Origin of the sequence: Pararobbsia alpina (assembly GCF_902859895.1) — a bacterium.
Classification (GTDB): Bacteria; Pseudomonadota; Gammaproteobacteria; order Burkholderiales; family Burkholderiaceae; genus Pararobbsia; species Pararobbsia alpina.
Map to the genome: position 1 here is coordinate 284106 of NZ_CADIKM010000004.1, position 57671 is coordinate 341776.

Annotated in this window: 44 protein-coding genes and 2 pseudogenes (1 of these 46 only partly in view); 14 read left to right on the forward strand and 32 right to left on the reverse strand. The window is 59.7% G+C overall.

The features are described 5' to 3' along the window. Positions 1 to 184: 184 nt before the first annotated feature. Positions 185 to 442, reverse strand: a complete 258-nt coding sequence (locus HV670_RS07060; RefSeq protein WP_175104025.1) for a DUF4148 domain-containing protein — start codon at positions 440 to 442, stop codon at positions 185 to 187. A 310-nt stretch (positions 443 to 752) separates the two neighbouring features. Between HV670_RS07060 and HV670_RS07065 the strand changes: the two genes are divergently transcribed. From HV670_RS07065 to cysC, 6 genes are all read left to right on the forward strand, one after another. Next, positions 753 to 1862: a TQO small subunit DoxD gene (locus HV670_RS07065; protein ID WP_175104026.1), complete on the forward strand. Its 1110-nt coding sequence runs from the start codon at positions 753 to 755 to the stop codon at positions 1860 to 1862. Between the two features lie 366 nt (positions 1863 to 2228). After that, on the forward strand, positions 2229 to 3293 hold the full coding sequence (locus tag HV670_RS07070; RefSeq protein ID WP_175104027.1) for an NAD(P)-dependent alcohol dehydrogenase: 1065 nt from the start codon (positions 2229 to 2231) through the stop codon (positions 3291 to 3293). 178 nt (positions 3294 to 3471) lie between these two features. Continuing rightward, on the forward strand, positions 3472 to 3726 hold the full coding sequence (locus HV670_RS07075; RefSeq protein ID WP_175104028.1) for a BufA1 family periplasmic bufferin-type metallophore: 255 nt from the start codon (positions 3472 to 3474) through the stop codon (positions 3724 to 3726). A 45-nt stretch (positions 3727 to 3771) separates the two neighbouring features. After that, positions 3772 to 4698, forward strand: a complete 927-nt coding sequence (gene bufB, locus HV670_RS07080) for an MNIO family bufferin maturase (protein ID WP_175104029.1) — start codon at positions 3772 to 3774, stop codon at positions 4696 to 4698. Continuing rightward, the gene (locus tag HV670_RS07085; protein WP_246257077.1) at positions 4643 to 5449 is read left to right on the forward strand and encodes an HvfC/BufC N-terminal domain-containing protein; all 807 of its coding nucleotides are present in this window, start codon (positions 4643 to 4645) and stop codon (positions 5447 to 5449) included. Before bufB ends, HV670_RS07085 begins: the two co-directional genes overlap by 56 nt. Positions 5450 to 5562: 113 nt before the next feature. Then, positions 5563 to 6138, forward strand: coding sequence for an adenylyl-sulfate kinase (gene cysC, locus HV670_RS07090; protein ID WP_217478381.1), 576 nt, complete (start codon positions 5563 to 5565; stop codon positions 6136 to 6138). 128 nt (positions 6139 to 6266) lie between these two features. Here the strand turns inward: cysC and HV670_RS07095 are convergent, their stop codons facing one another. The 7 genes from HV670_RS07095 to HV670_RS07125 are packed head-to-tail and all read right to left on the reverse strand — an operon-like array spanning position 6267 to position 20460. Then, complete coding sequence (locus HV670_RS07095) at positions 6267 to 6929, reverse strand: GNAT family N-acetyltransferase (RefSeq protein ID WP_175104102.1); 663 nt, start codon at positions 6927 to 6929, stop codon at positions 6267 to 6269. Positions 6930 to 6958: 29 nt separating this feature from the next. After that, positions 6959 to 8296: an aminotransferase class I/II-fold pyridoxal phosphate-dependent enzyme gene (locus HV670_RS07100; protein WP_175104031.1), complete on the reverse strand. Its 1338-nt coding sequence runs from the start codon at positions 8294 to 8296 to the stop codon at positions 6959 to 6961. Positions 8297 to 8305: 9 nt separating this feature from the next. Then, positions 8306 to 9241, reverse strand: coding sequence for a UDP-3-O-acyl N-acetylglycosamine deacetylase (locus HV670_RS07105; protein ID WP_175104032.1), 936 nt, complete (start codon positions 9239 to 9241; stop codon positions 8306 to 8308). Further along, positions 9241 to 16941 (reverse strand): type I polyketide synthase, encoded by a 7701-nt coding sequence (locus HV670_RS07110; protein WP_175104033.1) that lies wholly within the window; start codon positions 16939 to 16941, stop codon positions 9241 to 9243. The genes HV670_RS07105 and HV670_RS07110 overlap by 1 nt, the downstream gene beginning before the upstream one ends. Further along, positions 16938 to 18473 (reverse strand): LTA synthase family protein, encoded by a 1536-nt coding sequence (locus HV670_RS07115; protein WP_425511393.1) that lies wholly within the window; start codon positions 18471 to 18473, stop codon positions 16938 to 16940. The genes HV670_RS07110 and HV670_RS07115 overlap by 4 nt, the downstream gene beginning before the upstream one ends. After that, the gene (locus HV670_RS07120; RefSeq protein ID WP_175104034.1) at positions 18474 to 19259 is read right to left on the reverse strand and encodes an SDR family NAD(P)-dependent oxidoreductase; all 786 of its coding nucleotides are present in this window, start codon (positions 19257 to 19259) and stop codon (positions 18474 to 18476) included. Then, positions 19252 to 20460: a capsule biosynthesis protein gene (locus tag HV670_RS07125; protein WP_175104035.1), complete on the reverse strand. Its 1209-nt coding sequence runs from the start codon at positions 20458 to 20460 to the stop codon at positions 19252 to 19254. Before HV670_RS07125 ends, HV670_RS07120 begins: the two co-directional genes overlap by 8 nt. Before the next feature lie 731 nt (positions 20461 to 21191). Between HV670_RS07125 and HV670_RS07130 the strand changes: the two genes are divergently transcribed. From HV670_RS07130 to HV670_RS07140, 3 genes are read left to right on the forward strand one after another with little or no spacing between them, the layout of a single operon-like run. Further along, positions 21192 to 22346, forward strand: a complete 1155-nt coding sequence (locus HV670_RS07130) for a KpsE/RkpR family capsule polysaccharide export protein (RefSeq protein ID WP_425511394.1) — start codon at positions 21192 to 21194, stop codon at positions 22344 to 22346. Positions 22347 to 22349: 3 nt separating this feature from the next. Beyond that, on the forward strand, positions 22350 to 23150 hold the full coding sequence (locus tag HV670_RS07135) for an ABC transporter permease (RefSeq protein ID WP_175104036.1): 801 nt from the start codon (positions 22350 to 22352) through the stop codon (positions 23148 to 23150). Further along, entirely contained in the window at positions 23147 to 23803 is a 657-nt protein-coding gene (locus HV670_RS07140; RefSeq protein ID WP_175104037.1) for an ABC transporter ATP-binding protein, read from the forward strand. Before HV670_RS07135 ends, HV670_RS07140 begins: the two co-directional genes overlap by 4 nt. 97 nt (positions 23804 to 23900) lie before the next feature. Here HV670_RS07140 and HV670_RS07145 read toward each other — a convergent pair whose 3' ends face one another. The 9 genes from HV670_RS07145 to rfaE2 form a co-directional block, all read right to left on the reverse strand. Then, positions 23901 to 25241 carry a hypothetical protein gene (locus tag HV670_RS07145; protein ID WP_175104038.1) on the reverse strand — a complete coding sequence of 447 codons (1341 nt, stop codon included), beginning with the start codon at positions 25239 to 25241 and terminating at the stop codon, positions 23901 to 23903. 453 nt (positions 25242 to 25694) lie between these two features. Further along, entirely contained in the window at positions 25695 to 27707 is a 2013-nt protein-coding gene (locus HV670_RS07150; RefSeq protein ID WP_175104039.1) for a glycosyltransferase family 9 protein, read from the reverse strand. A 65-nt stretch (positions 27708 to 27772) separates the two neighbouring features. Further along, the gene (locus HV670_RS07155) at positions 27773 to 29950 is read right to left on the reverse strand and encodes a glycosyltransferase family 9 protein (protein WP_175104040.1); all 2178 of its coding nucleotides are present in this window, start codon (positions 29948 to 29950) and stop codon (positions 27773 to 27775) included. A 57-nt stretch (positions 29951 to 30007) separates the two neighbouring features. Next, positions 30008 to 31045 (reverse strand): sulfotransferase domain-containing protein, encoded by a 1038-nt coding sequence (locus tag HV670_RS07160; RefSeq protein ID WP_175104041.1) that lies wholly within the window; start codon positions 31043 to 31045, stop codon positions 30008 to 30010. Positions 31046 to 31106: 61 nt separating this feature from the next. Continuing rightward, positions 31107 to 32420: a glycosyltransferase family 4 protein gene (locus HV670_RS07165; RefSeq protein WP_175104042.1), complete on the reverse strand. Its 1314-nt coding sequence runs from the start codon at positions 32418 to 32420 to the stop codon at positions 31107 to 31109. Positions 32421 to 32514: 94 nt separating this feature from the next. After that, positions 32515 to 33444, reverse strand: coding sequence for a D-glycero-beta-D-manno-heptose-7-phosphate kinase (gene rfaE1 / locus HV670_RS07170; protein ID WP_175104043.1), 930 nt, complete (start codon positions 33442 to 33444; stop codon positions 32515 to 32517). A gap of 78 nt (positions 33445 to 33522) precedes the next feature. Further along, positions 33523 to 34632 carry an AGE family epimerase/isomerase gene (locus tag HV670_RS07175; protein WP_175104044.1) on the reverse strand — a complete coding sequence of 370 codons (1110 nt, stop codon included), beginning with the start codon at positions 34630 to 34632 and terminating at the stop codon, positions 33523 to 33525. 93 nt (positions 34633 to 34725) lie between these two features. Further along, entirely contained in the window at positions 34726 to 35895 is a 1170-nt protein-coding gene (locus HV670_RS07180) for a polysaccharide biosynthesis/export family protein (RefSeq protein ID WP_175104105.1), read from the reverse strand. A gap of 640 nt (positions 35896 to 36535) precedes the next feature. Further along, positions 36536 to 37018 carry a D-glycero-beta-D-manno-heptose 1-phosphate adenylyltransferase gene (gene rfaE2 / locus HV670_RS07185; RefSeq protein ID WP_175104045.1) on the reverse strand — a complete coding sequence of 161 codons (483 nt, stop codon included), beginning with the start codon at positions 37016 to 37018 and terminating at the stop codon, positions 36536 to 36538. Between the two features lie 444 nt (positions 37019 to 37462). On the opposite strand from rfaE2, the gene HV670_RS07190 reads away from it, so the two are divergent. From HV670_RS07190 to HV670_RS07200, 3 genes and pseudogenes are all read left to right on the forward strand, one after another. Continuing rightward, a complete protein-coding gene (locus tag HV670_RS07190) occupies positions 37463 to 38614 on the forward strand; it encodes a glycosyltransferase family 4 protein (protein WP_175104046.1) in 1152 nt (383 codons plus the stop codon). Next, on the forward strand, positions 38615 to 40657 hold the full coding sequence (locus HV670_RS07195) for a capsular polysaccharide biosynthesis protein (protein ID WP_175104047.1): 2043 nt from the start codon (positions 38615 to 38617) through the stop codon (positions 40655 to 40657). A gap of 83 nt (positions 40658 to 40740) precedes the next feature. Continuing rightward, positions 40741 to 42136: pseudogene (locus tag HV670_RS07200) on the forward strand (mannose-1-phosphate guanylyltransferase/mannose-6-phosphate isomerase). Between the two features lie 182 nt (positions 42137 to 42318). Here HV670_RS07200 and HV670_RS07205 read toward each other — a convergent pair. Beyond that, on the reverse strand, positions 42319 to 43635 hold the full coding sequence (locus HV670_RS07205) for an MFS transporter (protein ID WP_175104048.1): 1317 nt from the start codon (positions 43633 to 43635) through the stop codon (positions 42319 to 42321). 128 nt (positions 43636 to 43763) lie between these two features. After that, positions 43764 to 44132 carry an EAL domain-containing protein gene (locus HV670_RS07210; RefSeq protein ID WP_246257079.1) on the reverse strand — a complete coding sequence of 123 codons (369 nt, stop codon included), beginning with the start codon at positions 44130 to 44132 and terminating at the stop codon, positions 43764 to 43766. A 116-nt stretch (positions 44133 to 44248) separates the two neighbouring features. On the opposite strand from HV670_RS07210, the pseudogene HV670_RS07215 reads away from it, so the two are divergent. Further along, a pseudogene (locus HV670_RS07215) lies at positions 44249 to 44807 on the forward strand (IS5 family transposase); the annotation flags it as partial. A gap of 475 nt (positions 44808 to 45282) precedes the next feature. Here the strand turns inward: HV670_RS07215 and HV670_RS30920 are convergent. Next, entirely contained in the window at positions 45283 to 45702 is a 420-nt protein-coding gene (locus tag HV670_RS30920; protein ID WP_246257097.1) for a hypothetical protein, read from the reverse strand. A gap of 481 nt (positions 45703 to 46183) precedes the next feature. On the opposite strand from HV670_RS30920, the gene HV670_RS07225 reads away from it, so the two are divergent. Next, entirely contained in the window at positions 46184 to 46408 is a 225-nt protein-coding gene (locus HV670_RS07225; RefSeq protein WP_175103698.1) for a hypothetical protein, read from the forward strand. Positions 46409 to 46439: 31 nt separating this feature from the next. On the opposite strand, the gene HV670_RS07230 is transcribed toward HV670_RS07225, so the two are convergent. From HV670_RS07230 to HV670_RS07285, 12 genes are all read right to left on the reverse strand, one after another. Continuing rightward, on the reverse strand, positions 46440 to 47453 hold the full coding sequence (locus tag HV670_RS07230; protein WP_175104049.1) for a relaxase/mobilization nuclease domain-containing protein: 1014 nt from the start codon (positions 47451 to 47453) through the stop codon (positions 46440 to 46442). Position 47454: 1 nt separating this feature from the next. After that, positions 47455 to 48015, reverse strand: coding sequence for a plasmid stabilization protein (locus tag HV670_RS07235; RefSeq protein WP_175104050.1), 561 nt, complete (start codon positions 48013 to 48015; stop codon positions 47455 to 47457). Further along, positions 48012 to 48578 carry a hypothetical protein gene (locus HV670_RS07240; protein WP_175104051.1) on the reverse strand — a complete coding sequence of 189 codons (567 nt, stop codon included), beginning with the start codon at positions 48576 to 48578 and terminating at the stop codon, positions 48012 to 48014. Before HV670_RS07240 ends, HV670_RS07235 begins: the two co-directional genes overlap by 4 nt. After that, a complete protein-coding gene (locus HV670_RS07245; protein ID WP_175104052.1) occupies positions 48575 to 50518 on the reverse strand; it encodes a type IV secretory system conjugative DNA transfer family protein in 1944 nt (647 codons plus the stop codon). The genes HV670_RS07240 and HV670_RS07245 overlap by 4 nt, the downstream gene beginning before the upstream one ends. After that, the gene (locus HV670_RS07250; protein WP_175104053.1) at positions 50422 to 50796 is read right to left on the reverse strand and encodes a hypothetical protein; all 375 of its coding nucleotides are present in this window, start codon (positions 50794 to 50796) and stop codon (positions 50422 to 50424) included. The genes HV670_RS07245 and HV670_RS07250 overlap by 97 nt, the downstream gene beginning before the upstream one ends. Before the next feature lie 36 nt (positions 50797 to 50832). Then, positions 50833 to 51951 (reverse strand): P-type DNA transfer ATPase VirB11, encoded by a 1119-nt coding sequence (virB11, locus tag HV670_RS07255; RefSeq protein WP_175104054.1) that lies wholly within the window; start codon positions 51949 to 51951, stop codon positions 50833 to 50835. Then, positions 51948 to 53249: a type IV secretion system protein VirB10 gene (gene virB10 / locus HV670_RS07260; protein ID WP_175104055.1), complete on the reverse strand. Its 1302-nt coding sequence runs from the start codon at positions 53247 to 53249 to the stop codon at positions 51948 to 51950. Before virB10 ends, virB11 begins: the two co-directional genes overlap by 4 nt. Then, positions 53242 to 54066, reverse strand: a complete 825-nt coding sequence (locus HV670_RS07265; RefSeq protein ID WP_175104056.1) for a TrbG/VirB9 family P-type conjugative transfer protein — start codon at positions 54064 to 54066, stop codon at positions 53242 to 53244. The genes virB10 and HV670_RS07265 overlap by 8 nt, the downstream gene beginning before the upstream one ends. Next, positions 54063 to 54803, reverse strand: coding sequence for a VirB8 family type IV secretion system protein (locus tag HV670_RS07270; protein ID WP_175104057.1), 741 nt, complete (start codon positions 54801 to 54803; stop codon positions 54063 to 54065). The genes HV670_RS07265 and HV670_RS07270 overlap by 4 nt, the downstream gene beginning before the upstream one ends. A gap of 217 nt (positions 54804 to 55020) precedes the next feature. After that, positions 55021 to 55695 (reverse strand): P-type DNA transfer protein VirB5, encoded by a 675-nt coding sequence (gene virB5 / locus HV670_RS07275; RefSeq protein WP_175104107.1) that lies wholly within the window; start codon positions 55693 to 55695, stop codon positions 55021 to 55023. A 76-nt stretch (positions 55696 to 55771) separates the two neighbouring features. Beyond that, on the reverse strand, positions 55772 to 56956 hold the full coding sequence (locus HV670_RS07280; RefSeq protein ID WP_175104058.1) for a TrbL/VirB6 family protein: 1185 nt from the start codon (positions 56954 to 56956) through the stop codon (positions 55772 to 55774). Next, on the reverse strand, positions 56953 to 57671 hold the final stretch of the coding sequence (locus tag HV670_RS07285; protein WP_175104059.1) for a VirB4 family type IV secretion/conjugal transfer ATPase. It continues 1789 nt past the right edge of the window; the window shows 719 of its 2508 coding nt (coding positions 1790-2508); the start codon falls outside the window, past its right edge; its stop codon occupies positions 56953 to 56955. The genes HV670_RS07280 and HV670_RS07285 overlap by 4 nt, the downstream gene beginning before the upstream one ends.

Genomic DNA, 57671 nt, shown 5'->3' on the forward strand with positions numbered 1-57671 from the left:
AAGATGAAGTGAAGGAAGGTGGTGATTGCACAAGGTGGACCTGTCCGATGGCCTTGTTGCGTCCAGTTCCCGCGCTGCGGGGTTTGTCTGTTGTCTGTTGTCTGTTGCGGGACAGCTATAGCTGATGCACCGTTCGATCTCAGCAAGGATGCGCATCGATGCATGCGCGAGTGCGCCCGTATGATCACGATCCCTTGTACAGGGTCGCGTCGAGGCGTGCCAGCGAGCCGTCCTTCTCTGCGCGAACCAGGTCGTCGTAGACCTGCTTGCGTGTGAGTCCGTGCGCTTGTTGGGCAGCGGGGTCGGTGGGCGCCTGTTGAATCTGGGAAGCCTGCAACTGCGATGCACCGGCGTCTTGTTGATCAGCATGGGCTGCCGAACAGAACAGCGATGCCGCGAGTGTCAACGCGACAGGGACGGCGGAAGAGAAATGCTTGCTCATTTTCCAATCCTTACAGTTGAGTGAACATGCGGTCCGTTGCGATCGACTAATCGTTTGGAGTGCATGGGACCCAGTGTAGGGACGCCGATCCCTCAGGAAAAATACAATAGTGATATCGCCGCCATGCGTTGCGTATATAGGTGCCTTTTGATAGGCAAATGTAAGAAGGCGATGCACCCGCTTAGATACCAAAAAATTATGGCGCCAATGCCATAAAGGTATTTTTGCGCGAACGCTTCCTTCGATACGCTGCACATCGATGATTGGTCAATCCAGTCAGATGACGACCATCCACTTTCGAGATCCTTACATGAGTTCAATTGCCTACCCTGCGGCCCGTCACGAACGCGCTGTGAGCGAACAGGACCAGCGTGCATGGCGTATTGCCGCCATTTCCCTGATGTCGGTCCGGATCATTCAGGGCTTCATCTATTGGGGCGGTGGTTCGCGGCGATTCATCTATGCGCCCGACAAGCTCAATCCGCATGCCACACACTGGATGGCCAACAAGTTCCAGACCGCGATGCCGGGAGCCCTGCTCGGTATGGACCACGTGATCAGCTTCATGCTTCATCACTTCTATCTGCTGTATGGCGGCGTGATTCTCTTCAGTGCCGCCGAATTGATCGTCGGATTCATGCTGATGGCGGGCCTCTTTACGCGCGCCGCGGCGCTCGCTTCAATGGGTTTTTCTGTGTTGCTGATGCTGATGTTCGGCTGGCAAGGGGCGACGTGCATCGACGAATGGACGATGGCGGCCTGCAATCTCGCGATGGGTGCGACATTGATGCTGGGCGGCAGCGGGGCCTGGTCGCTGGACAATGTCCTGTTGCGCAACAAGCCGCAACGGGCAAGCAGCGGCTGGTTCCAATGGGCATCGGGAAGCAAGGCACTGCCGCTTTCGGATTCGGGCTTTCGCAACCTCGCACTTGCGGTATTGGCCTTTGTGCTCGTGTTCAACGTGGGGACCTACAGCTACTATCGCGGCTCCGTCGTGACGCCATTTCATGGCGGCCCGATCAGCCCGACCGCCCATCACCTGACGTTGGCAAGCGCGGCTCTCCTGGATGATGGAAGCGTGCGCTTTCACGTCACCCTCGATGCCGGGACCCCTGAAGCGCCGGTGCACGTCGTCGCGGCCGCCTTGCTCGATGCGAACAAAACGCCCGTCGCGCAATGGAACGCCGAGGCACTCTCGAAGATGCCGAAGACCGCGTTCAACAACGACTACGCCTACAATAAATTCGGGCCGGGTCCATTCGGTCTGCGCGCTGCGATGGGCGCTGCATCGACCATTACATTGGCGGCACCAGCCGTTCATACGGACGCAATCGCCAGCGCACGGACACTGCAACTGACGGATGTCGATGGACGTGTCTTTTCGACCTCTCTGCAGGATGTATCGCCGGCCGCGCATTGATGCAGCTCAGCGTCGAGAGTGCGACCCATCGGATCATGGCGTGCATGGAAGGCAGCCCAGCGAGCGATCGCGATAGTGTGACCAGTACAGGTACTGCTTTGCCGTCTGGTGTACGGCGACCCGCTAAGTGATTGATTTTACTAGGCGTCTTACTTCAACTCCCGTGCTCACGCACGGGCTTTCGATTAATCAGTTATTGTTCAGGCTGTGTTGCGACGCACTAAATTGAAGTGCACCGGCCTGACACCGATAATTGTCCTCGTTTCAATTCCTATCGTGCGCGGGTTGTTTCGGTCGCTTACGCGCCGGCACGTAGCACGACGCCTCTAGTCTCACGACGCCTTTAACGATCCACCCGAAAGTTCAATGAAAGCAAAAGCTTACGCTGCCCAATCCCCGTCCTCCCAGCTCGCTCCGTTCGCATTCGAGCGCCGCGAAGCCCGCCCTGACGATGTCGTCATCGACATTCTTTATTGCGGCGTCTGCCATTCAGATCTGCATACCGCCCGCGGCGAATGGCCCGGCATTCTCTACCCGTGCGTGCCGGGTCACGAGATCGTCGGTCGCGTGGCTGCCGTCGGCTCGCAAGTTAGCGATCTCGCGATCGGCGCGCTCGTCGGCGTCGGCTGCATGGTCGACAGCTGCCGCCATTGCGCCGCCTGCAACACCAATCTCGAGCAGTATTGCGAAAGCGGTTTTGTCGGGACCTACAACGGCCCGGCATTCGGCGGCGGTGAGAATACCTATGGCGGTTACTCGACCGCGATCGTCGTCGACCGTCACTTCGTGCTCAAGATCAAGCATGATGAAAGCCAGCTCGCCGCAGTCGCGCCGCTGCTCTGCGCCGGTATCACGACGTGGTCTCCGCTGCGTCATTGGAAGGTCGGCCCGGGTCAGAAGGTTGGCGTAGTCGGCATCGGCGGTCTCGGTCATATGGGCATCAAGCTGGCCCACGCACTCGGTGCGCACGTCGTCGCGTTCACCACTTCCGAATCGAAGCGCGAAGCCGCGCTGAAGCTCGGCGCCGATGAAGTCGTCGTGTCCAAGGATGCGGCAGCAATGGCCGCCCATGCGGCGAGTTTCGATTTCATCCTGAACACCGTCGCCGCCCCGCACGACCTCGATGCGTTCATGGTCCTGCTGAAGCTTGACGGCACCATGACGCTGGTCGGCGTGCCCGAGAATTCGCACCCGTCGCCGGCTGTGTTCAACTTGATCTTCAAGCGCCGCAGTCTGGCGGGCTCGCTCATCGGCGGTATTGCTGAGACGCAGGAAATGCTCGATTTCTGTGCGGAGCACAATATCGTCAGCGACATCGAGATGATCGCGATGCAGGACATCGAGACGGCCTATGCGCGGATGCTCAAGAGCGATGTGAAGTATCGGTTTGTGATCGATATGGAAACGCTCAAGGCCGAAGCGACGGCCTGAGGTTTCGTTTGAGAAACGGCGGGGAGGCTCCTCCTCGCCGTTAATGGGGGCCGCGTTCCTCGCGGCGCCCTCGTAGTCCCTCCTCTGCCCCCTCCGCTGCCCCCTCCTCTTCTCCGCCACTTTGAGCTATCTTGTTCGTACCAGAGACTCAATTTGGTTTTTTCGGAGAAAAACGCCCATGAATGCCAAGATCACCCGCCAGGCCCTCGTTGCCGTTGCCCTAGCAGGCCTCGCCACCGCCGGTATGAGCGCCGCTCAGGCGGAAGACACCAACGTCAAGTGCTTCGGCGTCGCCAAGGCCGGCCAGAACGATTGCGCAAGCAAGACTTCGCACAGCTGCGCAGGCCAATCGAAGGTCGACAACGACAAGCAGGACTTCAAGACCATCCCCAAGGGCACGTGCGAAAAAATGGGCGGCACCGTCGGCACCTGATTGAGCGCGCCACATAGCTCAGCACCGGCCCGAACCGAGATCCGGATGCAAGCGACCTTCTCCCATGCATGCGCGCCGCCCGGCGTCGGTATCGGGTTGCGCCATGCGCACTATCGTGACTTTCTTGCAGCCGTGCCTCCGATCGACTGGGTCGAGGTGCATAGTGAAAACTACTTCGGCGACGGCGGGTACGATCTTCATGTGCTTGAATCCGTGCGGCGCGATCTGCCTGTCAGCTTGCATGGTGTCGGTCTGGGACTCGGCTCGGCAACGCCGCTTGATCGCGAACATCTTCGCAAGCTCGGGCGGCTCGTTTCACGTATCGATCCGGCGGTCGTGTCGGAACACCTTTGTTGGGGTGCGGTGCCCAACGGGCATCTGAATGATCTGATGCCGATGCCGCTGAACGATTTGGCGCTCGATGTGCTTTGCGCGCATGTGGGCGAAGTGCAGGACATGCTCCGCCGCACGATCCTTGTTGAAAATGTATCGACGTATGTGCGGTTTCGCGACGATCAGTATGGCGAGACGGCTTTTCTCGCTGAGCTTGCGCGGCGTACCGGGTGCGGTGTGCTGCTCGACGTTAACAACCTTTTTGTGAATCAGTGCAATCATCGTGAGGACGCGGTGGCTGCGATGGATGCATTGCCGCGGGAACTGGTCGGTGAGATTCATCTGGCGGGGCATCGTGTGACGGATATCGCTGTGGTCGACGATCATGGCTCGCGTGTGGCGCCTGAGGTCTGGGCTCTATACGACTATGCATTGCAGCGGTTTGGCGACGTGCCTACATTGATTGAATGGGATACGGATGTGCCGCCGCTTGATGTGCTGCTTGATGAGGCGGGATCGGCACGGGCAAGGTACGCGGCGTTTCATGGCGCTGCGTTTGATGAGGCTGCCCGGAGTGCGTCCCTTGGACAAGCGCTTGGACCAGAAGCCGGCCAGACACCCCATGTCCACACGGATTGAGTTACTTCAGGCGGCCTTTGCCAGTGCACTCGCCGACTCCAGACATGAGCCGGCGTTGCTCGATGTCTTGGTGCCAACGGATACCGAGAGTGAACGGCTCGGGCTTTATCGCGGCAATCTACAAGCTAACTGGCGCGGCGCGCTTGCGAATGCTTATCCGGTCTTGTGCGCGCTCGTCGGGGATGGGTATTTCAATGCGCTTGCGCGTGCCTATGCGCGGGCGCATCCGTCCGGGAGCGGCGATCTGAACCGGTTCGGCGATGCGTTGCCGGACTATATCGAGCGCTATGAAACCGATTCACGCTTTCGATATTTCGGTGACATCGCGCGTCTCGAATGGGCATTGCATTGCGCGTATTTTGCGAGTGATGTTGAGCCGTTTTCCGCTGAGCAGTGGGCTGAGTTTGGGGGAGAACGCTTGCTCGAGGCACGACTGTGCCTGCATCCGGCTTGTACCGCGATTGCCTCGCCTTATGCGGTTGCGGATGTGTGGCTCGCGCATCAGCCCGGGGAGGTCTTTCCCGCGGAGATCGATGCGCCTTCTTGGGTGCTTGTCGTGCGCCCGCAGTGGCGGCCGATTGTGGTTAAACAATCGGCGGCGGCACATGCGGCGTTTGTAGCGCTGCAACGTGGTGATTCGTTGAATGATGCGCTGGATGCGGCGTTTGGGGTTGATGCGGAGTTTGATTTTGCGCGGCAATGGCGGGAGTGGGTCGAAATGAGGGCAGTTATGGGTGTTTTTTCGGAGTAACAACAAAGAAATAACTTAGTAATATCTGGTACACAGACAATCTGACATAAAAATCGATGACGAACGCCCCTGCTCCTCGCGTACCGACTTTTCCCGATCTGCAGGAGGTCGCAGTGAATTCCAATGCCTCCAGTCCCTTGGCGAGTCAAGCCGTCGCGCCCGTATTCTGGCTAACCGGGCTGTCCGGCGCGGGCAAATCAACCCTCGCTGAGGGGGCGAGCCAGCATTTATTCGCCTCGGGCATCAAGTGCATCCTGATTGACGGCGATGTACTCCGGGCCGGCCTGAGTTCGGATCTAGGTTTCACAGCGGAAGACCGGGCTGAGAACGTGCGTCGGGCCGCTGAGATTGCAAGCTTGTGTGCGAATGCCAGCATCGTGACGTTCGTTTCGCTCGTATCGCCGTTTGAAGTCGATCGGAAGCGAGCGCGGCAAATTGTCGGTGACAAGTTTCACGAGATCTTTGTCGACGCCAGCTTTCCGGTTTGCAGTGAACGGGACGTCAAAGGCCTCTACAAGCGGGCGGCGGAAGGAAAGATTCCACACTTCACCGGGCTGGATTCACCGTATGAACGTCCGCGTAGCGCGGAACTGGTCATCGATACGATGGCGAATGATTTGAAGACGTGCGTCGACATGCTGGTGAATTACGCATATCAGAACGGCGTGGGGGATCGCATTCACCCGTGAGCAACGGTTTGGATCTACCTGGTCAACACGTGGCGTCCGCATCCATGATGCAAATCACCTCGCCAACCCTGCCCTGAAGGTCCACAGTCCGTGACGACAACTGTCCTGATCTGCGTTCCCACCGAGCTTTAGGTATTTCGCTGAAAACTCATTCGTATAGATTCGAGCTCCGGCGGCAATTTGGGCGAACGCTTCCGGATGCGAGTTGATTCAGTGAAGTTCAATCGTCGATAGAGTTCGAACGCTCGGGTATTACTGGTCAGGACATCGAGCACGAGTTCGCGACCGGGCTCCGTACCCAACATGCCGGCATTCAATGCGTCCTTGAAAAGCGCGCTAAAGATGCCTGTCCCACGTGCGCTCTCATATGTCGCGCAATGCGCAAGCAGCTTTTGCGAGCGCCGTGGCGCAGGCAACTCGCTTTCCAGTATTAGGCCGCGACGCAAGATACCAAGCGTGAGCCAGAACCCGAAGAATCGCAGCAACATGAATGCGACATGTGGATCGTCCAAGAGTGTCACACGACCATCATGAACGGCCAGTACCGCGACCACCTCGCCGTCCTGCGCTACCGCGACGCGATGACGTCGAAAGGAAAAGCGACCATTATTCGCCGCAAATGCAAAGCGTAAGAACGCAATGCACGCTTCAGCTGGCACTCCAAGGAAGAACTGGAACTCGCGGACCCCCGAAGCAAAAACAAGGGGTGCGACAGACTCGGCTTCATCAGCCCTGGCGGGTCGAAAACTCGGCCGCGCTATGTCGAAGCCGTCGACGGCTGAATCACGCATTGTCTGTCCCACTTGCTCCATGGGAGCGCTCAAGCGGCCAGCCGTACAAGCGCGGCGACGGTGCGGCTGATCTGCTCAGGCTCATGCGTCGAGCAAATGAAGAATCGCAGGCGAGCGGCTTTCTCTTCCACGGCAGGGTAGAAGATCGGTTGCACGTTGATCCCCTCATCGAATAGCGCGTTCGCCCATTGCGCGGCCTTCAGCGAGCTGCCGGTAATCACTGGCACGACGGCGTAACCTGCGCTTGTGCCGGTATTGAGTCCAGCGCGGCGCGCTTCGCTGAGAAACTGATGGCCACGTTCCTTGAGCAGGGCGACGCGCCAAGGTTCGGCGATCAGACGCTCCAGCGCCGCGAGCGACCCGGCAGCAAGCGCAGGAGCCAGCCCGACGCTGTACAGGAAGCCTGGGGCAAGATGCCGCAGGATATCGGTCAATGCCTGGGAACCTGCGACGAATCCACCGCAGCCCGCGAGCGTTTTGCTCAGTGTGCCCATCCAGATGTCGACATCGTCACTCAGTACGCCGCAATGCTCACGAATACCCTTGCCCTGCTCACCGAGCACGCCGAGCGAATGCGCTTCATCGACCATCAGGAAGGCTGCATGACGCCGCTTGATCTCGACAAACCGGGCAAGCTCCGGCATATCGCCATCCATGCTGTACAAGCCTTCGATGGCGATCAATACACGCCGGTACTCGCGCCGCACGCGGGTAAGCAGCTCATCGAGCGCATTCCAGTCGTTATGTGGAAAGCTTAGGCGCTTCGCGCCGCTGAGTTGCGCCCCTTGGACAATACTATTGTGCGCAAGCGAGTCATGCAGGATCAAGTCGCCTGGGCCAAACAGCGAGCCGATCACGGTCACGTTGGTCGCGTGACCACTCACGAATACTACGCAGTCGTCTACTTCGTAGAAGAAAGCCAGACTCCGTTCAAGGTCGCGCTGCACGGCACGTTCACCGGCCACCATTCGGCTGGCCGATGCCGATGTTCCGTAGTGGTCGATCGCTTCCTTCGCTCGCGCGGAGACCATCGCGTCGCCGGAGAACCCCAAATAGTTGTAGTTCGCGTAGTTGAGGTACTCCGCTCCGGCGATCCGGGTGGTCGCACCCGCGATTCCTTCATGCACTCGAAAGAATGGCGAGGCAACGTCCAACTTTTCGCTCATCTGGCGAAGAATCTGGACTTGCTGATAGCCGGGCATCGCATCGAAACGACACAAGGCATCGAGTTCGGCCCGGCGGGCATCGTCTCCCGCGCTCGCCGCCAAAGGAATAAAAGGCTTCTCAGCCTCGTCGGACACACGTTCGAGTTGTCGCTGCAATGCCTTTGCAGCAAGCTGCTGGCGGATATGATCGCCCAATCCCATACTGGTTCTTCACTCTTCGATTAACTGATCTTCTGCCTGAAACTCGGCCCATTCCCACGCATCGGGCGTGGCAAGCAACTTGGAGACAAGGCGAAAATTCATTTCATGACTGGGCCGCAGCGCCGTGACGCGCCCAAGCAATGGCGCCCCCGCCATTGCCATGTCGCCGACCAGATCGAGTACCCGGTGACGCACGAACTCATCCGGCGTGCGCAAACCGCCCCATACACCCTTGCCTACTATCGTGGCCGTACACGACGGCCGCGCACCGCGCAGAATCGGCGTGCCGCGTAGATACCCGGCAACGATAGCGGGCACCGCCCATTTCAAGCGTCCATACGAACGTGACGAGGCGATCTGAAGGGCAAACGTATCGGGCGTGATGGCTCCCTCCCAATGCAGATCGCCAAAGCCCTTCAGATTGTTGCTGACGCTCACTTCGTAGTGCCCTGCCGGCTCTATGGTCAACTGGTGCAGTTGGCTCCCCTCGCCCGTTGTCACCGTGACCTCCCTCAGCACGCGGATGAAGCGCTTTGCGCGGGGTAGCGCGACACGGCCGCAAGCGCGGATCGCATCGATCCAGGGCATCGCGCTACCGTCGAGGATCGGCACCTCTTCGGCGTCGAGTTCGACCACTGCATGATCGATCTCACACGTAAGCAGCGAGGCAAGGAGATGCTCGACAGTCCGCACGCCCATTCCATTCGGAGCCTGCAACATCGTGCAGAGCGGCTGCCCCCGGCGCAGCCAAGGATCGACCGGTATTTCCGCGAGGACTTTCCCTGCACGCACACGACGGAACACGATTCCCGACGACGTCGTGCGAGGGTCTGCCGGCAGGATGCGGACCCGCACCTTTCGACCGGTGTGCAGCCCGTGTCCCTCCAATTGAAGTTCGCGGGCCAAAGTCCCTTCGTGGGTACGCCAGCCGGCAGGCCCGCGCATCAAAGTGCCTCCGTCCCGGCCAGCCCTATCCCGGATTTCCGGCCAAGCGCTTCCTCGATGTTGATCACGGCACTTGAATCCATATCGAGCCCATGTTGTGCCGCGAGCGTCGACACCGATGTTTCGACGCCGACCTGCGTTGGTCTTTCCGTTCCGTCCTGCGCAAGAATGGATTCGACGATCGTCTCCGCGAGTGAATGGACCGTTGCCCCTTCTGCGAGGGTCATGACGGACAACTTGACTTCGAAGCTCTCCTCAACCGCCATTCCGAGTTCCATTCCCATCAGGGAATCCATCCCCATCTCGAGGACGGAGCGATCGGTTTCGATTTTCTCCGGCGACATGTGCAGGATGCGAGCGATCTGACCCAGCAGGGTTTCCTCGACAAGACTCAGCGCTTCCGCGCGCGGCAACATCTTGAGCTCGCTCCGCAGTTGTATGCCGCCGTCCCGCGAGGATTCACCTGCGCCTCGCTCGTGCAGTTCCTCATACCGGCGCGCCCGGGCAGAGGGCATGCCTCGCGCGATCGCGTTCCAGTCGAGCCTCACGACCGCCTCGCCTGTTCGCCCCTCCAGGAGTGCACCTTCAAGTGCGGCGAGCGCTTCCGCCGACGAGATCGACAGGCCGCCGATCCGAGCCTGGAGTGCCTCGCGCGTTTCCGCGTGGCGGGCAAGGAAGCCCACGTCATCGAGCGGCCCCCAGGCCATGCATGTCCCCGGCAGCCCAGCCGCGCGGCGTTGCTCAATCAGCGCCTCGAGGTAACTGTTGGCCGCCACGTAGCTGGCTTGCCCCGGATTGCCGAGGAAGGTCGTTGCCGACGAATAGACCACGAAGAAATCCAGCGCGCAACGCGAGGTCACACGATGCAGGTTCCACGCCCCCGCAAGCTTCGGCGCAAGCACCGCGGCAAAGCGTTCATCGTCGAGATTGCGCACGAGGCCATCATCGATCACCATGGCCGAGTGCACTACACCCTTGAGCGGTGCCCCGCGCGCATCGATTGCCTCGATGAGCTGGTTGACCGCAGTTGCGTCAGTAACATCACATGCCGCCACGTGTACTTGCACACCATGCTCATTACGCCAGCGTGCCACCTCCTCGGCCAGGTGCTCAGTCAAAGTACCGCTGCGGCTGGCAAGCGTCAGATGCCGCGCGCCGCGCGATACCAGCCATTGCACCGTCGCAAATCCGAGGCCGCTCGTGCCACCGACAATCAGGTATGCGGCGGCGGGATCGAGCTCCAAGCGGCTTACTGGTGCAGAGTCGCGCGTGGGAGCGGGCACGCCGGCGGGATAGGTCACCAAGACCTTGCCGATATGGCGAGCCTGTTGCATGTGACGGAACGCCTCCTCGACGCGCGCGGCAGGAAACGCCCGGTACGGCAGCGGGTGCAGCGTGCCGTTGTCGAATAACTGCATCACCTCGCCAAAAAGCCGAGTCGTCAGATCCGGGCGCACCTTCATCAACTGATCCGCATCGATCCCGAAGTAGCTGACGTTGTTGCGGAACGGGCGCAATCCGATACGCGTGTTCTCATAGAAGTCCCGCTTGCCGAGTTCAAGGAAACGACCGAACGGACGCAGCGTATCGATGCCGCGCACCATCGCTTCGCCCGCGAGGGAATTCAGCACGACATCGACACCTATCCCGTCTGTCAGCGCATGAATCTCGTCAGCGAACGACAGGCTGCGTGAATCGAGCACATGGTCCGCGCCGAGCAGGCGAATGAACTCGCGCTTCTCGCGGCTGCCGGCAGTCGCAAACACTTCGGCACCCAGGTGCCGCGCCAATTGGATTGCCGCGATGCCGACGCCACCCGCCCCCCCATGCACGAGCACGCGCTCGCCGCGGCGCAGCCGGGCAAGCTCGCAAAGCGCGTAGTAAGCGGTGAAGAACGTGGTCGGGATGGTCGCCGCCTCTTCGAATGTGAGGCGAGAGGGTTTATGCGCGATCGCCGTGACCTGCGTGCGCACACGGTTGGCGAAGGACGCCGGCGCAAAACCGAGGACGCCGTCCCCCACGGCGAAACCACTGACGTCGCGACCGACGCGAACGACGCGGCCGGACAGTTCCATGCCGATCGTCGCACCCGCGAACCCGCTCTCCACTGCCTCATCCGACAGCAGTCCCATTGCATACATGACATCGCGGAAATTGAGGCCTGTCGCGGCCGGCTCGACCTCGACTTCATCGGGAGCCAGGTCACGCTCGGGCGACGGGAACCATTCAAGGTTGCGCAATGAACCGGGAGCGTCGAAGCCGAGTACCGCGGGGCGCACGGCAATAGACGGCGCACTGCGAAGCGCCGCGCCTGCAGCCAACAGCATGCGCGGCACATAACGACCCTGCGGCGTGAGCAGCACCTCCTCTTCGGGATCGCCTGAGAGAAGTTCCTGCACGAGCTCGGCAGCGGGATTGTCACAGGCAGGATGCAGATCGATGAGCCGGCATGCGAGTTCCGGATGTTCGTTGGCCAGCACGCGTCCCAGCCCCCAGAGCGTCGCCTGCTCCGGACGACATGCGGACGTTTCGGCAAACGGCATCGCAAACGGAGCGCCGCCCCGCGTGACGATCCATAGCTGCGGCCGGCGTGCATCGGAGACTGTGCTGAGTACATCAAGAGCGCGGACCAGTTGCGCAAGAGCGAGCGATGTCTCCTTTTGCGCATGCATCACATCGATGCCATTCGCGTCGACAGGCAACGCGTGATCCGGAGCCATGAAGACGAGGTGATGCGGCAAATCTGCGGTCTTGCCTGCGCTCACATGCTCATTGAGCTCTTCCGGCAACTGCCGCAAAGTAATGCTCGATGCCTGATGACCTGCTGTACGCAATGTGGCAATCAGCGCATCGTGCGGGACCGCATCGCCCTCGGGACGCAATAGCAGCCAGTTCGCAGCAGGAATTGCCGCTGCCGACGGTGTGGCATGTTCGGCTTCTGCTTGCGACGCGCCTGGCGTTGATTCAACTGGCTGGCGCGCCACGACCAGAATCGGTGCGCCTTCGAGGTCAACTTTCCGTTCTATATGACGTGTGACGTCTTCGAAACCGACCTCTTCCAGTAGGCGAACCAGTCCGGCAGGAGATGTCCACGCTCGGGTTTGCACCGTCGCGTCGCTATCGTCGAGGTTGAATACAATGTCGGAGAAACGACTGCGGCGCGCTTCGGCAATGACGATCAGCGCGCCCGGTGCGAGCCAGTTCCGCATCGCGGCGAGCAGTGCTTGGGGGTTTGCTTGTGCGCCCAGCACATGACTGACGATCACCATGTCATACGGTGCAGCATCCCGCTCGCCCGACAGTTTGGGCTGGTCGCCAAATTCGATGGTCACCGTATGCACGGTGGGATGTTCGGCGGAATCAAATCCGCTGAGTTGCTCTGGGGTACCTGCAATCGTGTAGTCGCAGCGGGACGCCGGCACATCGACATCCAGCGGCTGCAGCACATCACCGAGTGGTGAATCGAGTTCAAGGACGCGCAGTCGGCGCGGCTGCTCCCATGCATCGACCGCCAATGTCAGGCATGCGCCCATCAACGCATCGACATGTGCCCAGGTTGGCGAGGCTTCGAAAAAGTGCTCGACGAGACTGCTGCGGGCAGGCTGCAACACCTGTTGACCCGTCATCTTGCCGGCGAGAATTGCAGGCAGCGCTGCCCCGCAATGAGCGAGCAAAGTCAGCTCCGCGACATGTTCGGGTGACTGAGCAAGAAGATCGCCCCATAGATCGTCGATCGATGGAAAGTTCGCACACGCGGCGGCATCACGTACCAGGCGCCTGCCTTCCCAGGATGCGAGACCATCTTCCACCAACATTGATGCAAGTCGTTCGAGCAGCGCGGGACGTGGGCTCTCCGGTAGAACCGGTTGATCGAATGCGCCAAAGGCATCAACGGCCTTCAATGCATAGGCGCTCGCCAGCACATCGAGAAGCGGCAGCATTTCAGTCAAATGTGCGTCGCGGCGCTGTGAATTCTCGTTCTTGGCGAGCAAGCCGACCGCAGCCTTGATGAGTTCGCCCGGCAAAGGCAAGGTGTCCGCGTCGAACTCGCCAGCACGCGGCTTGGCGTCGACGGCATACGCATAACGTGCGGGCATGCTCTGGCGCCTGCCGACCAGATCGACTCGACGGAAGCGGCATTCACTCAAGCGGGCGACGATGCCACCCAGGGCATCGATAAATTCGAATGTTGCGACAATCGAGTGCGGACTGCGCCGGTCGATCGTGGCGAGGACATGGCGAATCGTGTCGCCACGCATAAAGTCCACGCGTCCCAGATGCACCGGGACATACGCGGCATGATCCGCATGTACCTCAGTGCCCTCCCGGGCAAGCAGCGCAAAGAGCGGGTGAAAACCGCTGTCCATCAATGCCGGATGCAAGACGTACGTCGGCTCATGTGCAATCTGTACGTCCAACGATTGCGGCAGCGCGGAAGGCATCTCCATCTCGGCAAGCGCAGCATCGCCTGCTTCTGCGATATGCACCGACCGTACCCACCGGAACGTCGGGCCATAGGTCAGCCCAATCGCGACAGTGCCCGCGTAAAGCGTCTCGCCGCTCAACGCCGGCTGTTCGAGGAGACGATCGAGCGTCGTCCCGGGTACGATCGAAGCGGAGCTCAAGACAGACCCGCTGGCAAGCAGGCGACCCGTGACATTGAGCGACCAAGGCTCGTCGCTCATGCGACTACGCGTCTCGATCGTGAAGCCGGCTGTGCGCGGATCGACGGTAAAGCGGAACATCTTCGCGTGTTGGGGCTGGAACACCACCGGCAGGCGGATCTCCAGGTTTTCGAGCGCACATGTTTCCGTGCCGAAATGGATGCGCGCGGCGGCGAGTGCCATCTCGACGTAGCCCGCACCTGGAAATGCCACGCCGCCATCGACCATGTGATCGGCCAGCATGGGGAGCTTTGCCGGATCGAGTTCGTTTTCCCAGGCGAGCGCGTGATCGCGTAAGCGGTAGCCGAGCAGCGGATGCTCGCGGCGACGATTGACGAGATCGTAGGTCTCGGTGCTCGGCAGCAACCAGTAGTGTTCGTGCTGCCACGGATAGGCCGGCAGCGGAACACGAGCGTCTGGGGCAGCAAAACGATCTGAATCAACGCGTGCGCCATTCGCAACCGCCGCGAGGATTGCACGTTGCATCGTCACGGCGCTATCAACGTTGCGTTTGCCCGTCGGCAGGACATGGCCGGTGGCCTCGGCATCCTCAAGCGTTTGCTTCACATAGGTACCAAGGATCGAATGCGGACCCACTTCGAGAAAGAGCCGAACGCCGTCTTCGACCAGACGGCCGACTGCCTCTCCAAACCGTACCGGTTCCCGAATATTGCGCCACCAATACTCGGCGTCGAGCGCCGCGCCGTCGAAATCCGCACCTGTGACCGTGGAAACAAAGCGTCGCGCAGCCGGCTGCGGTGACAGTCCCGCAAGGCCCTCGAGCACAGCGGTGCGAATTCTGTCCATGTGGGCGCTGTGAAACGCGTAGTCGAGTGCGAGAATCTGGAAGAACCGCCCACTCTCGCGCAGCGATGCGCCAATGGCCTCCAGCGCGACAAGTGTTCCTGCGAGCGTAACGGACTGTGGGCTGTTCACGCCGGCGATTTCCACCGCGTCATCGCCAATACCGAGCTCCGTGATCAATGCTCGCATGGCCGCTTCGCCAAGCCCGGCCGCCGCCATTCTCCCCGCACCCCGCGTCAGCGCCTGCGCACCACTGCGAATCCGGATGACGCGTACGGCCTGTTCGAGCGTCAATGCCCCAGCGCACCAAGCGGCCGCGGCTTCACCGACACTATGGCCGAGGCATACATCGAAACGCACGCCGCGCGCGTCGATCATGCGCGTGATGCCGACCTGGATCGCAAACAGCAGCGGCTGCGCGTGTTCAGTCGCTTCGAGCCATTCGGCGCTGGCACCTTCACGCATCACCTTCACGAGCGATTCGCTGCCGTCGGCGCACCACAAGGCGTCGACCTCTTCGAGCGCGGCACGGAACACGGGTTCTTCAGCAAGCAATTGCTGCCCCATGCCGGCCCATTGCGAGCCATTGCCGGAAAACACCAGCGCCAGTCGAGCATCAGTACCCGATGCTTCGCCCTGTACGATCGGCAACGACACGAGATCGCTCGATTCGGCGGCAAGCGCGCGAAGCGCGGAACGCCCTTCACTGTCGTTTGAGGGTGCAACGATGGCGCGATGTTCGAGCCATTGACGGCGATGCGTGGCGCCTGCTGCCAATGTCTTCCAAGGAGTACCGGCATCGAGCATCCGCAAATACCGCGCGGCGAGCATCGGAATCGCTTGGGGGGCGCGGGCCGACAACAGAAGCGGGGGCAGCGATTCGTTGTATTGGGACGCTGTGTCTCGATCACCCGGCGACACGCCATTCTCTTCTGAAGCCTTGGGGGCTTCTCTGAGAACCACGTGTGCGTTAGTACCGCCGAACCCGAATGAATTGACCCCCATCACGAGCGGTTCAGCGCTGGATGCGAGCGATGTGTACCGATCGACGACACGTAACCTGCCCGCTTCAAAGTCGATATTCGGATTGGGGGTCGTGAAGTGAAGCGACCTCGGCACGGCTCGATGTTTGAGACATAAGATCGCCTTCAGCAGGCCGGCCATTCCCGATGCTGTTTCAAGGTGACCCACATTGGTTTTTACAGAGCCGATCAGAAGCGGCTTTTCGATTGGACGCCCCGCTGCCGCGACTTCCATCAGCGCGCGCGCCTCGATCGGGTCGCCGACCGACGTACCCGTGCCGTGCGCTTCGAGATAGGCGAGCGAACGCGGGTCGACGCCGGCGCGCTCATAGACGCTCTTCAATAGTGCGGCCTGCGTTGCGGCACCAGGCACGCTGATACCGCCTTGCGAATAACCGTCCGAATTCACGCCAGAACCGGCAATCACCGCATGAATCGTGTCGCCATCTGCCAGCGCGCATTCCAGCGATTTCAACAGCACCATGCCGCCGCCCTCGGAGCGCACATAGCCGTCGCCGGATCCATCGAACGCACGGCAGCGTCCGTTCGGCGACAACATGGACGCCTTCGAGAAGGTAACGAAGCCCAAGGGGTGCACCAGCAGATTGACACCGCCGGCCAGTGCCATCTCTGCATCGCCCGATTGCAGAGCCTGACAGGCCTGATGCAAGGCCACCAGTGACGACGAGCATGCAGTGTCGATAGACATGCTAGGGCCGCGCAGGTCGAATACATATGACACGCGATTTGAGGCGATGCTCAGCGTATTGCCTGTGGCGGAATACGGGTCGATCGTACTTAGATCGTCGACAGTTCGGTTGCCGTAGTCGGAGCTTGCGACACCGACGTACACCGCGCAGTTGCGGCCTTCCATTTCGCGAGGCCGCAGTCCCGCGTCCTCGAAGGTCTCCCATGCGAGTTCCAGCAGTATTCGTTGCTGCGGGTCCATCTGCTTGGCTTCACGCGGGGAGATGCCGAAGAAGTCGGCATCGAAGCCCGCGACGTCGTCGAGGACGCCGGCGGCGAAGGTGTAGCTTTTGCCCGGTTCGCGCTTGGAGGGATGTTGAAAGAAATCGGTGCCGAAGCGTTCGGCGGGCACTTGTGTTACCGCGTCGCGTTCGTCGCGCAGCAAGCTCCAGAATTCGTCCGGCCCGGTCACCCCGCCGGGAAAGCGGCACGCCATCCCTACAATTGCAATTTGTTTGATCATTGTTCTGCCATTTTTCTCAACGTGCCTACCGTCGCGTCGCTCATATCGCCGCGATCGATAGCACGAATCAGCGCTGCGCCGAGTTCTTCAGCGCTCAAGTGTCGCTCTGTGGCGCACACTTCCCCGAAGTTGCGCCAAATGAAATAGTCGCTGCGCGCGGGCTCAATGTCGAGCTTGCCAAATATATGCGGCAAAGCGGGTACATGATCGCCATAAAAACACAGCACGGTCTTGCGCCGCCGTGTACGCAGGTACTCGAGCAGCGCGGCGATCATTGCATCGGCATTTGCCAGATGACGCAAATACGCAGTCAAGTCGTGCCAGTGGGCGCCGTCGCCAAGCGTGTGGTATTTCGTGGCCTCGCCTGGCTCTACCGTCTCGAGGTTCAACGGGCCGTGGTTTTCCATGGTCATCGCGAAGATAAACGCGGGCTCGTCGCCCCCGGTTTCGAGCGAGTGAATAATGGCGTCTGCAACAGCGGCATCCCCGACATACGGGCCCGCGTGCCGCGCGTTGGCAAACGAGGCAATGTCGAGAAATTTGTCAATGTGCAGCAGACGGAACACACGATCACGCCCAAAAAAGTTTGCGTAGTACGGATGAATCGCGAGCGTCCGGTAGCCTGCCCGCTTGAACCATGAGGCAAGCGACGCGCAAGCGTGTCGGACAAATGCATAGGGGTAGAAACGCGCGTAGCCGAGGAGCGATTCCGGCAGGCCGGACAACATCGCGAACTCGGTACGCATCGTGTTGGCTCCCCACGCTGGCACCGTGAGCTCACCGTATTCGACCGATTCGCTGCGCGCCACGTCGTGATGCGAAAGGATCGCCTGGCGGACAAAGGATCCAAGCCGACGAGCATCGAAAAACGACTCGCTTTGGATCACGACTACGTCGGGACAGGCAGCAGGTGCGCCCAGCGTAAAGGGACCTGATTCCATCGCGCGTCGAAATGTGCGCCACGTCGCAGGCCGCAAGCCGTTGAGCAGATAGGCGACAAACACTGCGAAAAAACCGTGGCGTCGCTGGTCGTCGGACGGAATGAGCGAGAGTGGAAGACGTGCGGCAAGCAGGCTGCCCACAACTAGACACGCACACGCTGCCAGAAAGACGAAGATCGCTGGCTGCAGTGCATGCCGTTTTTCAAGGAGGAAGCCTGCTATCAGCAATCCAGTACCGAGAGCGATCGCCAAAACCTTGCTTGCGCTCAGGAAAGGTAGATATAGGCGCGGATGCGCAAACAGCTGGCTGAAAAGGCTGAGATCTGTGAACACAAATGGCTCGCGCAGCGACGCATATTTCGCGTTGCTCACAGCAGCCAATAGGCCGACCACCGCGGCCGATACGAAGCTGGAGAACTGTGCGCGCCCGCTCACCAGCACCATGCAAAGAAAGACGAACACCACTCCCAGCACGTGGATAGAAAGCGCAACCATCGACCGGCGTGCCGGCGCGCGTGGCGCGGCAATGGCGTCGAACGCAAACGACAACGCCATCGTGCCCGCCAAAGTGAGTGCGAGCCGACTGTCCACCTAGCATTCCCTCTGCGGCAGGTATGACATTCTGCCGAGAATCGCATCGGCCATAGCAGGGGGCAATAGTGGCAACAGTCGCATGCCTAGCGCCAATAGGCTGGGAAAGGCGATTTCCGTGCGTCCAAGCGCGAGCTTGCGTTGAATATGTTGAGCCGCTTTCTCAGCGGACCACAGGAACGGTTTGTTGCCTGGAAACACATCGCTCATTGACGTCTTAACGAAACCGGGCAGTACGACCGACAGACGTACACCGTCGCGTGCGAGGAGCGGGCGCACCGAATCACCGTAGGCTTTAATAGCCGCCTTGCTCGCGCAATAGGCTGGAGAAATCGCCATGCCGCGCAGTGCAGCAAGCGAACTAACCAAGGCGATTTGCCCGCGACGGCGTGAGCGCATGCGCGCGACAACCGGCAGCACCGCGTGCGTCGTGCCGTAGAAGTTGGTGTCGACGATGGCCGCCGTACGTTCCAGTTCTTCCCAGTCGTGGACGGAAGCGAGCGTGCTAGCTACGCCGGCGTTGGCGACCAGCAGGTCGATTGGGTGAACGTCGTCGAATTGGTGCAGCCAGGATTGCATGGCTGAGGAGTCGCGTACATCGATCTGGACTGCGTCTACTAATGCGCCCTTTGCCCGGCACGCCAGTGCTGAATTCCCGAGGCGTTCAGTATCGCGGCCAATCAGACCGAGCACCACGCCTGGCGCCGCATAGGAGAGCGCGAGCGCACGGCCAAGCCCCGCACTCGCGCCAGTGATGACGATGCGGCGCGGAGCGGTGCTAGACATTAGCAGCCGCCTCGAGACGCTGCACCGCTCCGGCTATTGCCATCGCAATGCCCGTACGGCTGTAGAAGTCACCGTTGATCTGAGTATGGTCGACGACATAGTCGAGGAAGGCTTGATATAGATGCATGTCCGGCTGCTCGCCGTACGACCAGAAGTCGTCGAGCGAGCCTTGCCACGTTAGTCCCGGCATGCTGTAGATCGCCGTGCCGAGCGCGATCACCGGACGGCGGTGATGCAACGCCGACAAGCCAACCGTGCTGTTGACGACCACCGTACCGCGGGCGTTGTCTAGTAGGGTCGGCAAGTGACCGGCGTCGATAAAACGCAGGCGGTCGGCCACACCCAGTTCGCGAGCCACCTGCTCGGCATGGCGACGATAGTCGATGAGGCCAGTGTCAAGCGGATGGTTCTTGATCACGAGCTGGGTGTCGGCCGGCGCATGGCGCGCGAAGGAGTTCAGCACCTTTCTGATCGCTTGCCGCACGCCGTCGAAGGGCGAGTGCACGACGATCTGTGCATCGGAATTCAGTTGTAGCGGGAAAATGTAGTAGGCAAGGCGTTCGTCGAGCAGGTCGCGGGTGACGCGTTCCGCGTCGCGATAGTGCTGGCCCTGGCGCAACGCGCGAGCTGCCAGGCCCGAGTATTCGAAGAAGCCGTTTCTAGGGCGATGACTGCGGTAATGCGGGAAACGCGATGCGTAAAGCATGTTTGCGCTGCGATAGCGGATATCGTGAAACGCGCGTTCGTAAAGGTTATAGCCGGTGTGCTGCCCGGCCGGACTCGGCGGTATGAACGAGCGTTGTTCCAGATACCAGCCGGGATCGCGCGGCAACTGGGAACGGCCGTTCACGCCGTGCTTTTCCAGGGTAAGCCAGTTGGGGCGAACGTAACCTTCCTCGAAGACATGGACCATTAAGCCATTAGCCTGCGAAATGGCATGCATGGGGCGGTGGATCTCGCGGCAATCCCCAAACATGACTACGTCCGTAAAGATGCCTTCTCTTATGCGATCAGCGTACCAATCAGATAGCTCGCTTGACTGGCCATAGAAATTCCAGCCGCAGCCGTCACCGGCGTAAACAATATCGCCGCCGCAGAAATTGACTCTACGAACCAAATGGCCCCGCTTACGCAGCGCAGCCGCCAATCGGCCAAAAAACGGAGAAGCCGTGCCTTGCAGGGCCAAAAAGGAGCGTTGCATCTGCGAACGTCAAAGTGCGGCACCAGGCTTGTCCTTGGGACGCGACAAGCTTTCCCCTAAACAACCCCGAGTGATTTAAGTTGATGGCGGGTGGTCTTTAGCAGGCACAAAGGGTACATCATTGCTACTGAAATTAATAGGAGCCTAAGCGAAAATCTTGGATCATGTCGCCAGAACTTCGCGATAGCGTGACTCCTTTCGTGTCGCTATATCGATCGCCCTTGTTGTGTTCCGAGGCGTGCGCTTAGATTTATGTGCAACCGCCTGCTAGACCTCAAGGCTTGGTCAAGGCGCATCCATTGAGCGAGCGCTCGCGTCGGCCCGCTATAGATACTTGCGCAGTCATTGGCTGCAAGTGTTGCTGGCATGTCCCGTTCTCTCTGCTGATTCGCGAATGCTTCAGAAGGGAATCTGTAAGAGCCATCTAATTGGGATAAGACTTTGGAAACAGTAGCTAACAATAAAACGGCAGTACCACCGGCGGGCAAGAAGCGAGGCTTGATCGAGCGCCTCGAGGGAGTCAATCGGCTCTTTGTCCTGACGGTCGTTTTGTCGACCACGATCGCCATTGATTATTTTGGCTTGATTGCCTCGGGGTGTATGTGTCAGAGTCACACTTCGTCGTGCGCAGCCCCGTGATCAGGGCATAGCTTAACACCCCACCGCGCCTCCACCACCCTCCCTCTCGCGAACTCAATCTTACGCGACAGCGCTACATTCCTGGATCAAAATTGGAAAACGTATCGAGCAGCATGGCGACTCATTTGTCCGCCAAGCCCCCTAAGACCGTCAGGGAACGCATCAAAGGCATCAACCGTCTCTTTGCCTGTACCGTCCTCGTCCCCACCACGCTCGCCATCCTCTATTACGGGTTCGTTGCTTCCGATGTTTATGTCTCGGAATCGCGCTTTGTGGTGCGCAGTGTGCGGCAGCAGCAACAGACGAGCATGGTCAACGCGCTTCTGGAGGGAACGGGTTTTTCCAAAGCCGACGACGATACCTACCCGCTGATCGACTACATCGAGTCGCGAGATGCGTTGAGGGAACTCAATCAGAATGATTACATTCTGAACTCCTACTCCAAGCAAGGAGACTTCATCAGCCGCTTCCATACGATGCTCGGCGGCAGTTTCGAAAACCTGTGGCGGTACTATGGCAAACACATCGCGTCTGCCACGCTGGATCCCACGTCGTCGATCACGACCCTACAAGTACGGTCCTACACGGCAAAGGATGCGGAGCAGATCAACGCGACGCTCATTCAGATCAGCGAACGTCTGATCAATCGCCTCAACGACCGCGCCGCCAGCGATACTGTCCAGTTCGCGCAACGTCAGCTGGAGCTTGCTGCCCAGAAGGCGAAGGATGCCGCAATGGCACTGGCGGCCTATCGCCAATCGCATACCGTTTTCGATCCCGAAAGGCAGTCCGCCCTCCAGCTTCAACAGGTAGCCAGCCTGCAAACGCAGCTGTTGGCGGCCCAGTCCCAGCTCGGCCAATTGCAGGCCATCTCGCCGCAGAACCCGCAGATTCCTGTTCTGCGCAAATATATCGACACGCTGAACAGCCAGATTCAGTCCGCGACCGGCACAGTGGCGGGCGGCCAGAACTCGCTGTCCGAGAAAGCAACCACCTATACGCGTCTGGAACTCGATGCCGAGTTCGCCGACAAGGAACTCGCCGCGGCTATGGCCGCACTCGATAGCGCGCGCGCCGAGGCGCAAAAGCAGCAACTCTATCTCGAAGTTCTCGTCAATCCGAATACGCCGGATATTGCGGTTGAACCGAAGCGGATTCGTGGCATCATCGCCGCGTTTGCGGTGGGCGTCATCTGCTGGGCCGTACTGACGCTGCTGATCGCCAGCATTCGAGAGCATCAGGACTAAGCGATGAACGCACCCTCCACCATACCGCTGATACGGTCCTTACGCATACAGGCACGCATCATCCACGCATTGATCATGCGTGAGATCATTACACGCTACGGGCGACACAACATCGGTTTTGCATGGCTGTTTGCCGAACCCATGCTGTTCACGATAGGTGTCATGGCGTTATGGAGCGTCGCGCACGATGCCAATCCGAACCATCACATCAACATCGTTTCGTTCGCGCTGACGAGTTATTCGACGCTTCTCGTGTGGCGGAACGGTATAGGGCGATGCGCGCTTGCCATCGAACCTAATGCGTCCCTACTCTTTCACCGCAATGTCCGAGTGATCGATCTGTTTTTTGCCCGACTCGCTCTTGAAATCGGCGGTGTCACGCTATCGACTGTGACCCTGATGTTCGGTCTCGTGGCCGCCGGCATCATCGATCCCCCTGTCGACATCGTGAATATGGTGATCGGTTGGGGACTGTTGGCTTGGTATACCTGCGCGATGGGTCTGATCATTGGTGGCCTCACCGAATACAGCGAGGTAGTCGATCGCATATGGCATCCACTCGCATATTTCCAGATTCCGGTATCCGGGGCGTTCGTCATGACGAGCTATCTGCCTCCTAAGGCGCGCGACATCGTGATGCTCTTCCCGGTTTCGCACTGCACCGAATTGTTCCGGTACGGGTATTTCGGAAGCCAGGTTACCCCCTACTACAGCATTCCATATGTCTGCACATGGTGTCTGGTCCTGACTTGGTTAGGCTTTCTGGTTGTTCGCGGCGCATCTAAACGAGTAGAAATGCAATGATTGAGCTGATCGACGTTTGCAAGAAATATGAAGTGCGCGACGGTAAACGTCTGGTTTTGGATAATGTGAACTGCCAGATCAAACGCGGCGAGCACATCGGCATCCTTGGCAAGAATGGCGCAGGAAAATCAACGCTGATTCGCCTGATCAGCGGTTCCGAGTTGCCGACGGCCGGTCAGATCAAACGCGGGATGAGCGTCTCGTGGCCTCTCGCGTTTTCTGGCGGCTTCCAGGGTAGCCTGACCGGGCTGGATAATCTGCGTTTCGTTTGCCGCGTATACAGCGCTTCCTACGAAAAGGCTCTGCCTTTCGTTGAGGAATTCACCGGTCTCGGCAATTATCTGCGCGAACCCGTAAAACGGTATTCAAGTGGGATGAGAGCGAAATTGGCGTTTGCCATTTCGATGGCAATCGATTTCGATTGTTTCCTCATCGACGAAGTCATCGCCGTAGGCGATTCCGAATTTCAGCGCAAATGCCATATCGAGCTATTCGAGAAACGCTCGGATCGAGCCATGATCATGGTTTCACACGACCCGCGCATGATACGCGAGCACTGCACGCGCTCCTACGTTATCGAATCCGGCATATTAAGATATTTTTCCGACGTGGAAACCGCATACGAATACTACGAAAGACCATTGGGAAATTGAACCCGCCCGACGGATCAGATCGCTTAGTCTTGCCGCAATACACCCAAGTTAAGAGTAAGACTGGCGTCTAGAAAGACGCCGGTAGCGGCAGACCCGCTTAACTTGGGTGGATTCGGTCTTGCCGCTTCACGAATACTTTCTCGACTCGCCCCCGAATCCAGTTTTCCGCATGGAGCCGGATTTCCACGTTCTTCGCGGGCTTCGACAACAAAAAGGGGAGTGTAAGTACGGACGGAACCGGATTCATTCCCGCCAGGTAATCCCGGATGGCAATCGCGTTGCCGAAATCGCGAGCGACATCGATCGACACGTTTCCGCTGGATTCAAAATCCTCTTCCAGAACAATACAGGCGATGTACGATCCTGCGTTCAGGTCGATGTATGGTCCCGACATCAAGTAACCCTGACGCCGCGGCAAATGTCCCGTGGGCAGATCACAGTCCGGGAATTTCATGACCGGCACCAGATTCTCGATATCCGGTCCATATGAAAACGAGGCATCCCCGGCATCGCCCCTCGAGACCGACGGAGAAATACCGATATTGGACAGTGAGCGCCCCCTGCAGCACACTTCGGTACGCAAGATGTTGACGCCGTCGGCTTGACCTCTGAGCGGAATCCTGACTGGTATATAGGCAATATCCTTGTCAAACGACACGATATCCGCGCTGCGATAGAAATAGTTCGTGCGGAAGCACGGAGACGAAAAACCCAGCACCGTCGTTTTGAAGATCAGATCCCCCCGTTCCAGCCGCTCCTTCATCCCGAAACTCAGATCGACATCCATGTTCTCGCAGTGGACGTCGCCCTGCACCAGCCGCTGGGCGTTCGGGGCCGCCAAAATCCTGGCAAATCTCTCCCGCTCCCCCTCCAGAAAGGCAATCGCATCGAAACTGTCGCGATCGAGCAAAAAATTCCTGATCAGCGCCCTCAGTACACCATATCGCTTGAATTCTTCCGCCATCCAGTGATCGAAATAATCAATATACTGGACATGGACATTCTCAATCTTTTCTATATTCCTTGCATTCTCAACGTCGTCGCTGTCGTTTTTCGATACGTACACATCCAACGATCTGACGGGATAGCTCCGGATAATATTTCGGACGTCGGACAGTTCTTCAGGTACGCCACATAGCTGATCGAAATGCGCGATGAAACGGGTATCCCCCATCATACGGCACGTGCGGGCCGACACCGTCGTCTGCGGAGAAATGGCGACGATCTTGTCTGCCTTGAGGTGGGCACCATAGAGGATGGCGCCATATGCACCCATGCTGTCCCCGATGCACAAAACCCGCTTGTATCGGGCGCAAATCGTACCCAAATGGTCAATCACCTCGTGAAATGTCTCGCCCGCCCCGGCGATCCCGCCGGTATACCATGAGTTATCGAGATCCTTGATCAGGATCGCCGAAAACTGATCACTGTGAGACAAGGAAGAAAAATCGAAGTCGTTTGCCTTCGACCCATTGGAATTGTAAGCGGTAAACGCAATTATTATGGAGTCCGTGTCGCTCAGATTAGATCTAACCCACATATCCGCTCCAAATCAAACCAAAGTATACAAATCGGACGACAGGCATGATGCAGTCTGCATGGCCGTTTCATACTCGTCACGAAGAGAGATGACCGTGTCCATCCGGCGCCGGATTTCTGCTGTCCCCGTGTGAGGCCAAAGCGAGCCCGACCCGGATCTCGCCAAAACAATCCCCAATTTGACGATCCACTGACGCGCAAACAGGTCGGTTGCATCCCGCTCAGGGAAAAATCAATTCGGCTCGCCGGAAACATGGACACAATCCTGTTCCATACCACCGGTCTGGATGACGTTGTTTTTTCCTCTCTTAATGCAACGCACTCCAGCCCGGCAGACATCTACGCCCGCCGGTCAGGCGTCCAAGAGTTCCCTCAATTCCCGAAACACCTCGTCCACGGAAATATTGTTGATGCACGGCACGCCCTGCGCGCACTCCTCTGGATCGAAATAAAGCTGGCACCCGGCGCAAGGAACCTGACGGCCTATGATCACCCCGGTGAACTCCTGACCCCACTCGCGCCAGTCCGCACGCGCAGGGTGCAGGCTAACGGCCTTCACGCCACGCAGACTTGCCAGATGCTTGGGCCCCGAATCGTTGCCGACAAAAGCGGCGCTATACGAAAGCAGCGCATCGAAATGCTCGAACGGCAGTTTCTGCGCCAAATAGACCAGTTGGCCGCTCTCCAGCGCATCCTGCGGCAGCAACTCCCGGTGCGACTGGTCTTCCGCCATGTAGAGGACCTTCTTGCCAAGCGACAGGACCCTACAAGCGAGTTCCGGGTAATGCGGCCACCGGATGAATGCCAGACGAGAACCGCTGTGGAGGAACACATATTCATCGTCCTCAGCAAGACCATAAGGCGTGATCATGCTCTTGCTGAGATCCGTACGACGGACAGGCTTCGCGCCGCTATCCAGCCAAAGTGCCAGTGCTTCAACGATAAGTTGCACCCACGACGAGTGACGGATGATGACCTCCCCTCCCTTGGGGCCGCGAGCTTCGGCAACCAGATCCATGGACTTATCGCCACCGCGGCGGAAACCAAGCGTCATCGGCGCGCCAGTCATCGGCAAAAGCTTATGGCTGGGACCCGCAACCGAAAAATCGATGGCAAGATCAAATTTGTACGGTTTCAGTTGCGCAATCAACGCCTCTTGTCCGGCCCGCTCCACGATGCGGTCCCGCTGCTCAACATTGTCCGGGAAGTCGAGCAGGATGAGTTCATCGAAGACATTCAGGGTCCGCGCGAGAGCCGCATTGGCGGGACTCACTAACCCGACGATCCTGGATGTCGGCAGAATCTCACGCAGCCGGCGCAATGCGGGAACGGAAACGACCATGTCACCGAGCTGATCGGCTCGGAGAACCGCGACGTTCTTTAACTGGCCCGGATACGAGCGCGGGGACGGCTTGAAAACTAGACTGGGCAACGCATTGACCTGTTCGACAACGGACAGCGTGGGATTCGGTTCGAGCGGAGGCACACTGGCCGGACTGCTCTTGCAATGCTCCGTGCCGATCGGCTCCGCCACGATAATGCGCTCCCGGCGCCACTCAATGCCTTCGCGAGCATCCCCTCTGATATTGGATGCCCGATAAACGAGCTCATATTCTCCATATGGGAATTTCGAGAAATCAATCCACGCGTTGTACACGTATTTCCTGAGCTGCGAATTTTCCCTTTCGCGACGCAGGGGGGCGACGCGCAGTTCGCCCTTGTGTACCAATTCGCCATCGAGGAAGATCTCTAGAACGAGCAGCGGCGTGGCGGAAATGATGAAACCCCGCAGCGAGTCCACTCCACGTACCGTCGCGCCGATTCCCCAGCGAGTCCGCTGGTGGTTACCACCCCTCGTGATCACAAACTCTTCACGGTGAGCGTTATACAGCTGCTCCCGGGTTTTCGGGAGCATATCCTCGCTGATCAGGCCATTCACCTGCGCATCGATGTCATTCCCCGGCATGATGCGCTCACGCTCGAGCTTGAGCTCGGTACTGTTACGGAGACGATCCAGTTCCATTCTCGCCTCGTCCCAATCCGGCAGAATGGCTCTGACCTGCTCGTAGTACTTCTCGGCTTCGATGTATCGCCCAGTAATCTTGTAGAAATGTCCGAGCTGCAAGAGGACTTCCGCGTTATCGGACGCCTGGCGCAGAGCGTCCAGATAATGCCGCTCCGCCTTGGCGAAATCCCGGCCTTCCTTGTACATGTGGCCGGATATAAGGGAAAGACCCAAATTCCCGCCCCCCAGGGAAATCACCTGTTCAAACAGTTCAGCCGCAGCAAGAAAACTCCCCTGATCCTTGGCAATTAGAGCTCGACGCGTCAAATCCTCGCGCCACAAATTGGTATTCAGACTCAATTTTTGTCCCGTCAATCAAATGAGCACAAATAGCATCCCGCACCGGCAGCATGCCACCCAGCTACCTACGCAAGGTAGGCAATGTTGCTCGCAATAGGTGCATGTTTTTGCTTCGGCATGAACCTGACGACCTGCCCGAACACCTCGTCCACCTTAATATGCGCCATGCAGGCAACGCCCTGGGCGCAATCGTCCGGCTCGTGATGCAACCCGCAACCCGCACATGGCACCTTCCGGCTGATCACGACACCCGTCTGCTCTTGTCCCCATTCTCCCCAACCAATTCGCGCGGAATGCAGGCTGATGACCTGGGTACCCCGCAGGGCGGCGAGATGCTTCGGCCCCGAATCGTTGCCGACAAACACCGAACTGAACGAAATCAATGCGTCGAAATGATCGAACGGGATCTTTCCGGACATGTAAACAATCTTGTTGTTCTCGAGTGCCTCGTTTGACAGCAGCTTCTTGAACTCGTCGTGCTCGGCCATGAAAACGACTTTCGCACCCAAATCCTTGACAATCCGGTTTGCCAGCTCCACATATCCGTTCCACTGGGTAAATTTGATGCGCGATCCGGAATGCAGAAGCACATACGACTCGTCCTTCTCAATACCGTATTGGGCAAGGATTGATCGATCCAGATCATCCCGCCGCACGACCTTCGCGCCGCTGTCGAGCCACAGTTCGAGCGCCTTGACGACCAAACCCATCCGCACGGAATGATGCGTGACATCGTTGTTCGATTTAGGGTCATACGTCTCGAAATCGAGCTTCAATGTTTTGCAATCCTCATAACCATACCCAATGGTTACGGGGGCGCCCGTCAATCCGATCAACCGTCGCGACACCCCGTTCATGACGAAATCGACCGCGAGGTCAAACTTGTAGCCAGCGAGCTGATGGATGAGCGCGGTCTGCTTCTGCTCATCCATGATGCGATGCCGATGAAATGCATCCTCTGCAAAATCCAGCTCGATGACTTCGTTGAATACCCCGAGCGTTCGGCAAACCTCCGCGTTGGCCGGCGTCACCAACGCCACCAAATTCGCGTCAGGTAGCAATTCGCGCAGGCGCAAGAACGCGGGAACCGACACCACGACGTCGCCCAGTTGGTCGGTCCGGAGCACCGCAACATTCTGGATTTTTCCGGGATAGGAATGCGTCGATGCCTCATGGATTATGCTCGGGCGCTCGTTGATCTGTTTAACGATAGACAGCGCCGAATTCGGGTCCACGGGGGGAATCAAGGAGTCGTTCTCCTGAAAATAACCTTCCGGCAGCGGCGGCGCAATGATGATGCGCTCACGCCGCCAATCGATTCCCTCTAGCGACTGGCCTTTCAGGCCGATCGCGCTGAACACGAGTTCATGCCACCCATAGGCGAATTTCGAAAAATCCACCCAGGCGTTATATACATATTTCCTTATATTCGGATTGGACTTCTCGAATGACTGGGGCGCCCCGACGAGTTCGCCCTCATGCAGCAACACGCCGTCGAGATAAATCTGCAGTTTCTTGTAGGGAACGTCGGAGACCAGATAGCCGCGCAGCGCATCTACGCCACGTACGGTCGGCCCCGTCCCCCATCGGGTTTTCTGTTCCGTACCATTTTTGGTAAACACGAACGCCGGCCCATGATCGCGGTATAGCTCCTCATAGGTCTTGGCAAACAAGGAGGGATCGACTCGCCTGTCGCCGTCCGGCGAACTCTTCATCATTTCGAGCACTGCAACTTTCTTTGCATGCTCGCGCTCGCGTTCCTGCTGAAGCACCGCGCTCTGTGCGGCAAGACTGCGAACTTCGTCGAGTTTGGCGGCGGCAGATTCCCACTGAGGCTTGAATTTCAGCGCTCGAGAATAAAACGCTTCGGCATCGCCATAACGACGTTCCAGTTTGCGCAAATCACCCTGACGAATGCAGATGTATGCGTTTTCCGGATCAAGATTCTGAGCTTCCCGCAAGTTGAGGCTCGCATCGTTATAGTTCCGCAACTGGATATACATGTCGGCGATTTCGCAGAAAATGCCGACATCCCCGCCGCCGTAATCGATGGCCTGATCATAAAAGGCAATTGCGACGATATACTTCTCTCTAGCTTGGGCGTCTTTTGCCTTGCGAAGGATTTCCCCGTAAATCGGATTTTCTCGCTGACTGATCAACTTTGCCACATTCTCCTTCGAAGCCGAATCAGTCTTTCGGCCACCCTTGCTCCAGCCCGTCTTGGCAATCATTTTTCCGATCATTTTGAAAATCCTTCAGCACTAATCGCATTTCTGTCGATCGAAATGCAGAAAATAAAGTCACCCGCCGTTCGCGAGTCGTGTCAATTCGACCCCGGCAAACGAATACGGCCCCTCATCCGCATAGGTTCTGAACTCCAATGCCACCGAGGGATCCGTCACCTCGAACTCCATTCTGTCACCGCAGCCTGCAGCCGCGATTTGCGCCCCATTCTCGGCCACATCCACCCGACAGTTCCCTTGAATCCGGAACCTTACGGACCATCGTCCTCTCGGCAGATTGATATATGGCCCATATATTACGATCGAATTCCGATCGCCCGGTGTTACATAGCAGATATCGCCCGATAGCTGGCCCTGTTGGCCGTACGGGAAACACTCGGCAGGAATAACGCTGCATACCCGTTCATATCCATATCGATCATATGCATGACCGATCACCGACTCGATCTGGTGGATCTGTCCCAGAGTCAATACCTCGCGATATCGACCGGATCGCGAATCGATGATATGACGCGCAAAAAATCCCGTCCCACGATGCGCGACATGCTCTCCCACATCGAGCTCCTGGATCGGAAGATCGGAAAGCTGGGACAACAGGCCACGAACCGCCGCGGCACTATAACGCTCGAAAATTTCGCCGATCTGCTCGCCGCTCGCCGCCGTCCCCAGATACTCGGCTATCAATCCTACCGTTTCGATTTTTTCAAAAAACCTGTCCTCGTAGCGAAGCAGGAGCACATTTTTGAAGTCAACGTCGTCGAGATAAGAAAGACTCCTGGCGACGTCTCTCAAGCAATTTTCAAACGGTCGGTCGAAACGCTGCATCAGGGAAACGACGGAATCGCGCGGGTCCCGGATCGTCAAAATGGATTTTGCGGCGCCGACATCCATCATGAAAAGAAAGTCGTTTTTCGGTTGATGCGATTTGAGTATCGCATTTTCAACTCGTCGCTGATGGTTCTGAGCCGCCGTCTTCATTTCACTGACATAGCCCGCCGTCACCTCTTCCGAGCCATTTAGTTTCAAAAGAGATTTGACGACATTATCCACCCACGTCGACGCAGACCCTTCCACTCCCACATTCAGCACCAACATAGCTTTACGTCACCCCTTATGATCGCTTACTATTTCTCGGCAAACGACGGTTTCGAAAATGTCAATTTCCGGTTAGGACTTCGTCGTATAGCGATTGAAGCTTCTTCCGGTACGATTCCGCTCCAAAGATCCTTGCCCGCACGATGCCCTCTACCGAAAATCTGCTCCGCAACGATTCGTCAGCGTCCAGCATTTCCAGGCCTCGCCTGATGTCACCGATATCGTACGGATCGACACAGATACTCGCGCTACCGGCAATTTCCGGAAGCGAGCCGCCATTGGAACAAAGCGTGGGCGTACCCAATTGCATGGCCTCCAACACCGGCAGACCAAACCCCTCATACAAGGACGGAAAGACGACGGCCTTGGCGGCCCGAATTAGGCTGATCAGGAACGGCCGGGGAGCATAGTCGAAAATATGGATCTTGTCCCCTTCACCGGAATTTTTCTTTTCAATGCTGTCGTACAATCGCATTTCGTCGTCCGACTTCCAGGCTCGCGAGCCCACGATCACGAGCTTGGTGTTCAGGCGCGCGGCAAGAAAGGCCTCTATCAGACGGGAAACATTTTTCTTTGGCTCAATCGCGCCGAAAAACAGGAAATAGCTCTTTGGCTTGAGACCATAAATCCCCTCGACCTCCTGCTCCGCCTCTTCCAGAGTTTTCTGTCTCGCGGATAAATTCGTCTCGACCGATTGGTAGGTATTCACAATCCGCCTTTCCGGAACGTCGAACATCAACCTAATGTCGTCCTTCGAGCGCTCGGAAACCGTGCAAATCCGTTCACCATTTTGGATACACCCCTTGATCAAACGATAATAAAACCGCTTGTTGTCAAGCGTCGTATAGGGGAGACGCAAAGGTACGAGATCGTGAATCGTATAGATATTCGGCACACCCACCACCCGGACAGGCAATGGATACGTCCAGTGCATCACATCTGGCGGATTATCGAAACGGACCGGCAGGAACTTCTTGTGCCGGGCGAAATAGCGCCGGGCAACATTAAAAAGATTCTGTACGTTATATATAGCCGCCTCTTGGGGCAACCGCGATTCGAAGCGCCGACTCTCTACCATGCCGGACAGAGGTACTTTGAATGCCTCGTAACCAAATGGGGCACGAAAGAACTCCTTGGTAAAGTCGTAGGCATCAGCGATCGTGCCCCGTTTTTTTGCGGTACCCCCCAAATAATCGAAAAACGAAATTTCCCGGACCAGATTGTTATATTTCGGCGAAATGGGTGCGCCGTACAAAGTCCATGCATCCCAACCCAACTCGACAATATTGTCCGCCAAGTTCTTCGCATATGTCGCGACGCCTGTACCGCGTTGCAATGCAAGATTATGTCCGTCAATCGCTACAACGCGTTTCATTTCGTATCGTTCATTTGAAAAGCCATGCCTCGATATGGCATTGCCTGTAGCTCTTAGTATGTCAAATCCGGGACAACCGCCCCCCTGCTCCCGATCAGGCGATTGCTCGCTCCAGTTCTTCCAGCAGAATCGGAGCGGTACCGACCTTGCCGACGACAACGCCGGCGGCACGGTTCGCCAGGAACGCCGCATCTTCAAGCGTGTAACCACTGGCCAGCGCAACCGCCAGCGTGCCGATCACCGTGTCGCCCGCACCGGAAACGTCGTAGACCTCACGTGCTTCGGCGTGAATCCGGACATGGCGCCCCTCGACGAACAGGCTCATTCCCTCTTCGGAGCGCGTCACCAACAGCGCCTTCAGTTCGAGATGCTCGCACAACGAAAAGGCCTTGCGTTCAAGCTCTTCCTCGTTCGACCAGCTTCCGGTGACCTGCGCGAATTCGTCGCGATTCGGCGTCAGCAGCGTAGCGCCACGGTAAGCCGAGTAATCCGACCCCTTCGGATCCACGAGCACGACCTTGTTCTGGCGGCGCGCATGCTCCATCATGCTCACGAGATGCGTCAGCCCGCCCTTGCCATAATCCGAAAACACTATAACGGCATGCCCGGCCGACTGCTTTGTGAACAGATCCGAGAGCGGAAGCAGCATCTCGCGCTCCGGACGCTTTTCGAAGTCCGCGCGCACCACCTGCTGACCGCGGGCAAGCAAACGCAATTTGATGATCGTCTGGAAATCGTCGGCACGCAAAAAATGGCAATTCACTCGAGCCGTCTCGAGGATCTCGGTCAAATCCTCTCCGGCTGCATCCCGACCGATCGCGGATATCAGGCTCGTTCGGGCGCCCAGATTCGCAATATTTACCGCGACGTTCGCCGCGCCGCCAGCCGTGGTCCTCACCTTGGCGACATGCACGACAGGGACAGGAGCCTCCGGCGATATGCGCGCCGTATCTCCGAACCAATATCGGTCGAGCATGACGTCGCCGGCAACCAGCACGGTAGCTTGAGAAAAATTCAGGCTCATTTCGCGGCTCTATATAGCTGGGGGAAAAATTAAACTCGGTGATTCTATTTGCGACGCATTTGAAGTTTTGCCGGGAATTCACGGCAAGACGGAAAAAGCTGTTGCAAGATGATAAGGCGTCGTCGACGGCATATCCGCTCGCGTCACCGAGCCATCCGGCGCCAGACATTCGTACCAACCGCGCTCGTGCAGGAATCGGCTGCGGAAACGGTCCGCCTCGCCATCAAGAGAGGATCGCACCGCGCCGTCCACGTGAGTCGCAAGCGCACGCAGATATTCGGTTTGAGCCCAGATCCTCTGCGTCGCGTCGATAATCGTGCCTTGCTCGTCAACCGTAGCGCAAACACCGCCCGTCTCCGGATTGACGCCATGCCGGCGCGCAAACTCGAAAGCGCTAGACAGAGACGCGCACAATCCGGCTGCCTCGAATGCCGGGTGTTGACCGCCAAAAATCAGGAAATACCATTCGAACTGGTGTCCGGGCTCCAGCCAGTTACCCGGCCGACCGACAGGTAGTTCGGCAATGCAACCGGTCGGCGCATGCACGAAGGTACCGGCGATCGCCTGAGCCAGCGAAGTCAGACGGGCATCGTAAACAGTGTCGCCGGAAGCGCTTCGCGCGGCGAGCCACGCTTCCGCCAGATGCATCATGGGATTTTGCAGCGGCCCCTCTCTCGCAGCAGAAAATTTTTCGGACATCACCGCGTTCATCAGCCCCGGAGCCTGCTCACCGACACCGAACTGCTCCTCTATCAGAGCGGCTGTTCGGTTCATCACTTCGAGCGCTTCAACCGAACCCGAGGCACGCGCATATTCCGCCGCGGCGAAAACGATGAATGCGTGCGTATAAAGGTCCTTCTGACGTTCCTTCGGCATCCCGGCGGCATCGACGGAAAAATACCAGCCGCCATGCTGCCGATCGAGGAAATAACGCTGAAGCGAGGCGAACAACACCGCGGCATGGTCGAGCTGCCCCGCCAGCGAAAAGACGAACAGTTGACGTGCGCACGCCATGGCCCGATAGCGCGACGGCGGCAGCGGCTTACACGTGTCGGACGATACGGCCTCGAACGCCAGCCCCAGCTTCTGATTGAAACCCGGGCCGCGCCAGATCGGGAAAATCCGTTCGGCGTAATGCCTTTTCAGTAATACAGATACCGCCAGAGACGCATCGGATATGTCTCTCATGTGTGTTTCGAACATCCCATATAAGAAAAAGCGAACTCTCCGGATTCCGGTTCATTTGTCGGAATCCGACTGAACTCGCCACAAGCCGGCGACTTACTTAAACGTTTGAACGCCATTGACGATCGGATATGCAACAGAGAACACAACGTTCAGGAATTTCTGTAGTTCGGCAACTGGAGCATTCGACACGTACAGCACGTCTTTATTGTGCATCATAAAACTTTGCGCAACGAAAAATGAATTCGGGTCACGAAGGTTCACACGGTACACCACGGGAACCTTGCCATCCGCAGTAGTCCGGATCGGCTGATTCGGCCAGTCAAGCGCGTGTGCGTCTTCCAATCGGAAGATAAATACGCCCCGGGCATCTGAGCGCGAATCTTCAAGCCCACCCGCTCGCGCCAGCGCCTGAGCGAGCGAAATGCCCTGCGCCTCAAAATTGATTTCCTCATTTTTGCCAGTTGCCCCTAGCGAAGTAAAGCTGTACGGCTGATAGATCGCCGTCACCACGTCTCCCGCCTTGAGCGGAACGTTTTGATGAGGATCGCGAATCACACTTGACAACGGCATGGACGCGACTTTTTCGCCCCGGGTGATCTGCACAGTGATCTTGTCGATCGGCTGACGTACGCCGCTAGCAGTCGCCAGCGCGTCCAACACCCGCTCGCCGCGAGCGCTCAGCGGCATCCGGTTGTTATTGACAACATCACCGACCACCGTTACGTAGGACGTGGCGTTCTGTGAAAGCGTCACCAGCACCTGTGGATCATGCGCCAGATTCTTGAGCCGGAGGGCGATATTGCCTTGAAGTTCGGTCGGCGTCAGTCCCGCGGCCTTAACCGAGCCAACAAAAGGCACGTTGACGTCACCGCTGCCATCTATCGTCTGCGCGGGCAGCGTCGTCACGCGTGCGCCGCTTGAAACATCTTTCACATCGGCCAGCCCGCCACCGAACAACGTGGCCGGCGGCGCTTCCCAAATCGAAATTTCGATCGTATCGCCAACGCCAAGCTGATTGCGGAATGTTATCCCGCCGCCCAGCACGGACGAAAACTCGTCGCTCTGGCGTTCCGCCATCAACTTGCGCGCGATAGCGTCGGTCATATCGACGATCTGGATGCCTGAGGCGTTTGCCGCGGTGCTTGCCGCTTGCTCAATCCGGGAACGTGTCGGCCCGGAATCCGGAATCGACGAGCATGCGCCGAGCAGAACCACGCTGCCAGCCAACACAATATTCAACACTCTGCAAGATAAATGGGACATTTTGAAAGCTAGGGAAACGCTGATCAATAGGCTCGTCGCTGGCGTTGCAGATGAGTCAGCTTGTGAATTTCAGAATGACGAAAGAATTCAGCCGCGACCGAAGCGGGTTTTGAGTCTAGGGGTCCCACTTATCGAATACGCATGACGGACTTTCGCTATGGTCCGAGCGCAGCAGGTTCCTCGCGATCACCCGGTTCGCCAAAGCGAACCGGCTGAACAATCGCGCCGTGTTTTTTTGGCGCCCCCCCTTGTAGCGGACCTTGCGATGGTGAAACAGATTCTATTGGTCACGCATTTGCCGCCAGCACTTTCCACTTCTGCAAAGCCAATCTGCCGCTTCATGGTCGCGGGTCCTTTCCGTGGGCTTCCTTCTACAACGTCCTCGGCCTCGTCAGCGATGACCGCCGAGCCTGATAAATCAGTATTTCCGTGACGGAATGTGCCTGACACGCTCTAAATTTCTAACGATTCCAGTCTGAAAGACGATACGGGGATCTGCCTCCCCCGCACCCTGGACATGCCCTCGCATTTCCTATCCGATAGTTTTCCGGCAGAACCGAAACCGACAAGTACCTTGAAGGGAGGGGAAAAATGAAAGGAATCGCGGGAGGGGGAGGGCAATACCGTAGCAGTACCGACATTACCCTTGCGTACGCACCTTCTTGAGCAGGGCAGTGGTTGAACAATCGAATTCGAATGGAATGGACAGCGCCTGGCCGCCCCAACTTCTCACGAGCGCTGCCTCGGCCAGCACCCCCATATCGTAGTCCCCGCCTTTCACGAAAATGTCGGGGCGTATCGCTTCCATCAGCTCGACCGGAGTCTTTTCCTCGAATCCGACCACAAAGTCGACCGACTCGAGCGCGGCAAGAAGGGCCATCCGATCCGCCTGAGTATTGACCGGCCGATCATCGCCTTTGCCCAACATGCGGACCGAAGAATCGCTGTTCACTCCGACGATCAGGCAAGCACCCAGCGCCTTGGCCTCGGCCAAATAGGTCACGTGTCCACGATGAAGAATATCGAACACGCCATTCGTAAATACCACGGAACCACACAACGAAGGAAGCAGACTAACGATCGCTTCGCGACTGATCAATTTATGTTCAAATGAAACCAGCATAGCTTTGTTCAATCAAATAAAATACCTGTGCTGATTTCCAAAAAACACTCACAGGCACCGGCGAAAGACGCGACTGTCCGTCGCGAGCATCCTGCCGCCGGCCAGCCGGGAATTCCCACAAACGATTCACGGCGATCGGACGACCTTACCGACTCCGCGTCGCGGCCAGCATACACTCACTCCTTTTGTTCTGCAATCTTCCATAACCGGGGGACGCCGACTTCGAAAAACCGGCAACTTGTAAAATGCCTGAAATCCGATCGTCCGACACTGCTCGCGCGTCCGTGCATTGACGGCTATGCACTGCATCGGATACAACAAGTTGTTGGTCTAAGTTTGCTTCGGATTCTCTCACGTTATCGGCTAAAATTGCGTGCTGCAAAAAAGAGTACCGAACGTCAAAGAACTCTGCGCCGAAGCCAACAAGAAAGACGTATTACACTTGTGTCGAAAATTCTCCTTGACGTCACGCGTTTGCTAAACCGCCTTTATGATCGCCTGCTGCCCACCGGGGTAGACCGCGTCGGGCTCGCCTACATTGAACGATACGGTGGCCAAGCGCGCGCCGTCCTAGGTGAACGCGGCTTTTCCACGGTCTTAACAGAGCGCGACTCACAGCAAACATTCGATTGGTTATTGTCATCAAGCTGTAATCGACGTTCGATTCTCAAGCTTGTGGTGCGCGCTTCCATCAACAGCTTTCATAAATCAAGTTTCAAAGACGGAATTCTGCTGCACACAAGTCATAACGGAATGGAATTTCCACGCTACTACCACGCGATGACGCGGCGGAACGCTCGTTCGGTCTTCATGGTGCACGACCTGATCCCGCTGACACACGCTGAATACTGCCGGCCAGGCGTCGATGAAGCTCACCGGCGACGCATTCACACCGCGCTCAAGTACGCCAACGGCCTGATCACGAATTCGCAGGCGACGCTCGAGTCGCTCGCCGCAGAAGCCTGCACTGCAAACTTGCCAATGCCGCCAAGCGTCGTCGCTCGCCTTGCCTCGGGCGTGACACTGCGCGCACGGGGGCCACGCCCGCTCGACGCCCCCTATTTCGTCATGCTCGGCACCATCGAACCGCGCAAAAACCACTGGTTCATTCTTCACGTCTGGCGGCGCCTCGTTGAACAACTGGGAGAGACTGCTCCGAAGCTCGTCGTGATAGGGCGGCGAGGCTGGGAGTGCGAGAACGTCGTCGACATGCTGGAGCGCTGCGCGCAGTTACCCGGTGTAGTGATCGAGGAAGGGAGTTGCTCCGACGAGCAGCTCCACGCCTACCTGCAGCACACACAGGCGCTGCTGTTTCCTTCGTTCGTCGAAGGCTACGGGATGCCGCTCATCGAAGCGCTCGCCCTGCGCGTGCCGGTGCTGGCCAGCGATCTCGACGTATTCCACGAAATCGCTGACGACATCCCAGACTATCTCGATCCGCTCGATGGCCCCGGTTGGCTCGCTCGCATTCGGGCCTACGCACGCGCGGACTGCCCCGCACGTGCTGCCCAGCTCGCGCGCATCGACCGCTTTCGCGAGCCCACTTGGAATGAGCATTTCGAGCACGTCGACCACTTCCTCGACACGCTGAACTAAATGAGCCAACCGAGCCCGGCTGCGTCGACCTCGACGCTCAACCTCCACAGCATCACGCGTGGCTATCGCTTCGCGAGTTGGCTCACTGGACGCTCGGATTACGTGTGGGTCGACCGCTGGACCGGTCGCCCCGCGCTTCGTCTCTCTCGGGCACTCGGTGCACCCGCGACCGCGGCGTGGCCCGGTCCGATCTGGTCGAACGCGGCATTCGGGACGCCCCTTCTCTCGTGGTTCGTCGTACCCATGTCCGGCATCAACTCGGACGCCTTCGTCACCGCGCTCAAAGACGCACTCGAGTGCGATCGCTCGCTTGGTGCTTCTTCCGATGTGGCGCGCCTGATGCAACGCGTCCTCGCCGCCCATGCAACAAGTGCGCGACATCGGCTGCCGCGATGCCCCGTCGAACTGCTCGAAGCGCGCCATGCAACGCGCGTGCTGTTGATCGACGAACGTGAGTCCTCTCCGGGCATAGGGGCGACCGCCGCGCGCAACCGACGCGACGCATTCAGCCGGACCCTCAACGCCGCCCTCGCCGCACACCCCGTTGCGGAGTTCTGGCTCGCGCGCTCGTCCGACGCCGGGTCCGGCCGCTGGCTATCGTCGACCGTACGCACGTTGCCACCTTGCACGCGATTCATTGACGAACAGTATTCGATCAGCGCGACCCTGCAACAAGTGGACCACGTTTACACGGTCGGCGCCTCCGAAGGTATGCACGCACTGCTTGCACGCATTCCGGTCCACGTTTTCGGTGCCCCCTACTATGCGGGGTGGGGTCTCACCCACGACGATCCGCCGCTCCCCAACCGCAACGCGCGTCCGACGCTTGCCGCGCTGTTCGATGCTGTCTTCCTGCGTTTCGCGCGCTATCTCGACCCGTCCACCCACGCGCCCGGCACGCTCGACGCGCTGCTCGACAGCATTGAGTTGCAAGACGCGGTACAGCGCCGCTTCGAGGACTTGCGCCGGGTGGTAGGCGTGCGCTTCCAATGGTGGAAGCGGCCGTTCGCGACGCCTTTCCTTGCCGTCGGCGGCGGCTCGCTGCGTTGGACCCGCGCTTCAGCGACGCTCGCCTCTGATGAATGCGCAGCGCTGTGGGGCGCTCGCGGCACGCGAGGTCTGCCGAAGCACGTGCCGCATGTGCGCATCGAGGACGGCTTCTTTCACTCCACCGGTCTCGGTTCAGACATGATCGCGCCGCGCAGCCAGGTGATCGATCGCCGAGGCCTCTATTTTGATGCAAGCCGGCCCAGTGACCTTACGGTGCTGCTGAACGAAACGGACTTCAGCGACACCGAACTTGCCCGCGCCGCCGCGCTGCGCAAACAGGTCGTCCTGCTGGGCGTCACCAAATATAACCTCGGCCGACGCCAGCCGGAGTGGAGGGCTCCCGCAGGCAAACAGGTCGTCCTCGTCCCCGGACAGGTCGCTGATGATGCGTCGATTCGCCTCGGTACCCGCGCAATCGCGACCGCCGATGCGCTACTACGCGAAGTGCGCGTGCGCCGCCCCGATGCGTTCATCGTCTACAAGCCTCACCCCGACGTGCTGTCCGGCAATCGCACCGGTCTCATCCACGCTCAACAGCTGGCGGACGTGGTCGACACGGATGCAGATCTCCTCTCGCTCGTCGACGCTGCGGACGAAGTCCACACGCTGTCGTCTCTCGCGGGCTTCGACGCGCTTCTACGTGGCAGGACGGTGTTCACCTATGGGCTGCCCTTCTACGCCGGCTGGGGCCTGACGCATGACGCGTTGGCGCCGGTCCCGTGGCGCGATCGTAGCCTGTCTCTCGACATGCTGACCGCGGGTGTGCTGCTGCGCTATCCGATCTATTGGGACTGGTGCACGCGCCTCTACACCACGCCGGAAGCCGTCGTTGAGCAACTCGCGCCGCTGGCCGCACGCCCTTTGGGCAAAGTTCGCGGCAACTGCTCTCGACCTTTTCTGAAGGCGGCGCGCTGGACCCGCAACGCGTTACGTCACGCGATATGGCGCTATGAGCAATGGAAGAACGGGAGCACGGAGACGCGTGACGGCTAAACAAACAGGAAGTGAGATCGGAAGCACACTTCCGAGAATGTGAGTCTGTAGTCGAAGCTACTTTAAGTTAGAGGGATTGCAGCATGAATATCTATCCAGTCATTCTGTGTGGAGGTAGCGGCACCCGTTTGTGGCCGATGTCGCGCGGGGGGTATCCCAAGCAGTACCTCAAACTGACAGGCGACAATACGCTGGTCCAGCAAACCGCTCTGCGTCTGCGCGGCATTGACGACATCGCCGCCCCAATCATCGTCACGAACAACGAACAACGTTTTCTCGTTGCCGAACAGATGCGCCAGGTGGGCGTGACTCCGTCATCTATCGTGCTCGAGCCCGTCGGACGTGACACGGCCCCGGCTATCGCCATCGCCGCTCTGCTCGCCATGCAGGCGTCGCCTGATGCGCTATTGCTGATTCTCCCGTCCGACCACGTGATTCTCCATGAAGCGACCTTCATCAAGATTGTCGAAGCAGCCGCTCGGATCGCCAAAGACAACCACCTCGTCACGTTCGGCATTGACCCAACAGAACCTCACACCGGCTACGGTTATATCCGCAGCGGCGCTCCATTGACCGACGGTTCGCAAGCCTTTGCAGTCGACGCATTTGTTGAAAAGCCGAATGCTCAGACGGCCCAGCGCTTCCTGGACGATGGTGGCTACTACTGGAACAGCGGCATGTTCATGCTGAAGGCCTCGGTCTACATGGACGAGCTGCGCCGTTACGAACCGGAGATCGCGCGCCAGGCCGCGCTCTCATTGCAAGATGAGGCACGCGACCACGACTTCCTTCGGCTCGGCGCAGACGCGTTCTCCGCCTGTCCGAAAGTGTCGGTCGATTACGCGGTGATGGAGCGGACGGAACACGCCGCAGTTATCGCGGCGGCCGACCTTGGTTGGAACGACATCGGGTCATGGACTGCACTCGCTGACCTCGCCGAACTCGACGCGGAAAGCAATGCCCTGCTCGGAGACGTCCTAGCCGAGGAGACGACGAATTCGTACGTTCGCGCCGAACACCGGATGGTGGCAGCAATCGGACTCGACAACATCGTGATCGTCGAAACTGCTGACGCGGTGCTCGTCGCGCGCCGCGACAAATCGCAAGAGGTCAAGAGAATCGTCGAACGACTCAACGCCTCCGGACGCCAGGAATCCATCACGCATCGTCGTGTCGTACGACCCTGGGGATCGTACGAAGGCATCGACCAGGGCGCGCTTTCAGGTCAAACGAATCATTGTCAATCCGGCGGCCCAGCTTAGCCTGCAGATGCATCACCACCGTGCGGAACACTGGATCGTTGTGAAAGGCACCGCGCTCGTCACAAATGGAGACCAGGAAATCATGCTGACTGAAAGCCAGTCAACCTATATTCCAGGCAAGATTCCGCTCGAATTGATCGAAGTTCAATCCGGTGCTTATCTAGGCGAGGACGATATTGTGCGGTTCGAAGATACGTATGGACGCGCCGTCAAGTAGTCTAAGGATCGGAGTCGGTAGAGTTCACGTAAGAATGGCCGGCTTCGAGAAGGATACAAAAAACCACGCGAGAATCGACGACGTCGACTGCCGGCGCATTGAGCAATTTGCCCGCGGACCCTGGCGCCGCCATGCTCTATGGCCAGCGCAAAGACCGGCGTCAACACCGAGCACATCCCGGTTCAAGTTTCGAAACGCCGCTCCTTAAACAGCATCAGCGCACAAAAAATCACCGCGCATGCCGGCGCCACATACCAGGCTGCAGACATGGGATCGCCGGTCCATTTGATCAATCCCGTCACGATGAATTGAGCGGTGCCGCCAAACAAAGCAGCTTGCAGCGCGTACGAAATCGCGAGGCCACTGGCGCGCACTCGCATTGGAAGCGCTTCAAGCACGAGCAGGGCGATGATGCCGGCGCCCATCGCCACCGCTACGCTAACGAGTGCGACGCCACACAGGATAGGCAACGCCGTGTTCGCACGGGTAATCATCAGAAAGACCGGATAAACCAGAAGCGCCGTGCATCCCGATGCGAGAAGGGCCAGTGGCTTGCGGCGAGGCAAACTGTCTGCAAGACGCCCGGACAGCGGTGGAATGACGACAAGCAGCAGCGCAGACAACGCGGATGCCAGGAATCCGGTGATGGCGGGCATATGCATCACTCGAGTCACGTAGCTAGGCATGTAATAGACGATGGAGTAAACCGGTATGGATTGCCCCATCATCATCAGTATCGCCAGGAGAACCGTCGTGCCATGTTCGCGACACAACTCGGCGAGCGGCATGCCCGCATTTCGTGCGGCTGTGGCGGTCGTTGCCGGAACAGGATGCTCACGAAGCCGACGGCGAACGTACAACCCGACTGGCGCGATAAAAAGACCAATGAGGAATGGAATACCCCAGCCCCACGAAGCAAGCGCAAGTGGTGACATCGTGCTAGTGAGAAGCATACCGAGAGATGCGCCCAGCAACGCGGCCGCGCCCTGGCTACTTAACTGCCAACTGACCCGATAGCCGCGACGCGATACCGGCTCTGCCTCCAACGCCAAGGTCGCTGCAACGCCTATGTCGCCGCCCACCGCAAAACCTTGCAGCGATCGACCAGCGATGACAATGAGTGGCGCGGCCACGCCAATCGAGGCATATGACGGACACATGCCAACCGCGGCCGTCCCCAGTGCCATCATCCAACTGGTTTTCGTCATTGCTGCACGGCGCCCCACGCGGTCAGCGTAAGCACCCATCATCATCGCGCCAAGAGGCCGCATGAAAAAGCCGACGCCGAATGTGCCGACCGCCAGTAGCAGCGACGTCATCGGATCTGTCCGTGGGAAGAACTGGCCGCCAATCATCACCGCGAAGAAGCCAAAAACGGTGAAATCGAACACTTCGAGTCCAGTGACCAGCGATGTTGCGACAACGATCTTGAGGAGCTCCCGGCGATTCTCTTGATTTCCAGAGGGCTGGGCGGATATCGCGACCTGGGGCGTGCACATTCTTATATGTTACCGCGCTCGTAACGAATGGGAGCCAGGAAATCACGCTGACGAAAAATTAATCGACCTCTATTCCGCTCGGCTGCATGCACCGACTGGCGAACCCGAGCAAGATCACCGCAGGCGCTTCAATGCAATAAACTCTCCGACATGAGATGCCGGCATTCCTCCCAAATCAACATCCGGGCTAACTTCCCCAAAGGACTCTTCGGGTTCTGAGGATCCGGCAATCCAGGCTGTTTCCCCGGCCACGCAACCATCTCTTGCGCTGGCATCGGACGGGCTATCCCATAACCCTGAGCGGCGTCGGCGCCGAGAATCGCGATGGCTTCAAGTAGCTCCGCGCCCTCGATCCCTTCCACGAACACCGATTTGCCAAGCGAGTGACCAAGCCGGGTCAAATGGTAAATAAAATGCAGCACATTCGAAGCGTCCTCGCCGACGTGCCTCGCGATCCCCCGGTCAATCTTGACCCAGTCGAATGGCAGTTCTCGCAATCGGTTCAGACTACTGTGCCCAGAGCCTAAGAAGGTGTTGCGAAATTGAGTTGAGGGGCTGTTAACTTTTCTGACTTGGTGTTAACTTCTTGTCTTGTTTTGCCTGACAGGAAGCGATGGCTAAAGAACTCATAGACGACGGTGGTCACTCATCAAACCACTTCTGCCCGCGCGAGCACCGCGCAATCGCCAGTACGCAGGACGCAAACCGACACCAGACCGGGCGGTGCTGACTGGCATCGTGTTCGTGCTGCGCTCGGGCATTGCGTGGAACCTGCTGCCGCAGGAAATGGGTTGCGGCTCAGGCACCGCCTGCTGGCGACGGCTCGTCGCATGGCAAAAGGCCGGTGTCTGGCAACGTATCCACGAAACGCTGCTGGCGGAGTTGCGCCGCCGTGGCGAAATCGATTTGACGCGTGCCATCGTCGACAGCTCGTCAGTTCGCGCCATGCTGGCGGGAAAAAAACCGGCCCCAATCCCACGGACCGGCGCAAGCTCGGCAGCAAGCACCACCTCATCGTCGACGCGCAAGGCATCCCGCTCGCGGTCATCCTGACCGGCGCAAACCGCCACGACATTACCCAGCTCGATGCACTGGTCCAGGCCATTCCACACATTCGGGGCAAGCGCGGTCATCCCTTGCACAAGCCGCAAATCCAGGGCGACCGGGGCTATAGTCGACTTTGGTCACCTTCCCTGTCCTGAGATCCAGTAGCGGCTGGTAGTGCATTCAGTGCATCCGATCTGAGCAGTGCAGCCCAGTGTTGCCGGATCGCGTACGGCACCGTATCGGTATGTCCTTCCCGATTCTCGATACGAGCAATGGCGAACCCCAGGAGGGTTTGTAACTGCGCGACAAAGGTCATCTGATCTGCCGCCGCATACCCTCCGGGAAATGCGCTGTACAAAGACAGAATGGCTCGGTCTGTGGCCCGGCGCGCTCAGAGGAATTGCCGCGCTGGAGCGAAATCCATAGCGCGGGGCGAGGTCCTTCCAGGGCACCGCCTGAGGATCCGTCTGAAAATTGACGATCCGCTCCACCTTTCCGCTGCGCAGGCCCGGCCAGCCGGTCCCCGACCCTGAGGACGATCGCCATCCGAGGTAGGCCGTGCCGCGGAGCTCTCCTGTTCAGCGCGATACTTCTCAATGGTCACGCCCGAGACGGACTCGGAGCGGAACCCCCCTCACTGTCCGGCCGGCCCACCGAGCATCCCGCAACCTCATCATGCGTGCCGAGTATTTCACCGACCCGGACAATCAGATCGGTGTAGCTGTCCGCGTCCCACGCCAATCGGGTAATGCCCAGCAACACGTCCTGACGTGAGGTCTGCAACTGCTGGTAAGCCTCTGTCTGCCAGGCCAGGTCACGGGTAAGGCGCCGGCCCAACACCCTGCTCGATGCTGTTTCCTCGAGCGAGGCGGCCTGCTCTTCGGTGCGCTGCGACAGGTCCTGGTTGCCCGCGGCGATCTGGTGCGTGGCGGTAACCCAGTTGACGAGCCGTTCGGTTCGGTGCCAATGAGCCGCATGCGACAGGTGGCACGCACGAGCCGGATGAAAAGTACGAGCCATTCGAAAGCCGACGTTCCGACTCCCCCGCGGAATCATCCAACTCCAGCCGCCCTGCCCGAGATGCCAGTCCAGGCATATCGAAATGCGAAACCACGCAAGGAAAGCTGCCAGCGCCCTGGGCACCGTTGCAGGCGCAACCAGCAGTATCGCCGTTGCCCTGTCCGGAGCAGAAATCGGTGCGACAGCTGGCGTTATTGCCGGTCCTATCCGGTCGGTCTGCGGTGGCTTCGCTGGCGCCATCATTGCGGGGCTCGTCGGCGGCGCGGTGGGCTGGGCGGCCGGCGCTGCTCTCAGTGGTCGACGAGAAAGTGCTCAAAAACTATCTCTGTTACGCCTGCGGCCACACTTTCAGTTGGAAGCGGCCCTGACGCACCGGACGCCGCGCCGTCATTCCCCCCTTTCTCTTTTCCTCTGTTCGGCTTTTCCTATCACATTGCCTGACTCCGGCCGGGCTTTATGCACTTCTTTCAGGAGTTTCACAATGCATCTCGTTCACTCGATGGTCTACACTGGCCAGACGCCATGGCATGGTCTCGGTAACCAGCTTGCCGCCGACCAGCCGCTCGAAGTCTGGGCACAGCAGGCCCGCATGAACTGGAAGATCGAAGAATCCGAAGTGCGCTTCGCGGCGGGCGCGGCTGATATAGCCACGCGACAGTCAACCGGAGACCCGCGAGGGCTCGGCTTGCGTGGATCCGTGAGCTGACCGATCAAGCCACGAAAACCTTCCTTGCGCGTCAGCGTTCGATGTCGGGGTCCGGCTCCGCGGAATTTGATCGATCGTCTGACACCGGCCGCTCCAGTGCCTCGTGCAATCCAGTGTGTGGACGTTTCGCGTACGGTCTGTCTTGCTGAACGGACATCGCCTGCACGAAGTCCACGATTTGCATGGCCATCTTCCGATCGTCCAGCGAGTGGGACATCGCCATCGCGTGCGCGAGCTCGCGCCACGCCACAAAGACGCCGCAGTGGGCTTGCCATCTGGCATGCCGTGGTGTGTCGTCTGCCACAGCACGCCAGTAACGCGTTGACTCTCCTTTCGCGAGCATGTGCACAACGGCCTGATTCCGGTACCGCCGAATCACCCCCCGAGTGCGCCGTGCCGTCGCGTTTGCCTCCACGCCATGCGCGCGCAACTCTTCGGCGAAGTGTTCTCGCAAGCGTTGCAGATCGGGCTTTTGCAGAGTCAGGCGCCGGCCGTCCGACCCTCTCGCCTGGACACTCAGGTGCACGTGAGGGTGCGGCTCGTCGTCATGCGCGGCAAACACGTACGCGCGGCCATCGCCAAATTCCTGAGAGGCAAAATCCCTCGCCGCATCAAACACGGCTCGGCGATCCGTACCCGCCGGCATGGAGAGCACTAGATTGAAGACCTCGCGCCGTGAGCTTTTCTCCGGGATACCCCATCCTCCCAGTTGCCACGCGTCGGTAAGGTCACGCAACGCATCCAGTCCGACCACGCGCCGACCGTCCTGATCCTCCAGCGCAACCGCTCCGTTGCGTGAGATATAGCGAAAATGTTGACGCACTGCACCCATCCCCTGCCCGTCCGACACAATATTTGTTATCCTGATCATCACCTCCGGTGTGTGCCTGAGTGTGCGTGCAAGCTGCGCGCGCATGCGCGCTGCCTCATCACCCAGTCGCGCATGGGACAGCTGCGGCGCCCGGACGTGCCGTAACGCTTCATGAAAGAGCCGATCCCCCCAGTTCAGGAGCATCGCATCAATGTAGATTTTCGGATACGCCATGCTATAGCCTCCAGCGATCCAGATTGGCGCGCATGAGTGCGGCTACCGCGCGCAGATGGGTATCAAGCGTTTTCTTCACTTCCTCGAACTGCTGGCTGTTGACCGTGCCCTCGCGCGGCGACGTATTCTCAGTGTCCGACACCTGCTCAAGATCGCGCGCGAGGCCACCCAGCAGCCGGACAATCCCTGCAAGCTGCTGATTCGATGTCGCAAGGAGCCTCAATTCCCGTTCGTCAAACTGTGGCTCGCCCGCCAGATGCGCCCGAACCAGTGCAACGATCCAGTGATTACCAGTGAATCCCGATGCAGCGGCGCGCTGTTTGACCGCCGTCCATGCGCTCGGAGTCAACTGGATAAAAACGGGATGATGGCGTTCTTCCGAGTCCGCCCAGCGCGCCACGGGAACCAGCACCGGATCGCGCAAACTGGCGTCTTCCTGGAGGACGTCGAGAATCAGTTGCCGCGCAGCCGCCTGAGGCGTGAGACCGCGCTGCGCACACCACTGGTCCCAGCGCAGCCTGGCCTCTCCCAGTTCGATGCTTAGCCGCGCGCGCGCTTTCACGGCTCGAGCTCAGCGAGACAAGACGGAAGGCCCGGAGGCACGCGCTCGATCTCACGGTTTGCCGTGCGATCCAGTGTGCTCGGACGACCAGGGCGAGTGCGCGCGGACGGAGCCGTCGGATCAAAGACCTTCGGTGTGGGTACCCGAATGCCCTGTGCCTGGAACAGGTCGTACATGCGTGCTGCGTGCTGCCGCGCGAGAAAAATCGATTGCTCGCTGAACCCTTGCGCGCGCATCGCCGAGGCGATCACCGCCAGATGCATTGTGCGTTGCACCTGCACCGACTCGTCCCTATGGCGGTGCGAGCTGTGCCTCACAACGCGAGACGTCCCAGATACGGGCTGACCCTGCTGCCTGTCTACTGACGCATCGCGGCGCATCGCGTGTGCCGGGTGCGTCGATCTCGCGCGCTCCGGTCGTTCAGCATTGACCTGCCAGGTGTGGTCGTCGACCTCCTTTTCCTCCCGAGCAATCTCCTCTTGAGCGATCACCGCACCCGTCGAGCCCAACCCGGGGGCCTCGATCGCCACCTGGCGTTTGCCGCGGTTCGCCAGCGTGATCATGAATTCGCTCCTCGTTTCGGTACCCCGCTTGTGCTCTCGCACGGGTCAATCGCGCACGAAGCCCGCGCATTCATTGCGGCGCGTGTTTTGCCGCCCGCTGACGTATCCACCTCAGACTTATCCACCCCTGCCGTACTCCTTGCTGGCTTGCGCTTCACCGGACGGCTTCGTGACTCCGCGGCTGGGGTGAAGTCGGCCGCGTCCTGATCCGCCGCCGACAGCGCTCGCCCTGCCTGACCGACTTGGTCAGGCGGAACGCCGAGCAGCATGAAGTGCCGCTCCACGTACGCACTCACCTCTTCTTCGTTGAGATCGGCGAGCCGCGAAGGCAGATCGCGCGGATCCCGTGCCTGTAAAACCTCGAGATTTTCGACCGGGACGTTGAGCTGCCCCGAGCCATCCAGATCTATTTCGTCTGTGCGAAGTTCGCGTACGCGCTGCTCCACCTGCGCACTGAAGCGGGCAAGGTCCATCGCCGGCACTTGAGGCGCTGCCGCAAGCCGTGAGGTGAAGGCGGGGTCGCGCCAGTAGCAGATCTTGTCGGCAAGGATCGGCTTGGTGTTCTCGAGCACGATGATTTCCTTGTTCCGCCCGAGCTCCTTGAGTTCCTGTGGCAGCAACAGCGGGCGGCGCTGCTCGGAGACGCTCTCGCTCGGTCCGCCGCGACCACCCAGGATGGCGCTCGATCGGCTCACGCTGCGCGCCTTGTCGGTGAAGGTGCCCAGCATCTCCGAATACTCGTTGGCGTCCTTCTGCTCACGCGGTGCATACAGGATCTGCATCGCGTGATTCGTGATGAACGTGCGTGCATCAGCGCGACCGTAGACCGACTCAAGCTGCGCGACGGATTGCACGATCGAGAGCATGCGCAGGTTGTAGCTGGCCATATACGCAACCGCGCGCGCGACGATATGAATCTTGCCGATCGCGGTGAATTCGTCCATGACCAGCAGACACTGAAACTTCAGATCAGGGTTGTCCTCCGGCAACTGCTTCGTGTTGAGGTTGACGAGCTGCGAGAACACCAGGTTGACGAGCAGCGCCGCCTGCGCGAGATGATTTGGCGTGACGCCGATGTAGAGCGTCATCCGCCGCCTGCGAACGTCACGCAGATCAAAGTCGTTCGCGCTCGTTGCCGCATCGACGATCGGGTTGGCCCAGATCGTGAGCGGCGCGTTAAACGTCGCGAGGATGCTCGCCAACACCTTGTCATCGTTCGCGAGAAACCGGTTCAGGGCATCGACGCACGGCCTGCTCAGGAGCGCGCGATACCGTAGCAGCGCCTGTTGCAGGTACGCCCTCACGGGCATGCCGTTGCCGGAGGACTGCCGCAGGATCTCGCCCATCGTCACGGGATGGGCCGGGCTATCGGCCGTACCGGCGCGTCGCGCGTCGCGCCATTCGCACAACAGCAGCACGATACCCAGAAAGAGATTGCGCGCGTGGTCCTTCCAGAAATCGTCGTGGCCGCCCATCGGATAGAGCGCATAGCCAATCGCCAGGATGTCTCCGACGCGAAATACCCCGTCTGAAATGGCCGACAGCGGGTTGTATCGATGGGTGCGCCCGTCTTCGGCAAACGGATTGAACAAATAGACCTCGTGTCCGTGGGCACGTCTGAAGCCCGCTGTGAGGGTGTAGTTTTCCTGCTTGATGTCGAGCACCACGGCCGAATCCGGATAGCTCAAGAGGTTCGGGATGACGACCCCGACGCCCTTGCCAGAGCGCGCGGGGGCCGCGAGCAGCACGAACTGCTGGCCCGCAAAACGCAGGTACTGCCCGCGCCAGCTCCCCACGACGAGGGAGGGTCCGGTGTGGGCTGTGGGCACGGCAGTGACGGCGATCACAGCAACCCCGCCGCGCGGATTTCCGCATCGCTCGCGAAGCGCGCGCTGCCGTAGAGACGGCGATGACCCGAGCGCTCCCAGAGGGCGTACCATCCGAGACCCGGACCACCGAAGGCGACCAGTAACCCGAAAACGCCCGAGCCGATCAGCCGCCGCGCTCCCTTCGGGACCATGCCGTCATGCCCAGCACGGGCCGCGCGGGCCGCATCCAGCCAGGCCCACCACCCCGCGTGCAGCGGATTCATGCGCAGGCTTGCGTAGAGGAAGAACGACGCAAACCAGAGTGCGGCCAGTAACGCCGCGCCAATGACAATGAGAATCGCCAATGTCTTCGCCGCCACAAAGGCGTGATACCACCCTGGGGGTCTCATGGCCAGTTCCCTTTTTCCATGTCCGTTCATAGGCACTCACTCGAATGCGGCACGACACTTTCGCAGTGGATCGAACCAGACTTCCGTCATCGACCAGTGTTTGCCGGTCTGGTTGCCCGCATCGTCGAACATCGGCTGCGCCTGCATGTGTGCGACCACGTCGATACTCAGAAAAAGCAGACGCTTGAGCGCCGCGTCGTCATACGCGGCTGCCTCCGGATGCTCCTTGGCCATCAGCGCAAAGCGCTCGATGGCGACGGCCGCACTCGATGCGTGATAGCTGGTGATCGAACCGGCGTGCCCTGTGCTCAACAACTTCAGGAAGTCGTACGCTTCGGCGCCGCGCAGTTCGGCGAGCAGCACGCGGTCAGGGCGCATGCGCATCGTGCTGGCGATCAGATCGGCCGGTGTCACGCGAGCCTGTCCGTGGCCGCCCTTGCTGTAGAGGAGATGCACACAGTTCTCGATATGGCGGATGAACAATTCGCGCACGTCCTCAATCGTGACGACCCGCTCGTTTGACGGGATGTGCTGGCAGAGCGTCTTCATGAAGCTCGTCTTGCCCGAACCGGTGTTACCGACGATCACGATATTGAGTCGCGCAAGCACCGCGCGCTCAAAGAAGCCTGCGAAGTCCCGCTCGTCGAGCCGCTGCACGAGATGTTGGTCCGATGCGCGCAATTGCGTTGTCGCTTCGTCGAGGGCCGCCGGCCGATGCCACGACGTCTGCGTAAAGTGTCCCTCGGCGCGATACAGGTCGAGCGTCTTCTCCCGCGACGAAGGACGACGGATCGTGACCGACACCGTGCGGGGCGGCACGACCGGTGGCACCACAATCTGGATGCGCGCGTCACCCGGCAGCAAAGCCGAGAGCACGGGATGTTCGGCTGAGATGGCCTGGTTCGTGAGCGTCGCGATGGCCACGGCAAACGACATCAGGCGCTCGTAGTCGAGATCCGGGTACTCGTGGCCCTGCCAGCCCAGATGTGTCTCGGTGAGAACACGCTGCGGCCGGTTGATCACGAGCTCAGTGACGTTCGCGTCCTCGAGCAGCGGCGCAAATGGGCGCATCAGCTCACGCACGGACGCGTCGTCGGGCAACCTCGCGAGCAAAGGCTCCTCAGTCCGATTGGCTTTCAGCCCCAGCGTTTTCATTGGGCACCCTCCACTTGCAGCGCATAGACAAAGCTGAAATCGAGGTCGCGCGCGACGACGATCGTGAACTCAGCACCCTGGTTCTGCGTGAGCGTCGGGGCAATGTTGATCGTGCTGTCGAGCACGCGAGTGGCCATGTCACTACCGCTCTGTTGCGTGTTCTCGAAGACGATCGAGCTGTTGCCGTTGCCGCCACGTGTTGCCAGATAGCCGATCGCGTCCTGCGTGAAGCCGAGCAGCATGGCCGCGCCGATGCGCTCACCCCAGTGATTGTCCACATCGCCACCGACACCCATGCGCCCCAGCGCATCCGCGGCAGGCGAATCGATCTCCACGGTCACCCCGTTCGGCGTCTCGATCCGTGCCGCCAGGATGAACACGCGCTTTTGCCCGGGCGAGAGCGTCGAGCGGTACTCGCTATTGATCTGCGAGCCGCGTTCGATCAGCACCACCCGTCCATCGTCGGAATAGACATTTTTCGTGACCGTGCAGCTGGACAGCCCCGCTTCGCTCGAGTCAAACGCGGTGTCGCCCGCGCAGTCGATCTTGGCCCCCTGCGCGAGAATGAGGCTGCGATTGCCCAGGCTGCCCGCGCTCACACGGGGGGGCAGCGTAGGCGTCAACGCTTGTCCAAGCGCGCTGTCGGCCTGGCCTCGTGTCGCTGACAGCGGGCCCGCGCCTGCGCCCGGCGTTAGGGCGGCTGATGCGCCAGGCGAGCCCGCCGGCCCGTTATCCAGGACACCCACAGGTCTAGCTCCGCTACCCGACATGACAAGCGGTGCATCGTAATAACTGCGTTGCGGTGCGGCCCGCGGGCCGCCCACGGGGGACCGGGCTGCAACCACCGCCGGCACTGATGCCGACCGCGCGTCGGCGGTGCCCACCCCATTCACCGCACCCGCCCCATTCGCCGCGCCCGCCCCCCTTACGGCAAGCGTCCCCGACGCCGGGACAGCCGCGGCAGAAGCCGGCTCGTCGCCGAAGTTGCGCCCCTGAGTGGGCTCCTCAAGCGCTGCATCCCGACGCGCCTTAGCCGTCGCGTCATGACGCGCGAGAAATCCGTGCACGGTCCAGATGGCACCGACAACGACGACGACCACAACCGCGAGCGGTGTGAGCCACCAGGCCTTTGGCCGCCCGCTCCGTTGCCCCAGATCTGGCATACCCCGATCTGGCACACCCCGATCGGTCGGCGAAGTCGCCGTGCGTCCATCCGACGCGCTGGGACTGCCGGCGCTGCGTCCATTCTCCGGCACCTCATCGGGTTCGATGACGTGGCGGGGCGTGTCGTCACTCATGGCCGCTGCTCCGTAGAACGCGCTTCACGCCGCTCACCGTCGTGCCATCGTTCGGCGGCACGCCGTCCATGTCATAGGCGTCGTTCCACAACCCGACCACTTCATCGCCCAGGCGCAAGACGAAGCGCTGCGCGACCTCATGGACCACCACCAGGTCGCCGTCCATATGCCGGTCGACCACGCTTTCGGTATCGTCCTCCGCGACCCGGAAGATCGCGGGAATGCGCCGGTTGTTCGGAATGCGGATATAGGTGAAGCGGCCGTCGTCCCACGCGGCCGTCGGTGCGATGTCGTCCGAGCGCAGCATCACCTGCATCGAATACTGGGCATTGCGCACGACCGGCGGCTGCGCCAGGCGTTCCTGCACCACCGCCTGCTGGGCATCGACGCGAGTCTTCGTCTGCACGTCGTCGGGATACGCGAACGTGACGCGATACATCTCCTGCCCGTTGCCCAATCGTGCCTTCAACGGCAGCACGATCAGATCGAAACTGTAGCTGCGGCGGTCGGTGCGGATCTCAAGGTTCGTGTCATGCGCGGCAAGCTGTGGCTTCAGATAGACGTCGTGATCGCCTTTGCTCGCAACGACCTGCCAGCCGTCTCTATCACCGGGTGCCACGACGAGAATCTGTTCGTGCGGATCGAGCGCGATGTGCGTGGCGAAGCCACGCTGCGCATCGATGCGCACAACTTCGTCCTGCCGGTACGGCACCTGCCGCACGCGCGAGTCGCTCGACCCGACAGGGAGATCATAGCCGTGGGCAAGCCGGCAACCTAGCGTGAGCGCCAGACCGATCGTCACGAGAACCGGTCTCATCGGGCCCCTCCCGTCTCAGGGGGCAATGCAATCGACGCCGGCAGCGCAGGTGACCCAGGTGACGTAGCTGGCGTGTACTCGGGATCCCGGCTGTAGGCTGTCACCTTGAAGCCGAACGGGTTTTCGACCGCCACGCTCTCCCGTGTAAAAACCGGCGGCCGGTAGGTATAAGCCAGCGTGAGCACGAAGCGCTGCGGCGGCTGCGCGTTGTCCACGCCGCTCTTGCGCGTGGTGCGCTCGATATGCACCACTGCGCGCCCCGGTTCGTCCGGTGGCAGCGTGGTCGACAGAATCCGCACACCCCGCTCGGTGCCCCGTTCGAGCTGCCTGTCGAGCGCATCCGGGCCGCTATAGATCTGCCGGTAGTCACGCGCGACCGCGTCGTCGCTCATGTTGAGCACCCGATCGTAATCCATCTGCAGCAGGCCCCAGTCGTAGCGTTCGCGTGAACGTACGTAGTTCTCCACCCAATGCTTGTCCTGGATTTCGCTTGCATGAACGTGCTTGGCGTCGAGCACGTCAATCACCTGCGACTCCCCGGTGAGCCGGTCCACTTCGATGGGCAGCGGCACGATGCGGTAGAAGGGAACCATCACCGCAAGCGCAGCCGAGCTGAGCACGGCGACGCCCACCGCCGCGTACGCGATATACCACGCGCGTCGCTCTGAGCGTTGCTGCATGTCAGTGACAGAGGCCTCGATATCGAGCACGCGCCGATAGTCACGACCGACCTTCATGATCGGGCTCCGTGCATTGACGACGCAGGTGATGTAGGAAAGGCCGGCGACGCGAATGGCGCCGGCGACGCCACGGACCCAGCCGGCACAGCCGACACAGGCGTGACGCGATTCACGGGGACCCGATGCAACCCGTCTGGCTGCACGGGCTTCGCTGGGTTGTCACCGCATGCGCCAACCACCAACGCCAGGAGCATCGCGATCGCAGAAGATTTGCTCATGGCTGCTCCCCTGGGTCCCCAAACATGACTGGCGTCATCTGATCCTGTAGCCGCGTCGTGTTTGCCGCGCGGCTGAGCACCAGCTCGCTCTGTTGCTCAGCAATCAGCTTGTCCTCGGTGTCCGCCAGCATCCGGAAGAGCTGCAACTTCGTCATTTCGTTGCCCACCACCGTGCTCTCGGACTGGATACGCGCCTGCAGCTCAGCGACGCCCTTTGGGTCCTGCGTCACGTCAATCTGCTGCATGAGACTCTGAATCTGATTCAGTTCCTGCAGCTCGCTCTGGTACGCCTGCATCGCGAACGCCTTATCCTGAAAGGGCTTATTGAGCGCACGCTGGCAGACTTGCTGGTCGACGCCGCCCTGGTCCTGGCAGTTGTAGAGCTCGCTGGCCGAGCGCAAGGCCTGCGCGTTACCTGTCAGTCCCGCGTAACCGCCGCCTTGGACCGAGGTGTAGACGCCCATCCAGTTCAATGGCAGCGAGTTGGCAAGCACAGGGTTGCCAAGCAGTTGTCCGAACCCACGTGTGCCGTTCATCGACTGGTAGAGCTGGATTTCCTGCTGCACCTCCTGTTCGAGCTGCGTCACCATCGCGATGGCCTGTACGACGTTCTGCGCGTCGAACACGGGGATGCCCTGCGCGCGTGCGGTGGGCACGACGAGCGTGCTCATCTGCGTGAGCAGCGCCACGAGCAGCGTTACATTGCCGCCAAGCCTGTCGAGCTTCGTCATGGTGATCCCCTGTAATTCAGTCGCCCCGCTGCCCCAGGTGTTCCCGGGCAGCCCGCAGATAGGCCGGCACCGCACCGTCCCCCGACGGGCTCCTGCCGGAACCCGAAGGGTTGTGGACCGTTCCGCCGGGCCGCTGTCCGTTATTCCCACCACCCCCACCGCGCCCGCCGCTCCCGCCGGTAAGCGCACGGCCAAGCGCACTGGCGAGCCTGTGGGAGGTCACACCGGCTGCGAACGCGCCGAAACCGGACAGGGTTGCGCCTCCGGCGAGCCCGGACGCCACGGCGGGCAGTTGCCAACCCACCATCGCCAGAAAGACACCCGTTACGAAAAGGCCAATTGCTGCCACGTCCGCCGCAGAGCCTTCCAGCGCGGCGGTGATGCCGGCGACGAGCGACGCAGCATTTGATGTGGGCGATGCACCTGTGACGTGTAGCGGCGCGAGATAGGCGGAAAACGCGCTCAGCGCCATGCCGAGAAAGGCGGCGACCAGCACCTGAAGCAGCGCGTAGTTGGCGACCTTGGCGGTCCACGCTTCGAAAAACCGTGCGGTCGGACCAAACGCCGCACAGGTGATGAAAATCGGACCGAGTCCGAGGACCAGGTCGAGCAGCATTCTCGCCATCACCACCTCGAAGGCGAGGACGATCAGAAAGATCGCCCCGCCCAGCGCCGCAATGAGGCCGCAGGCAAAGTCAGCAATGGCCGCCGCAACCATGCTTAAACCGAGGCCCTCATGCGCGGCCTTGTCGAAATAGGCCTCCATCACGAGATCGATCTGCTGGTCGTAACAGTCGAGCGTCTGATAGATGCTGGTCGCGCTCGAAGCTGTCACGCTGGTGCCGTTGACTGCGCCACATCCCGGGTTGCCAGCGCCGCTCACGGCCGCCGCGTTCTGGATCGTCTGCGCAAGGCCCGCTGTCGCGCCGTTGACCGCAGTGACCACCTGAGCCTGATACACGCCGGTGCTCAATGCGAACGCAAGCGTGATGGCGAGCTTCAGTGCGCGCCACGCAAACGCGGGGACGGCTTCGTGCGCCTCGCCCCTCACCACGGCCAGTCCGTAGACCATGATCCAGGTCGTGACCGCGGTCGTCACGACGGGGACCAGCGCGCTCGCGAGCGCCGCCGACACGTTCGTCACGTAGGTCGCCGTTCCGTTTTCCAGCGTCCCGCCGATCGCCGTGAAGAGGCCGCTCATCGCGTGTTACCCCGTATCTGTTGCCCCATCAGCGGCTGCGCCATCGCTCGCGGCGTCTCTCGCTGCGCCGCACGCATGCCGGCCTCCATGGCCCGGCGTTGTGCAAGCGCTTCGTGAAACACCGGCAACCAGTCCTCGGGCGCATCGCCCACCTGCGAGCGGATCGTGTCTAGCAGTTCGACATTGTCCGTTGTGCCCGACAGCACATCGAGCACATCACCGAGACCCGCCAGATCCAGCCGGCCAATTGCCGAGCGGTGGCCCTGCTTGACGAGAAAGAGCCGGCTGTTCTCGCCCAGATTGCGCACAATGTTGAATTCAGCCTCCGTGAGCTTGAAGCCATGCACGTAGTCGTCGTAGTCCGCGCGTGGGTTCGGCAGGAAGAAGAAGGTCGCGGTCTGCTCGATGAGCGCACGTGCAATGTCGCTCCTGAGCACATCGGCCGGTGACTGTGTGTCGAAGATGCCCAGTCCGTTCTGCTTGCGAATTGTCTTTTGCTTGTTGTTCGCGAAATCCATGAAGACCGGATCGCTCAGACGCTTCCAGAATTCCGTCATCACGTAGACGAAGCGCCGCCCGGTAATCAGGCTTTCCGTCAGGTGCAGCAAATACATCGTGACCGGCGTGGACACCTCCGCATCGTCCAGCAGCTCGGTGTCATCGAATCCGAAGAGACGCGCACGGGTGAAGTCGAGCCCATCGGTGGGGTTGTCAA

Coding starts and splice junctions, on each gene's coding strand:
- HV670_RS07060 (WP_175104025.1), bottom strand. CDS start 442: ATGAGCAAGCATTTCTCTTCCGCCGTCCCTGTCGCGTTGACACTCGCG.
- HV670_RS07065 (WP_175104026.1), top strand. CDS start 753: ATGAGTTCAATTGCCTACCCTGCGGCCCGTCACGAACGCGCTGTGAGC.
- HV670_RS07070 (WP_175104027.1), top strand. CDS start 2,229: ATGAAAGCAAAAGCTTACGCTGCCCAATCCCCGTCCTCCCAGCTCGCT.
- HV670_RS07075 (WP_175104028.1), top strand. CDS start 3,472: ATGAATGCCAAGATCACCCGCCAGGCCCTCGTTGCCGTTGCCCTAGCA.
- bufB (WP_175104029.1), top strand. CDS start 3,772: ATGCAAGCGACCTTCTCCCATGCATGCGCGCCGCCCGGCGTCGGTATC.
- HV670_RS07095 (WP_175104102.1), bottom strand. CDS start 6,929: ATGCGTGATTCAGCCGTCGACGGCTTCGACATAGCGCGGCCGAGTTTT.
- HV670_RS07100 (WP_175104031.1), bottom strand. CDS start 8,296: ATGGGATTGGGCGATCATATCCGCCAGCAGCTTGCTGCAAAGGCATTG.
- HV670_RS07105 (WP_175104032.1), bottom strand. CDS start 9,241: ATGCGCGGGCCTGCCGGCTGGCGTACCCACGAAGGGACTTTGGCCCGC.
- HV670_RS07110 (WP_175104033.1), bottom strand. CDS start 16,941: ATGATCAAACAAATTGCAATTGTAGGGATGGCGTGCCGCTTTCCCGGC.
- HV670_RS07120 (WP_175104034.1), bottom strand. CDS start 19,259: ATGTCTAGCACCGCTCCGCGCCGCATCGTCATCACTGGCGCGAGTGCG.
- HV670_RS07125 (WP_175104035.1), bottom strand. CDS start 20,460: ATGCAACGCTCCTTTTTGGCCCTGCAAGGCACGGCTTCTCCGTTTTTT.
- HV670_RS07135 (WP_175104036.1), top strand. CDS start 22,350: ATGAACGCACCCTCCACCATACCGCTGATACGGTCCTTACGCATACAG.
- HV670_RS07140 (WP_175104037.1), top strand. CDS start 23,147: ATGATTGAGCTGATCGACGTTTGCAAGAAATATGAAGTGCGCGACGGT.
- HV670_RS07155 (WP_175104040.1), bottom strand. CDS start 29,950: ATGATCGGAAAAATGATTGCCAAGACGGGCTGGAGCAAGGGTGGCCGA.
- HV670_RS07160 (WP_175104041.1), bottom strand. CDS start 31,045: ATGTTGGTGCTGAATGTGGGAGTGGAAGGGTCTGCGTCGACGTGGGTG.
- HV670_RS07165 (WP_175104042.1), bottom strand. CDS start 32,420: ATGAAACGCGTTGTAGCGATTGACGGACATAATCTTGCATTGCAACGC.
- rfaE1 (WP_175104043.1), bottom strand. CDS start 33,444: ATGAGCCTGAATTTTTCTCAAGCTACCGTGCTGGTTGCCGGCGACGTC.
- HV670_RS07175 (WP_175104044.1), bottom strand. CDS start 34,632: ATGAGAGACATATCCGATGCGTCTCTGGCGGTATCTGTATTACTGAAA.
- HV670_RS07180 (WP_175104105.1), bottom strand. CDS start 35,895: ATGTCCCATTTATCTTGCAGAGTGTTGAATATTGTGTTGGCTGGCAGC.
- rfaE2 (WP_175104045.1), bottom strand. CDS start 37,018: ATGCTGGTTTCATTTGAACATAAATTGATCAGTCGCGAAGCGATCGTT.
- HV670_RS07195 (WP_175104047.1), top strand. CDS start 38,615: ATGAGCCAACCGAGCCCGGCTGCGTCGACCTCGACGCTCAACCTCCAC.
- HV670_RS07205 (WP_175104048.1), bottom strand. CDS start 43,635: ATGTGCACGCCCCAGGTCGCGATATCCGCCCAGCCCTCTGGAAATCAA.
- HV670_RS30920 (WP_246257097.1), bottom strand. CDS start 45,702: ATGGCTCGTACTTTTCATCCGGCTCGTGCGTGCCACCTGTCGCATGCG.
- HV670_RS07225 (WP_175103698.1), top strand. CDS start 46,184: ATGCATCTCGTTCACTCGATGGTCTACACTGGCCAGACGCCATGGCAT.
- HV670_RS07230 (WP_175104049.1), bottom strand. CDS start 47,453: ATGGCGTATCCGAAAATCTACATTGATGCGATGCTCCTGAACTGGGGG.
- HV670_RS07240 (WP_175104051.1), bottom strand. CDS start 48,578: ATGATCACGCTGGCGAACCGCGGCAAACGCCAGGTGGCGATCGAGGCC.
- HV670_RS07245 (WP_175104052.1), bottom strand. CDS start 50,518: ATGGTACGCCCTCTGGGAGCGCTCGGGTCATCGCCGTCTCTACGGCAG.
- HV670_RS07250 (WP_175104053.1), bottom strand. CDS start 50,796: ATGAGACCCCCAGGGTGGTATCACGCCTTTGTGGCGGCGAAGACATTG.
- virB11 (WP_175104054.1), bottom strand. CDS start 51,951: ATGAAAACGCTGGGGCTGAAAGCCAATCGGACTGAGGAGCCTTTGCTC.
- virB10 (WP_175104055.1), bottom strand. CDS start 53,249: ATGAGTGACGACACGCCCCGCCACGTCATCGAACCCGATGAGGTGCCG.
- HV670_RS07265 (WP_175104056.1), bottom strand. CDS start 54,066: ATGAGACCGGTTCTCGTGACGATCGGTCTGGCGCTCACGCTAGGTTGC.
- HV670_RS07270 (WP_175104057.1), bottom strand. CDS start 54,803: ATGAAGGTCGGTCGTGACTATCGGCGCGTGCTCGATATCGAGGCCTCT.
- virB5 (WP_175104107.1), bottom strand. CDS start 55,695: ATGAGCACGCTCGTCGTGCCCACCGCACGCGCGCAGGGCATCCCCGTG.
- HV670_RS07280 (WP_175104058.1), bottom strand. CDS start 56,956: ATGAGCGGCCTCTTCACGGCGATCGGCGGGACGCTGGAAAACGGAACG.